This is a genomic window from Pseudoalteromonas sp. PSi26, from assembly GCF_054960575.1.
The window spans coordinates 173,015-230,685 of sequence record NZ_JBHNYT010000006.1; the positions used below are offsets into that span (position 1 = coordinate 173,015).

At 38.6% G+C, this 57,671-nt stretch carries 57 protein-coding genes and 1 pseudogene (2 of these 58 running past the window's edge); 27 read left to right on the forward strand and 31 right to left on the reverse strand.

Annotated elements, in window-relative coordinates; translation table 11 throughout:
- On the forward strand, window positions 1-442 hold the end of the coding sequence (locus ACFI34_RS08550; RefSeq protein ID WP_462673177.1) for a GlxA family transcriptional regulator. Its footprint begins 509 nt before the window's first position; 442 of the gene's 951 nt are visible here — the last part of the coding sequence; the start codon falls outside the window, past its left edge; its stop codon occupies window positions 440-442.
- Window positions 443-463: 21 nt separating this feature from the next.
- On the opposite strand, the gene ACFI34_RS08555 is transcribed toward ACFI34_RS08550, so the two are convergent.
- Window positions 464-712 carry a hypothetical protein gene (locus tag ACFI34_RS08555; protein WP_462673178.1) on the reverse strand — a complete coding sequence of 83 codons (249 nt, stop codon included), beginning with the start codon at window positions 710-712 and terminating at the stop codon, window positions 464-466.
- Between the two features lie 402 nt (window positions 713-1,114).
- Between ACFI34_RS08555 and hisG the strand changes: the two genes are divergently transcribed.
- From hisG to ACFI34_RS08610, 11 genes are all read left to right on the forward strand, one after another.
- Window positions 1,115-2,014: an ATP phosphoribosyltransferase gene (gene hisG, locus ACFI34_RS08560; protein ID WP_004586378.1), complete on the forward strand. Its 900-nt coding sequence runs from the start codon at window positions 1,115-1,117 to the stop codon at window positions 2,012-2,014.
- 5 nt (window positions 2,015-2,019) lie between these two features.
- Window positions 2,020-3,321, forward strand: a complete 1,302-nt coding sequence (gene hisD / locus ACFI34_RS08565) for a histidinol dehydrogenase (RefSeq protein ID WP_462673179.1) — start codon at window positions 2,020-2,022, stop codon at window positions 3,319-3,321.
- The gene (gene hisC, locus ACFI34_RS08570; RefSeq protein ID WP_462673180.1) at window positions 3,311-4,420 is read left to right on the forward strand and encodes a histidinol-phosphate transaminase; all 1,110 of its coding nucleotides are present in this window, start codon (window positions 3,311-3,313) and stop codon (window positions 4,418-4,420) included. The genes hisD and hisC overlap by 11 nt, the downstream gene beginning before the upstream one ends.
- Window positions 4,417-5,478, forward strand: a complete 1,062-nt coding sequence (hisB, locus tag ACFI34_RS08575; protein WP_024031732.1) for a bifunctional histidinol-phosphatase/imidazoleglycerol-phosphate dehydratase HisB — start codon at window positions 4,417-4,419, stop codon at window positions 5,476-5,478. The genes hisC and hisB overlap by 4 nt, the downstream gene beginning before the upstream one ends.
- Window positions 5,475-6,065 carry an imidazole glycerol phosphate synthase subunit HisH gene (hisH, locus tag ACFI34_RS08580; RefSeq protein WP_462673181.1) on the forward strand — a complete coding sequence of 197 codons (591 nt, stop codon included), beginning with the start codon at window positions 5,475-5,477 and terminating at the stop codon, window positions 6,063-6,065. The genes hisB and hisH overlap by 4 nt, the downstream gene beginning before the upstream one ends.
- Before the next feature lie 33 nt (window positions 6,066-6,098).
- Complete coding sequence (locus tag ACFI34_RS08585) at window positions 6,099-6,833, forward strand: 1-(5-phosphoribosyl)-5-[(5-phosphoribosylamino)methylideneamino] imidazole-4-carboxamide isomerase (RefSeq protein ID WP_004586383.1); 735 nt, start codon at window positions 6,099-6,101, stop codon at window positions 6,831-6,833.
- Window positions 6,815-7,594: an imidazole glycerol phosphate synthase subunit HisF gene (gene hisF / locus ACFI34_RS08590; protein ID WP_010556206.1), complete on the forward strand. Its 780-nt coding sequence runs from the start codon at window positions 6,815-6,817 to the stop codon at window positions 7,592-7,594. The genes ACFI34_RS08585 and hisF overlap by 19 nt, the downstream gene beginning before the upstream one ends.
- Window positions 7,585-8,199, forward strand: coding sequence for a bifunctional phosphoribosyl-AMP cyclohydrolase/phosphoribosyl-ATP diphosphatase HisIE (gene hisIE / locus ACFI34_RS08595; protein WP_010556207.1), 615 nt, complete (start codon window positions 7,585-7,587; stop codon window positions 8,197-8,199). Before hisF ends, hisIE begins: the two co-directional genes overlap by 10 nt.
- Before the next feature lie 119 nt (window positions 8,200-8,318).
- Window positions 8,319-8,849, forward strand: a complete 531-nt coding sequence (locus ACFI34_RS08600; protein ID WP_462673182.1) for a hypothetical protein — start codon at window positions 8,319-8,321, stop codon at window positions 8,847-8,849.
- 2 nt (window positions 8,850-8,851) lie between these two features.
- On the forward strand, window positions 8,852-9,037 hold the full coding sequence (locus ACFI34_RS08605) for a DUF1289 domain-containing protein (protein ID WP_462673183.1): 186 nt from the start codon (window positions 8,852-8,854) through the stop codon (window positions 9,035-9,037).
- A gap of 63 nt (window positions 9,038-9,100) precedes the next feature.
- On the forward strand, window positions 9,101-9,898 hold the full coding sequence (locus ACFI34_RS08610; RefSeq protein WP_462673184.1) for a glycosyltransferase family 25 protein: 798 nt from the start codon (window positions 9,101-9,103) through the stop codon (window positions 9,896-9,898).
- On the opposite strand, the gene ACFI34_RS08615 is transcribed toward ACFI34_RS08610, so the two are convergent.
- The 5 genes from ACFI34_RS08615 to ACFI34_RS08635 form a co-directional block, all read right to left on the reverse strand.
- A complete protein-coding gene (locus tag ACFI34_RS08615) occupies window positions 9,893-11,509 on the reverse strand; it encodes a M56 family metallopeptidase (RefSeq protein WP_462673238.1) in 1,617 nt (538 codons plus the stop codon). The two genes, ACFI34_RS08610 and ACFI34_RS08615, sit on opposite strands and share 6 nt — an antisense overlap.
- 11 nt (window positions 11,510-11,520) lie before the next feature.
- Complete coding sequence (locus ACFI34_RS08620) at window positions 11,521-11,901, reverse strand: BlaI/MecI/CopY family transcriptional regulator (protein WP_462673185.1); 381 nt, start codon at window positions 11,899-11,901, stop codon at window positions 11,521-11,523.
- Between the two features lie 258 nt (window positions 11,902-12,159).
- Window positions 12,160-13,431 (reverse strand): O-acetylhomoserine aminocarboxypropyltransferase/cysteine synthase family protein, encoded by a 1,272-nt coding sequence (locus ACFI34_RS08625; RefSeq protein WP_462673186.1) that lies wholly within the window; start codon window positions 13,429-13,431, stop codon window positions 12,160-12,162.
- Window positions 13,432-13,859: 428 nt separating this feature from the next.
- A complete protein-coding gene (locus tag ACFI34_RS08630; protein WP_462673187.1) occupies window positions 13,860-15,947 on the reverse strand; it encodes a sensor domain-containing protein in 2,088 nt (695 codons plus the stop codon).
- Between the two features lie 155 nt (window positions 15,948-16,102).
- Complete coding sequence (locus tag ACFI34_RS08635) at window positions 16,103-17,884, reverse strand: M61 family metallopeptidase (protein WP_462673188.1); 1,782 nt, start codon at window positions 17,882-17,884, stop codon at window positions 16,103-16,105.
- Between the two features lie 204 nt (window positions 17,885-18,088).
- Between ACFI34_RS08635 and ACFI34_RS08640 the strand changes: the two genes are divergently transcribed.
- The 6 genes from ACFI34_RS08640 to ACFI34_RS08665 all read left to right on the forward strand — a co-directional run bounded on the left by ACFI34_RS08640 (window position 18,089) and on the right by ACFI34_RS08665 (window position 25,163).
- A complete protein-coding gene (locus ACFI34_RS08640; RefSeq protein ID WP_462673189.1) occupies window positions 18,089-19,624 on the forward strand; it encodes a GGDEF domain-containing protein in 1,536 nt (511 codons plus the stop codon).
- Between the two features lie 65 nt (window positions 19,625-19,689).
- Window positions 19,690-21,033: a nucleotide 5'-monophosphate nucleosidase PpnN gene (ppnN, locus tag ACFI34_RS08645; RefSeq protein WP_462673190.1), complete on the forward strand. Its 1,344-nt coding sequence runs from the start codon at window positions 19,690-19,692 to the stop codon at window positions 21,031-21,033.
- 10 nt (window positions 21,034-21,043) lie between these two features.
- Complete coding sequence (xni, locus tag ACFI34_RS08650; protein ID WP_462673191.1) at window positions 21,044-21,817, forward strand: flap endonuclease Xni; 774 nt, start codon at window positions 21,044-21,046, stop codon at window positions 21,815-21,817.
- A 69-nt stretch (window positions 21,818-21,886) separates the two neighbouring features.
- The gene (locus tag ACFI34_RS08655) at window positions 21,887-22,273 is read left to right on the forward strand and encodes a DUF3192 domain-containing protein (protein WP_462673192.1); all 387 of its coding nucleotides are present in this window, start codon (window positions 21,887-21,889) and stop codon (window positions 22,271-22,273) included.
- Window positions 22,274-22,280: 7 nt separating this feature from the next.
- Window positions 22,281-23,969: a hypothetical protein gene (locus ACFI34_RS08660; RefSeq protein ID WP_462673239.1), complete on the forward strand. Its 1,689-nt coding sequence runs from the start codon at window positions 22,281-22,283 to the stop codon at window positions 23,967-23,969.
- Between the two features lie 186 nt (window positions 23,970-24,155).
- On the forward strand, window positions 24,156-25,163 hold the full coding sequence (locus ACFI34_RS08665) for an isocitrate dehydrogenase (RefSeq protein ID WP_462673193.1): 1,008 nt from the start codon (window positions 24,156-24,158) through the stop codon (window positions 25,161-25,163).
- Between the two features lie 52 nt (window positions 25,164-25,215).
- On the opposite strand, the gene ACFI34_RS08670 is transcribed toward ACFI34_RS08665, so the two are convergent.
- Window positions 25,216-28,230 (reverse strand): immune inhibitor A domain-containing protein, encoded by a 3,015-nt coding sequence (locus tag ACFI34_RS08670; protein WP_462673194.1) that lies wholly within the window; start codon window positions 28,228-28,230, stop codon window positions 25,216-25,218.
- A 484-nt stretch (window positions 28,231-28,714) separates the two neighbouring features.
- Here ACFI34_RS08670 and ACFI34_RS08675 point away from each other — a divergent pair, with 484 nt between their 5' ends.
- Together ACFI34_RS08675 and ilvN are read left to right on the forward strand one after the other, a co-directional pair.
- Complete coding sequence (locus ACFI34_RS08675) at window positions 28,715-30,442, forward strand: acetolactate synthase 3 large subunit (protein ID WP_462673195.1); 1,728 nt, start codon at window positions 28,715-28,717, stop codon at window positions 30,440-30,442.
- Entirely contained in the window at window positions 30,442-30,939 is a 498-nt protein-coding gene (gene ilvN, locus ACFI34_RS08680) for an acetolactate synthase small subunit (protein WP_006793425.1), read from the forward strand. The genes ACFI34_RS08675 and ilvN overlap by 1 nt, the downstream gene beginning before the upstream one ends.
- Window positions 30,940-31,029: 90 nt before the next feature.
- On the opposite strand, the gene ACFI34_RS08685 is transcribed toward ilvN, so the two are convergent.
- The 16 genes from ACFI34_RS08685 to ACFI34_RS08760 form a co-directional block, all read right to left on the reverse strand.
- Window positions 31,030-31,305, reverse strand: coding sequence for an HU family DNA-binding protein (locus ACFI34_RS08685; protein ID WP_006793424.1), 276 nt, complete (start codon window positions 31,303-31,305; stop codon window positions 31,030-31,032).
- Window positions 31,306-31,512: 207 nt separating this feature from the next.
- Window positions 31,513-32,052, reverse strand: a complete 540-nt coding sequence (locus ACFI34_RS08690; RefSeq protein ID WP_006793423.1) for a DUF3833 domain-containing protein — start codon at window positions 32,050-32,052, stop codon at window positions 31,513-31,515.
- Between the two features lies 1 nt (window position 32,053).
- Window positions 32,054-32,449, reverse strand: coding sequence for a chalcone isomerase family protein (locus ACFI34_RS08695; protein ID WP_008129192.1), 396 nt, complete (start codon window positions 32,447-32,449; stop codon window positions 32,054-32,056).
- Between the two features lie 138 nt (window positions 32,450-32,587).
- Window positions 32,588-33,091: a DUF2878 domain-containing protein gene (locus ACFI34_RS08700; RefSeq protein ID WP_462673196.1), complete on the reverse strand. Its 504-nt coding sequence runs from the start codon at window positions 33,089-33,091 to the stop codon at window positions 32,588-32,590.
- Complete coding sequence (locus ACFI34_RS08705; protein WP_462673197.1) at window positions 33,069-34,331, reverse strand: class I SAM-dependent methyltransferase; 1,263 nt, start codon at window positions 34,329-34,331, stop codon at window positions 33,069-33,071. Before ACFI34_RS08705 ends, ACFI34_RS08700 begins: the two co-directional genes overlap by 23 nt.
- Before the next feature lie 49 nt (window positions 34,332-34,380).
- Window positions 34,381-35,109 carry a DUF1365 domain-containing protein gene (locus ACFI34_RS08710; protein ID WP_462673198.1) on the reverse strand — a complete coding sequence of 243 codons (729 nt, stop codon included), beginning with the start codon at window positions 35,107-35,109 and terminating at the stop codon, window positions 34,381-34,383.
- Window positions 35,102-36,358: an NAD(P)/FAD-dependent oxidoreductase gene (locus ACFI34_RS08715; protein ID WP_006794852.1), complete on the reverse strand. Its 1,257-nt coding sequence runs from the start codon at window positions 36,356-36,358 to the stop codon at window positions 35,102-35,104. Before ACFI34_RS08715 ends, ACFI34_RS08710 begins: the two co-directional genes overlap by 8 nt.
- Complete coding sequence (locus ACFI34_RS08720; protein WP_008129197.1) at window positions 36,355-37,065, reverse strand: SDR family NAD(P)-dependent oxidoreductase; 711 nt, start codon at window positions 37,063-37,065, stop codon at window positions 36,355-36,357. Before ACFI34_RS08720 ends, ACFI34_RS08715 begins: the two co-directional genes overlap by 4 nt.
- 2 nt (window positions 37,066-37,067) lie before the next feature.
- The gene (locus ACFI34_RS08725; RefSeq protein ID WP_138739698.1) at window positions 37,068-37,496 is read right to left on the reverse strand and encodes a nuclear transport factor 2 family protein; all 429 of its coding nucleotides are present in this window, start codon (window positions 37,494-37,496) and stop codon (window positions 37,068-37,070) included.
- A 1-nt stretch (window position 37,497) separates the two neighbouring features.
- Window positions 37,498-38,892 carry a deoxyribodipyrimidine photo-lyase gene (gene phrB / locus ACFI34_RS08730; protein WP_462673199.1) on the reverse strand — a complete coding sequence of 465 codons (1,395 nt, stop codon included), beginning with the start codon at window positions 38,890-38,892 and terminating at the stop codon, window positions 37,498-37,500.
- Complete coding sequence (locus ACFI34_RS08735; protein WP_462673200.1) at window positions 38,892-39,845, reverse strand: YbgA family protein; 954 nt, start codon at window positions 39,843-39,845, stop codon at window positions 38,892-38,894. The genes phrB and ACFI34_RS08735 overlap by 1 nt, the downstream gene beginning before the upstream one ends.
- Window positions 39,846-39,853: 8 nt before the next feature.
- A complete protein-coding gene (locus ACFI34_RS08740) occupies window positions 39,854-40,534 on the reverse strand; it encodes a ChrR family anti-sigma-E factor (protein WP_462673201.1) in 681 nt (226 codons plus the stop codon).
- Window positions 40,527-41,150, reverse strand: a complete 624-nt coding sequence (locus ACFI34_RS08745) for a sigma-70 family RNA polymerase sigma factor (protein ID WP_008129206.1) — start codon at window positions 41,148-41,150, stop codon at window positions 40,527-40,529. Before ACFI34_RS08745 ends, ACFI34_RS08740 begins: the two co-directional genes overlap by 8 nt.
- A gap of 67 nt (window positions 41,151-41,217) precedes the next feature.
- Window positions 41,218-41,796, reverse strand: a complete 579-nt coding sequence (locus tag ACFI34_RS08750) for an LON peptidase substrate-binding domain-containing protein (RefSeq protein WP_462673202.1) — start codon at window positions 41,794-41,796, stop codon at window positions 41,218-41,220.
- A 235-nt stretch (window positions 41,797-42,031) separates the two neighbouring features.
- Entirely contained in the window at window positions 42,032-42,304 is a 273-nt protein-coding gene (locus ACFI34_RS08755) for a hypothetical protein (protein ID WP_462673203.1), read from the reverse strand.
- A 341-nt stretch (window positions 42,305-42,645) separates the two neighbouring features.
- Entirely contained in the window at window positions 42,646-42,978 is a 333-nt protein-coding gene (locus ACFI34_RS08760; RefSeq protein ID WP_008129213.1) for a hypothetical protein, read from the reverse strand.
- A 151-nt stretch (window positions 42,979-43,129) separates the two neighbouring features.
- Between ACFI34_RS08760 and trhA the strand changes: the two genes are divergently transcribed.
- The 4 genes from trhA (at window position 43,130) to ACFI34_RS08780 (ending at window position 46,080) form a co-directional block, all read left to right on the forward strand.
- Window positions 43,130-43,759: a PAQR family membrane homeostasis protein TrhA gene (gene trhA, locus ACFI34_RS08765; RefSeq protein WP_276755234.1), complete on the forward strand. Its 630-nt coding sequence runs from the start codon at window positions 43,130-43,132 to the stop codon at window positions 43,757-43,759.
- 251 nt (window positions 43,760-44,010) lie between these two features.
- The gene (locus ACFI34_RS08770) at window positions 44,011-44,853 is read left to right on the forward strand and encodes an AbiJ-NTD4 domain-containing protein (protein ID WP_462673204.1); all 843 of its coding nucleotides are present in this window, start codon (window positions 44,011-44,013) and stop codon (window positions 44,851-44,853) included.
- A gap of 194 nt (window positions 44,854-45,047) precedes the next feature.
- Entirely contained in the window at window positions 45,048-45,461 is a 414-nt protein-coding gene (locus ACFI34_RS08775) for a helix-turn-helix domain-containing protein (RefSeq protein WP_462673205.1), read from the forward strand.
- Window positions 45,462-45,597: 136 nt separating this feature from the next.
- Window positions 45,598-46,080: a GNAT family N-acetyltransferase gene (locus ACFI34_RS08780; RefSeq protein WP_462673206.1), complete on the forward strand. Its 483-nt coding sequence runs from the start codon at window positions 45,598-45,600 to the stop codon at window positions 46,078-46,080.
- Window positions 46,081-46,160: 80 nt separating this feature from the next.
- Here ACFI34_RS08780 and ACFI34_RS08785 read toward each other — a convergent pair whose 3' ends face one another.
- Window positions 46,161-46,484, reverse strand: a complete 324-nt coding sequence (locus ACFI34_RS08785) for a hypothetical protein (protein WP_462673207.1) — start codon at window positions 46,482-46,484, stop codon at window positions 46,161-46,163.
- Window positions 46,485-46,614: 130 nt separating this feature from the next.
- Between ACFI34_RS08785 and ACFI34_RS08790 the strand changes: the two are divergent.
- Window positions 46,615-46,755: pseudogene (locus ACFI34_RS08790) on the forward strand (transposase); the annotation flags it as partial.
- 93 nt (window positions 46,756-46,848) lie between these two features.
- Here ACFI34_RS08790 and ACFI34_RS08795 read toward each other — a convergent pair.
- Both ACFI34_RS08795 and ACFI34_RS08800 read right to left on the reverse strand, forming a co-directional pair.
- A complete protein-coding gene (locus tag ACFI34_RS08795; protein ID WP_462673208.1) occupies window positions 46,849-47,154 on the reverse strand; it encodes an MGMT family protein in 306 nt (101 codons plus the stop codon).
- Complete coding sequence (locus ACFI34_RS08800) at window positions 47,144-48,046, reverse strand: LysR family transcriptional regulator (RefSeq protein ID WP_462673209.1); 903 nt, start codon at window positions 48,044-48,046, stop codon at window positions 47,144-47,146. The genes ACFI34_RS08795 and ACFI34_RS08800 overlap by 11 nt, the downstream gene beginning before the upstream one ends.
- Before the next feature lie 122 nt (window positions 48,047-48,168).
- Between ACFI34_RS08800 and ACFI34_RS08805 the strand changes: the two genes are divergently transcribed.
- Together ACFI34_RS08805 and ACFI34_RS08810 are read left to right on the forward strand one after the other, a co-directional pair.
- Window positions 48,169-49,251: an efflux RND transporter periplasmic adaptor subunit gene (locus ACFI34_RS08805; RefSeq protein WP_462673210.1), complete on the forward strand. Its 1,083-nt coding sequence runs from the start codon at window positions 48,169-48,171 to the stop codon at window positions 49,249-49,251.
- A 2-nt stretch (window positions 49,252-49,253) separates the two neighbouring features.
- On the forward strand, window positions 49,254-52,331 hold the full coding sequence (locus ACFI34_RS08810) for an efflux RND transporter permease subunit (protein WP_462673211.1): 3,078 nt from the start codon (window positions 49,254-49,256) through the stop codon (window positions 52,329-52,331).
- Window positions 52,332-52,423: 92 nt separating this feature from the next.
- Here the strand turns inward: ACFI34_RS08810 and rluF are convergent, their stop codons facing one another.
- The 5 genes from rluF to glgC form a co-directional block, all read right to left on the reverse strand.
- A complete protein-coding gene (gene rluF / locus ACFI34_RS08815; RefSeq protein ID WP_462673212.1) occupies window positions 52,424-53,389 on the reverse strand; it encodes a 23S rRNA pseudouridine(2604) synthase RluF in 966 nt (321 codons plus the stop codon).
- Window positions 53,390-53,453: 64 nt separating this feature from the next.
- Complete coding sequence (locus ACFI34_RS08820; protein ID WP_462673213.1) at window positions 53,454-54,539, reverse strand: DUF418 domain-containing protein; 1,086 nt, start codon at window positions 54,537-54,539, stop codon at window positions 53,454-53,456.
- 15 nt (window positions 54,540-54,554) lie between these two features.
- Entirely contained in the window at window positions 54,555-55,769 is a 1,215-nt protein-coding gene (locus ACFI34_RS08825; protein WP_410900287.1) for an EAL and HDOD domain-containing protein, read from the reverse strand.
- A gap of 92 nt (window positions 55,770-55,861) precedes the next feature.
- On the reverse strand, window positions 55,862-57,397 hold the full coding sequence (locus ACFI34_RS08830; RefSeq protein WP_462673214.1) for a glycogen synthase: 1,536 nt from the start codon (window positions 57,395-57,397) through the stop codon (window positions 55,862-55,864).
- 70 nt (window positions 57,398-57,467) lie between these two features.
- Window positions 57,468-57,671, reverse strand: the 3' end of a protein-coding gene (gene glgC, locus ACFI34_RS08835; RefSeq protein ID WP_410900285.1) for a glucose-1-phosphate adenylyltransferase. The gene runs 1,098 nt beyond the window's last position; 204 of the gene's 1,302 nt are visible here — the last part of the coding sequence; its start codon lies beyond the right edge, outside the window; the stop codon is at window positions 57,468-57,470.

The window sequence follows — 57,671 nt, forward strand, 5'->3', positions numbered from 1 at the left end:
AAGTGTACTACTAGAAATAGTTGCAAAAGACAAAGGCGATCGCTTTTCCCAGCAATGTGCCACACATTTACTAATTTCTGACTCTGGTAAGTTAAATTTTGCTTTACCAAAATATAGTAGCCACAGAGACGAAAAAATTAGTGAAGTGCAAGACTGGATTTATAATCACTCAAGCAGCGTAATCACTATCGTTGAGTTAGCAAAATACTTTAATTCTAGTGAGCGCAATTTAAAGAGGCGATTTACGCAAGCAACCGGTATATCTATAAATAGGTACGTGCAAGAAGTGAGAATAGACAAAGCTAAAAAACTGTTACTGTCTACAGATAAAACCGTAAACGAGATATCAATTAACGTAGGCTACGAAAACAGCAGTTTCTTCACCCGCCTGTTTAAAAAAAGCACAGGGCTAACACCCGCAAAGTGGCGTAAAAATGCATAATAAGTTTTAATTTTTGGGCACTTATGCCCATGTGTCTAAATGCTCAATACCATCGTCATCCTGATTAACGCTCTTTTTCTGGATTGATGGTTGAGTCTCATCACTTAAACCGTTTAGTTTTTTCTTTTTCTGTAATTCTTTCTTTTTTTTGTTTTCAAGTTCTACTTTTTCACTCGCCGCGCTACTTTGCACACCTGCAATATGGAATGCCCCTTTAGTTTCAATTGATAGTCGCGTTATTCTACCCAAATAAGGGATCATTATATCCATTAATACATCCTTAAAGCCAAATTGTGAGGAAAAATCAACCAGTTGATATAATACAAACTTATGCGGTTACATCTATAGTATCGGCAGTTATAAGGTATGCTTTAATTAAGATTAAAAAACACTTGCCATAGTGGTGCAAAATATGTTTATATAATCGCGAAATTTACCAAAAACATATATTTGTTGAGCGTTACGTTAGTAACGAACAGCACAAAGGAAATAAAATGCGCTTAAACCTGACAACAGTACATCATCACCACCATTCACCGGAATAACCTGTCAGGTCTTTCGCTGAGAGGTTATTCCTAAAAGGAACCTCTGGCGATTCAAAACACATTGATTCATTTTCGCCCTGAGGTTCCCCTCGGGGTTTTTAATTTTTAAATTAAAGGAAAATGAATAATGAGTAACACAAATCGTCTACGTATCGCCATCCAAAAAGGCGGTCGCCTGTCTAAAGATTGTCAAGATTTACTAAAGCAACTAGGTGTTAAATTAAACCTACGTGAACAACGCTTAATTGCACACTCAACCAATATGCCAATTGACGTACTTCGTGTGCGCGATGACGATATTCCAGGCTTAGTAATGGACGGTGTTTGTGATTTAGGTATTGTTGGTGAAAACGTACTAGTAGAAGTACAAGCCGAACGTGAACGCCAGGGTGTACCAAGCGAAGTTAGCAAACTAGCAAAACTAGACTTTGGTTACTGCCGCCTTGCACTTGCATGGCCACAAGAGCTTGGCCCACGTGATAAAAGCTGGTTTGAAGGCAAACGTATTGCAACAACCTACCCAGAAATATTAACGCAGTGGTTAAAGCGCGAAGGCATTAATGCAAGCACTGTAATGCTTACAGGCTCAGTAGAAGTAGCCCCACGTGCCGGTCTTTCAGATGCAATTTGTGATTTAGTTTCTACCGGTGCAACGCTTGAAGCGAACGGCTTGATTCAAGGTGATACAATTTTAGAATCAAACGCGTGTTTAATTCAAAATAAAGATCTGCAAGATGAAGACAAACTAGCGCTAATCAATAAGCTTATGCCGCGCCTTCGTGGTGTTAAACAAGCTAAAGAAAGCAAATACATTATGCTACACGCGCCAAAAACTAAACTTGATGAAATTTGCGAAATTTTACCAGGCTCTGGCCAACCTACTCTACTTGCACTTGCTGGTAACGAAGAGTACGTAGCGCTTCACATGGTAAGCAGCGAAACATTATTTTGGGAAACAATGGAGCAACTTAAAGCCCTAGGCGCTAACTCTATTTTAGTAATGCCAATTGAAAAAATGATGGAGTAAGTACCATGCTTCGTTGGAATGAGGAATCTTCACAAGTACAAGCAGCGGCGCTAATGCGCCCTGCGGTTTCTGCCAGCGCAAAGGTTGAAGCTATATGCCAAACAATTATGAGCGATGTGAAAGAGCAAGGTGATAAAGCCTTACTTGATATGGCTAAACAGTTTGATAATAGAGCTAACCCTCGTTTACGTGTACCGCTTGATGAAATAAACGCATCAGAGCAAGCACTAAGCGCAGAGCTTAAATACGCAATTGACACCGCTTATGCAAATGTTAAACGTTTTCACGAAGCGCAATTGCCTAAAGATATTAAGTTATCAACCCAACCTGGCGTTGAATGTGAACTGAAATATCAGGCCATCGAAGCTGTGGGTATTTATGTACCTGGTGGCAGTGCTCCACTGCCATCATCGGTTATTATGCAAGGTGTACTTGCACAATTAAGTGGTGCTAAAACCGTCGTACTTGCAACCCCTGTGCAAGGAGATGAAAGCATTAACCCTGCAATATTATATGCAGCTAAGTTATGTGGCATTACAACTTTAATTGAAAGTGGTGGCGCAGGTGCTATAGCTGCAATGGCCTACGGCACCGAATCAGTGCCTAAAGTGAACAAAATTTTTGGCCCAGGTAATAGCTTTGTAACGATGGCCAAACAGCTTGTTGCGCAAACAATCCCTGGAATGGCAATCGATATGCCAGCAGGCCCATCTGAAGTATTAGTAATTGCAGATGAGCGTGCAAATCCAGAATTTATAGCCGCAGATTTACTCTCGCAAGCCGAGCACGGCGCAGACTCACAAGTTATTTTATTGTGTAACAGCGAAAGTATCATTGAGCAAACGCAGCAGGCGCTTACACGTCAGCTTGCTAACTTAAGCCGCAAAGATACAGCCGAGCAAGCTCTGGCTAATTCATCACTTATTTTAGTGGACTCTGTTGAGCAAGCATTTGACGTATCAGCGCAATATGGCCCTGAGCACTTAATTTTGCAATTAGCAGATTCAACACCTTACTTAGATAAAGTAAAAAATGCAGGCTCGGTATTTGTTGGCGACTACACGCCAGAATCAGCGGGCGATTACGCATCGGGTACTAACCACGTGTTACCTACCTACGGTTACAGTGCAACCTATTCAAGCTTAAACTTGCTTGATTTTTTCCGCACTTACACAGTACAAACTATAAGTAAAAGTGGATTAACACAGCTTTCAAAAGCTATTTTACCACTAGCAGATGCAGAAGGCCTTGATGCACACGCAAATGCGGTTTCAATTCGTTTAGAGGCAATTAAAAATGAGCAATGAGAGCGCACAAGCGACAAGCTTATTACCACAAAATATTGCAGCTCTTGCTGCCTATAGCTCTGCTAAAAGTGAAAAGCTAACCGGTACGACGTGGTTAAATGCCAATGAAAGCCCGTACGCTAAAAATATTGAACTGAGTATTGAAGATTTAAATCGCTACCCAGATCCACAACCGCAACTGGTTATTGACCGTTATGCTGCGTATACAGAGCTTGAAAGCGAAAACGTATTAATGACGCGCGGCGCCGATGAAGGCATTGAGCTTTTAGTACGCACCTACTGCGAACCTGCAAAAGACAGCATTGCGTTATTTTTGCCAACTTACGGTATGTACAAAGTAACCGCTGATACGCACAACGTTGCAATCAATGGCTTAACCCAAACGCTATTACTTGATGGCAGTGTTGATGAAATAGTTGAGGCAGTGGGCAGCTCAAAACTTGTGTTTATTTGTAATCCAAATAACCCAACAGGTAGCCTAACACCGCTTAATAAAGTAAAAGCAATTGCAACAGCGCTTGCGGGAAAAGCACTAGTCATTGTTGATGAAGCCTATATTGAATTTTGCCCAGAGCAAAGCGCCACAGCACTTATAAACGAATATAGTAATGTAGTGGTACTGCGCACTTTATCTAAAGCGTTTGCGCTTGCAGGGTTAAGAACCGGCTTTACACTTGCACAAGAAAGTGTGCTTGCACCTATTCGTAAAGTGATTGCGCCGTATCCGGTATCGGGTGTAGTAGCAAGTATTGCAGCACAAGCCATAGCGCCTGATGCAATTACATCAATGCGCCGCCAAGTGACTATTTTAAATAGTTTAAAAGCTAAACTTGTACAGTGGTTAAACGCATCCCCCACTGCATTAAAAATTCTCACTGGTGAAGGTAACTTTGTTACCTTAAAATTAGCCGACAAAAACTACTTTAAAGTAGCACTTGAACAAGGCTTAGTGATGCGCGCATTTACCCTGTACGGTGAAGACGATTGGCTTCGTATCTCAATTGGTAATGAGCAAGAACTTGAGCAAGTAAAAATTTGGTTAGATGGCCTTGATAAGCCAGCAACCTCAACTCTTTTATCAGGACAAGAAGTATCATGAGTAACCCCTATTTATTTATTGACCGTGACGGCACCATAATTGAAGAGCCAATCACCGACAAACAGGTAGACAGCCTAGAAAAATTAGCGTTTTTACCTGGTGTTATCCCGGCTTTATTACAGTTACAAGCCGCAGGATACCGCTTAGTAATGGTATCGAATCAAGATGGCTTAGGCACAGACAGCTTCCCTACGGCTGACTTTGATATAGCACAAGATAAAATGATGGACATACTGCAAAGCCAAGGCATTAGCTTTGATGAAGTATTGATTTGTCCACACTTTGACGAACAAAACTGTGATTGCCGTAAACCTAAAACAGGCTTACTTACCGAGCTTATGCGCTCAGGCAAAGTTGATTTAGCACGTTCATACGTGATTGGTGATCGCCAGACCGATATTGGCCTTGCTCAAAACTTATGTTGTGAAGGCATTTTGTATGATGGCAGCTGGCCTGCCATTGTTACAAAGCTTACAACTGCCAACCGCGAAGGCCGTGTTACGCGTAACACCAAAGAAACCCAAATTGATGTAGCCATAAACCTAGATCAAACTAAAAACGGTAGCATTGAAACCGGCCTTGGCTTTTTTGATCATATGCTTGATCAAATTCGCACCCACGCCAACATTGGTTTAAACATTAAAGCGAAAGGCGATTTACACATAGACGAGCACCACCTTGTTGAAGACATAGGTATTGCCCTAGGTGTTGCGCTTAAACAAGCGCTGGGTACTAAATCGCAAATAGCGCGCTATGGTTTTGCGCTACCTATGGATGAGTGTAAAGCTGAAGCACAAATTGATTTATCGGGCCGCGCTTCATTTGTATTAAACGCTAACTTTAGCCGCGAAAAAGCCGGCGATTTAGACGTACAAATGGTTGAGCACTTTTTCAAAAGCTTAAGCGATAATGCCGCTATTAGCCTTATTTTATCGGTGAGCGACGGTAACTGTCACCACCAAGTAGAAGGCTTATTTAAAGCGTTTTCACGCGCCCTTCGTATGGCGGTAGCACAAGACACGACCCAACAAACAGCCAGCTCTAAGGGATGTTTATGATTGCCATAATTAATACCGGATGTGCCAATATAAATTCAGTTCGTTTTGCCTTTGAACGTTTAGGTCAAACGCCAACAGTCATTACCTCGCCAGAGCAATTAGCCGGCTTTGAGCGTGCCATATTACCAGGCGTTGGTCATGCATCAGTTGCCATGAAGCGTTTAGTAGATAATGGCTGGAAACAAGCCATAAACGAATACCAGCGCCCACTTATGGGTATTTGCTTAGGTATGCAGTTACTGTGCGAAAGCACCGAAGAAGGTAACGTACAATGCTTAGGTAAAATACCAGGCCAAGTAAAAGCTCTTGATGTTGGCAATTTAACATCGCCGCATATGGGTTGGAATAACTTAAGCGTAAATAAAGAGCATGCACTTACCAAAGGCTTAACACAAGACGAGCAAGTGTACTTTGTACATAGCTTTGCGCACACCGTAAACGATGCAACACTTGTAAGCGGCGAATACGGCCAAACCTTTTCAGCCATAGTTGCAAAAGACAACTACGCTGGCATGCAGTTTCACCCAGAGCGCAGTGCAAAAGTAGGCACACGTTTATTACAAAATTTTGTTGATTGGCAGTTATAAACAGCCCATTAACCAACAATAAAGAGATTATTTGTGATTATTCCAGCATTAGACGTATTACAAAATCAAATTGTTCGTTTATACCAAGGTAAGTACGACACCGCTCAGTTTTATCCTTTTGAGCTTGGCGCACGGTTAAAAGAATACGCCGACAGCGGCGCAGGTAAATTGCACCTTGTAGATTTAGAAGGTGCACGCGATCCAAGTAAAAAACAGTGGCAACATATTCAAGCTGCAACTAAAGCGCTTAACGTACCGTATCAAGTGGGCGGCGGTATTCGCTCAGAGCAAGATGTAAGCGATTGGCTAAAAGCCGGTGCTAACCAAGTTGTTATTGGTTCTATGGCGGTAGAAAAACGCGAGCAAGTAAAAGCCTGGATTGAACAATTTGGCGCAGAGCACTTTGTTATTGCCCTTGATGTAAATAAAACAGCCACGGGCTGGGCACCTGCTACCCATGGTTGGTTAAGTGAATCTGAGTTTGGTCTACTTGAACTTGTAGATTTTTATGTAAGCTTGGGCGTTATTGATTTTTTATGTACGGACATCAGTAAAGATGGCACCATGACTGGCCCATCGTTTGAGCTTTACGAAGATTTAACTCGCCATAACAGCAGCATTAAAGTGCAAGCTTCGGGCGGCGTAAGCTCACTTGATGACATTAAAAAGCTTAAAGAGCTGGGCGTAGGTGGCGTTATTTTAGGTAAGTCACTACTTGATGGCGCATTTAGTGTTGAGGAGGCGTTGGCATGTTATCAAAACGCATAATTCCGTGTTTAGATGTTAAAGACGGCCAAGTAGTAAAAGGCGTTAAATTTAAAGGCCATGAAGTTGTTGGTGATATTTTAACAATGGCAAAAGCCTACAGCGATGCTGGTGCCGATGAACTGGTTTTTTACGAAATCAGCGCAAGTGTTGAAAAACGCCTACTTGATGTAAATTGGGTAGAGAGCATAGCCCGCCACATCGATATTCCATTTTGCGTGGCTGGCGGTATTAAATCGGTAGCCGATGCAGCACGTGTACTAGAGCGTGGCGCTGACAAAATCAGTATTAACAGCCCTGCTATTGCCCGCCCTGAGCTTATAAAAGAGCTACACGATGAATTTGGTAAGCAATGTGTTGTTGTAGGTATTGATAGCTTTTACGATGAAGTGACCGGCGAGTATTTAGTGTATCAATTAACCGGCGATCCTAATGCATCAAGCCGTACACGTTACAAAACCGAGGAATGGGTTAAACGCGTACAAGACTTAGGCGCAGGCGAAATTGTTTTAAACTGTATGAACCAAGATGGCGTACGTAACGGTTACGACAATGAGCAGTTAAGTAAAATGCGCGCATTATGTAATATTCCTTTAATCGCATCAGGCGGTGCAGGCAGTATGCAAGATTTTGTTGATGTATTTAAACAAAGCGAAGTCGATGGGGCATTAGCAGCAAGCGTTTTTCACAAAAATGTGATTAACATTGGCGAATTAAAACAATTTTTAACTGATAACCAAGTGGCAGCAAGACTATGCAAGTAACACAACAAAACCAAACTCAAGTAGATTTTGCTAAAAGCGAAATGATCCCTGCGATTGTTCAAGATGCTCGCTCTGGTGTTATTTTAATGCAAGGCTTCATGAACAGCGAAGCACTAAAGGTAACGCTTGAAAGTAACAAGGTAACCTTTTACTCGCGTTCAAAGTCACGTTTATGGACCAAAGGTGAGTCATCGGAAAACTACTTAAACGTAGTATCAGTACATACCGATTGTGACTACGACTCAATTTTAGTACTGGCTAATCCAGAAGGCCCAACATGTCACTTAGGCACACAAAGCTGCTTTGGTGATGATGCAAAACCTAGCCTAAGCTTTTTAGCGCAATTAGAAGATGTGATTGTTGAGCGTAAAAACGACGACCCAGCAAAAAGCTACACCGCTTCATTATTTGCTAAAGACTTAAGCCGTAGCTGTCAAAAAGTGGGCGAAGAAGGTGTAGAAGTAGCGCTTGCCGCAATGAAACACGATAACGATGAGCTTACTAACGAATCGGCTGATTTAATTTATCATCTTACTGTATTATTACAACGCCAAGGCTTAGCCCTAGAAGACGTTGTAAAATGCCTGCAAGGTCGCCATAAATAACGCGTGCTAAAGTAAGTTAAAAAGAGGCTCATATTTTATGGGCCTTTTTATTTTCCCTTTTAGTTGAATAAATGATGTGTGTTATAGTGCATGACTCAATTTATCGGTTACTGTGAACTATGAAAAACTATATTACCCTTCTTATTATCGTGTGTATTTTAGCGGGCTGTACAAGCAAAACTAATCAGACTACAACCAAAGCTACTACAACGAATCAGTCTGTAAAAACCACAGTCACATCAGATGAATGTAGCAGCATAAATAAACTAATAAATGGTTATGAGTTTGGTTTTAATTCAATCAAAACAGATAAAGTGAATAACCCGTTTTCAAACCAATGGCGCACTAATACTCATATCATTGGATCTGCCTGTACAATTACTTTAAATAAGTCTGATCAAGTAAGTTACCAATGCCAAACACCTGTTAAAGCGCAAACGCATGCAGTAAATTCGCATCAAACACTTGCTGAACAGTTACGCCAATGCCTATCAAAAACAGGTTGGTTTGAAAGCCAAAAAGAAACAGCCAGTTCAATTTACAGCACCTTTGTACTTGATACTAAAAATCCGGTTATTACACTGTCTACAAATCAAGAAGGTAATGGGTTTTCTACTCGCTTTGAAATTGCTCCACCGTTAGGATTTTAAAAATGCGAAAAACGAATAAAAAAACATCTAAATTAAAAAGCGACTGTTTAGGCATATGTGAACGTCGCAGCGGTTATTGCACTGGGTGCGGTCGAACTAATGAAGAAATATTTGATTGGATCATTCTCTCTCAAGAAGAAAAAAACGCCATTTTAGCACAGCCGCGAGCTGACTTAAAAAATCCATAAATTTGCCACTTGCGTGTAATAGCCCCCCTTTAGTATTACTAAAAACGGTAGGGGGTGAACATCATGGCAGCATTATTTGTAATAAACTTAGCGCGCTCCACGCAGCGACTCGCAAATACTCAAACGCAACTGGCACGTGTTAACTTGTCATTTGAACGGATTGATGCCGTAGATGGCGCACAATTAAGTACACACCAAAAGTTCCTACATTACAGCCCGCAATTGAATAAACAGCAGTATCACTATCCGCTAAGCAATGGCCAAATTGGCTGCTATTTAAGCCACCGTAAAGCATGGCAAAAAATAGTTGATGAAAAACTAGATTACGCGATTGTGCTCGAGGATGACTTTTATATTGATGAGAGCATTCATAATGCGATAAAAAATATTGAGCAGTTAAACCAGCCCTGGCAGCTTATTAAACTCGCCGCATATGAAAACCGCACTCGCCCTATTGCCTATCAGCAAAACCTAAATAACCACCAGCGATTAGTCATACATAAAAAGCTAATGACCGGCTGCTGTGCTACAGCAATAAGCTATGAAGGGGCTAAGCAATTACTTAAAGCCACAGCTCAATTTGGCCGCCCTGTAGATTGCGACTTACAACATATTTGGGAAACCCACGTAAATGGTTTTTCGCTTATGCCATACCCTGTTTCGCAAAATACCGACATACAGAGCGATATTGCAAGCTGCGCTACTAAAACCAAGGTCAAAAAAGCTTTTTTGAGGCGTAAAGCACAGCAAATTAAGAGCTGTATTTTTAATAAGGTTTATACAAGCGCCTTTGTAAAAAAAATTAAACATAATGAAAAAGGAGCCTCAAAGGCTCCAAGTTTAATTACTCAACGCTTATAACATCCTTAAAAGTTGAGAACCTGGTATGCCAGTTTGCGGTAATAACGCAGGGGTAACTGCAAATACTTCTGGGATTTTACTACTGATTTCGTTCATCTTTTTGCGGTTATTTTGTTTATCATAAACATAGTATTTAAGGATATTTCCGTATACATCATCTTTTGCATCAACCTGCTCTAGAGTTTTTAAAGCCTTATCGTAATCAGCAAGGTAAATATATGCCAGTGCTAAGTTATCAGCAGATCCAACATGTAGTTTCCCTCCAAGCTGTTTTGATAAATCTTCAAGCTCTACAACTGCAAGCTCATAACGCCCTAGTTGTATATACGCGGTTGCTAGTGAATTTTTTAAAAAGTAAGGCGGGTTACTACCAGGCTCATACCATTTTTCGTAAGCACTCAGTATATCTTCATATTGCTCGAGTTTAGAGTAAACGTGATTTAGCAGCCTAAAGCTTTGTAGTTTGATTTCACCTTCTTCAAAACCAGCAAGTTTATCTCTATTTAAGTGCCATTGTTGAATGCCTTGCGCAGCTTGGGTTAACAGTTCAGAGTTATCACTTTTTGCCCCTGCTGCACTTTTAAGAAGTTGTGCAAGTTGTTGATTATAAGCTTCACTTTTTACAGGTACCTGAGAAGTTTTACTACTTTGCTGTTTACTACTCGTATTACCATCTACAATTTGCGCTGCAGCTAAAGCACTAAAAGACATTGCCGCCGCAACCATAACCAAATATTTACTTTTCATTGTTTTTTCCTTGTTTAACATTTTGATCCTCTGAATATTAAAACTCTTAGAATGAGCAATATTCAAAAGTGGGGGGGTAAAAAAGTTAGGCGAGCTTTTAGCACTTTGCTCTTGTAGCAATAAACTAGCTAAATCCAATTGGTATTTACCTTTTAGTTTTTGCATACACAACTCATCACAGCTAAGTTCGAGTTGCTCTCTTGCTAAACCTGTTAACTTTAAGCAAATAGGGTTCCACCAAAAAACGCTTTCTATAAAACTAATAAGCCACGTCCAATAAATATCACCTTGTTGTAAATGGGTTACCTCGTGCTGAATGACTGAATCTAATTCTTCACGATTTACCATCGTCGACTCTAACCAAATAACAGGCTTTATTAATCCTGTAGCAAAAGCTGGCTCTGTATGGGTTGTTAGTCTAATTGAATACTGATTATTGATGTGTTTAAGTTCAGGACTAGGCTTTGAGTTAATGTATAAATTTTTTATAAGCTTTACATATAATCCCATGCGTAATAAAAACAATCCAAAACCAGCTAAAACTAAAACCGTAAAAACAATACTTAGTGATGGCAATAAGTCCCATATACTCATATCGCTTTGTAATTCATCCTTAATTGCTACTTGTTCAGCGTTTGGTATTAATGCTTTAACATCGGGAATCAATTGCGTCACGTTGAATGTGTAACGATTTGCCCCTTCAAATAACGGTAGCTGGGAAAAGTACTGCCAAGGGATAAACCAACATGCCAAGGCAATCATTAAAATGTAAAAATTTAATCGTGCAGGGGCATTTTTTAATCCTTTTACTGTAAGTAAAATGCATAAGCTAATTAGCGTGCAAGTTAGTAAATAATCCGTGATTACCCTCTCCTTTAATCTAACTTCTTATTTTTTAAAAGCGTTTGTAAGTATTCTATATCTTCATCATTTAGCTTTTCTTCTTTGATAAAGTAGGCAATTAAACTACGAGAATTACCTTTAAAAAATCGTTGCATAAAACTAGGTATAGCTTGCTCCGATAACGCGTCTTGAGTCACGATTGTTCTAAAAACAATGGCTCGCCCTTCATGTCCACAGCGCTCAATCGCTCCTTTTTGCTCTAGCCTATCAACAATGGTTTTAACCGTTGTATAAGCTACTTGTTTATCTTTTTGCTTATCAGCTAAAAGCACTTTATGTAGTTGACTCGCAGTACAGGGTTCTTCCTGCCAAAGCAGCTGCATAATATCCATTTCAAAATCACTAAGTTTCATTGTCGCTCCTATTACTACACTTGTAGTGGCACTGTTACAAATGTAGTAGTAAGAAATCTTAGTGTCAATACAAAATTGACATATGAATAAAAAATAAACGGTAGAAATATATAAGACTTAGGGAGGATTCAGAATAGACCCATACAAAACAAGGGGTAGAAATTATTAATTGATTTTATAAAAACATAAAAAGCGAGAGTGTATTTTCAACTAACGCTTTTTATGCTTTAAAGTTTTTTATGAAAGGTAGTGAGGTAATTATGCTTTATCGAGCGCTTGGCTTACATCCGCAATTATGTCAGCAATGTTTTCAATACCGACCGATAGGCGAATTAAATCGCGGCTCACACCTGCGCTTGCAAGTTCTTCATCATTTAATTGACGGTGCGTGGTTGATGCTGGATGACAAGCCAGCGATTTAGCATCGCCAATATTAACTAAACGCAGGATCATATTAAGCGCATCAATAAAGCGTGTGCCTGCTTCAAGGCCGCCCGCGATACCAAAGCTTAAAATGCCTGAGGCTTTACCACTGGTGATTTTTTGGCTCATTGTATTATATGGGCTTGATGTTAAACCAGCGTAGTTAACCCAAAGAACTTTAGGATGATTTTCTAAATATTCAGCCAGTTGCTGCGCGTTTTCGCAGTGGCGGTCCATTCGTAAGCCTAAGGTTTCTAAGCCAATTAAAATGTCAGATGCATTTTTGGGCGCAAGTGCTGCACCGGTATTTCTCAGTGGCACTACTCTACAACGGCCTATAAAGGCTGCTTCTGCAAAGGCATCGGTATAGACCACATTGTGATACGACGGATCGGGCTCATTCATCATTGCAAAGCGTGTGGCATTGGCTTTCCAATCAAATTTACCTGAATCAACAATCATACCGCCAATAGCTGTACCGTGTCCGTTTATATACTTTGTCAGTGAATGAACCACTATATCAGCGCCTAGCTCAAATGGGCGGCATAAATACGGGGTCGCCACAGTATTATCAACAATAAGCGGCACACCTTTACTATGAGCAATCTTAGCTAAACGCTCAATATCAACAATATTACCTGCAGGGTTACCAATTGACTCACAAAAAACAGCACGGGTCTTGTCGTCAATCGCGTCTTCAAAGGCGCTAAAATCATCAGCTTTAACCATGCGTGCTTCAATACCTTGGCGGGGTAATGTATGGGCAAATAAATTATACGTACCGCCATATACTTGGCTGGTGCTGACAATATTAGTGCCTACTTCACACAAGCATTGAATCGCATAGGTAATAGCTGCCATGCCCGAGGCTACCGCTAGCGCGCCAATGCCCCCTTCCATTGCAGCAATACGCTGTTCAAGCACGGCATTGGTTGGGTTCATTATGCGGGTGTAAATATTTCCGGGTACTTTTAAATCGAATAAATCAGCACCGTGTTGCGTGTTATCAAACGTGTAAGATGAAGTATTATAAATAGGCACTGCTGCTGATTTCGTGGTTTCTTCAGACTCGTAACCATGGTGCAATGCTAATGACTCTAATTTCATAATTAATTCCTTTGGTAAATTATTAAAACATACCACTTAAGGGTAATTAAATGCACGAGAAAATATAAATTAACAATAAAGGAATAATATAATCTTTTAATCTGAAAATTAAGATTAAACTAGTTGATTTGATTTTATAGCTCCTACTAACTCATACTAGTGTATGCACCAAACTTGTTAATTCTTATTGTCTATTAAATTGTCACCTCAAAACATAGCAGACGCTGAATGTGTAGTGCAGATTTAACTCGACCGATTAAAGAGCGATGGCACAGTCAAAACCCAACAAATACGCGTTCATGCTGCTATATGGAAGTAATAAATTAAACGAAGCCTTAAATCGATTTATCCTTGAATTAGAAAATCATTTAAAAAATGTTATTTAAACACGGTAGTTACTCCGCACCCGTTACAAGGTTTACTGAATGTTAACTATAAAAACGTATCGAAAAATCAATGAGGTCCTGCCCAGGTATTGGTTTACTAAAATAATATCCTTGAGCTAGATCGCAACCAAGTTCTTTTAATATTGTGAGTTGTTCTTGAGTTTCAACTCCTTCTGCAACCACTCTTAACCCTAAACCATGAGACATGGCGATTGTTGCTTCTACTAAACTGTAATCCTCATTGTTTTCAGTAATCCCCCCAATAAAACCACGATCTATTTTTAATACATTAAACGGGTATTGCCTTAAGTAGCTCAGTGATGAATAACCCGTCCCAAAATCATCCATGGATAGAATAACCCCTAAATTTGTGATGTTGGTTAAAGTTTCAGTAATGGTAGATTCTCCAGTCATTAACACTCCTTCTGTAATTTCAAGCTCAAGGTTTTTAGGCTCAATATTCGCATTTAATAACGATGTTTTAATAAAGTTAAATAGACTTAAATCTTTAAATTGACTTGGAGATAAATTTACAGCGATAGTAAAGTCTTTATTTAACTTTTCTACGTTTTTCCATCGTTTGAGTAAGTGAAGTGATTCTTTAATAACAAACTCACCAATAGAAATAATTACGCCTGTTTTTTCTGCAATAGGGATAAACTCATCTGGTGCCACACTGCCAAGTACAGGGTTTAGCCACCTGAGTAATGCTTCTGCACCTATAATTTCGTTCTTTTTAACATCAAATTGCGGTTGATAATAAAGAATGAATTCATTGCGCTGCAATGCACCTCGCATTTGCTCTTCTATTGTTAAGCGTCGTTGGATTACAGTATTCATTTGTTTAGTAAAAAACGAGTATGTATTTCGGCCTAGAGCTTTGGCTTGATACATTGCCGTGTCGGCGTTTCTTAATAAGTCAGACACAGATTTGCCGTTATCTGGAAAAATTGCTATCCCAATGCTAATTGTTAACATTAACTCTCGCCCCTCAATTGTGAAAGGTTCTCGAAAATTTTGCAGGAGTTTTTCGGCAATACCCACAGCATTTTGTTGAGTGGAAATTCCTTTTGATAAAATAATGAACTCGTCGCCACCTAAGCGACCAATTGTGTCAGCTTTTCTTAATGCCCTTTGTAAACGATTGGCTGTTTCGATTAAAACTTTATCGCCAGCTTCATGACCTAGTGAATCGTTAATTTTTTTAAAATCATCTAAATCTAAGAAAAATACCGCTGCTTTTTCATCATTACGAGTCGCCTCAACTGTTAGCTGTGATAAACGGTCAAGAGCGAGTAAACGGTTTGGTAATTGTGTAAGGCTATCAAAATAAGCTTGTTTTCGTATTAATTGTTCTGATTGGTGTTGTTCGGTTATATCTCGAATAATTATCATTATTTGGTCGTATTTTAAAACTTTGTTAATTCTTGCTTCAAAATACACCTGCCCTTGAGGAACGGGCAGCTCATATTTAAACGTTACAATTTCATCTTGTTCAATTGCTTTTTCTATGTGAACTTCAAACTTTTTAGCAACACTCTTCGGTAAAATATCAAGCATATTATTACCAACAAATTGGTCAGGAGAAACATAGAGAGCTTCTCGATTATTAGCATGGTAATCAATAATTTTTCCGTTGTAATCCATTAAAAAAAGCAAGTCTGGGATTGCCTCAAAAATGGTTTTTAGCATTTGTTCTTTAAATGTGGCAATAGCTTGTGCTCTTTTTACATCCGACAAATCAATATCTATGCAATACATTTGCTTGTTTTTAAATTCATTTTCAAACATTGCATGGCTTGAATAAACGTATATGTCAGTTCCATTTTTATGTTTAAGCAAAATTTCTGCAGCAGGAATTGCAACACCTTCATTGATCCACTTTGTATGAGCGTCAACTACCATGTCTCTCATAGGGACTGGAACTATCAGTTCTTCTAGTTTTTTTCCAAGTGCCTCTTCTCGTTTATAGCCATATAGGAGTTCACTTCCTTTGTTCCAATACACAACTCGTCTTTGCTCATCATAACCTTGCACTGAGATTGAATTAACACTTTCAAATAATTGGTGCAATGAATCGTTAGTTACAAACTGTCTAGGTAATTGATTCACAATTGTGTTGGCGGTCATGCTGAGTCTATCTCCTATAAAATTTCCTTATTCTATAATAGAAGTTAATTGTTGAATTTCCATACACATATATTTAAAAAATAAGCTTAGGTTTATTTTTATTTGTTGGAACAATAAAAAAGGAGCCTCAGCTCCTTTTTTACTATTTTTAAATCCTATTTAGTATCATTGGGGTGCTCAACACCCATCCAAGCTTTGAAAAGGGCTTTTTGCTCCTCACTTGCTTGTAAATTAGCCGTTACCTTTTTAGGTTTATCAAACTTTTCAGTTAATACTAATGTGAGGCTTTGTAGTGCATCACGACGAATAAAGTCAATAACCACTTTATCTCCAGGTTTAAACGTCTCAAGGCTAGACTTTAAATCTTTACCAACATGGAGCTTATTAATAGCTACGATTTTATCGTTAGTTGTTAAGCCTGTTTTCCACGCGCTACCACCGCGTTGAACATGCGTTAATGTTAAAAGCTGGCCGGTATTTTTAGCCACTGCGTCTATGCTGGCAATAGCCTTAGCAGCTTTTGGTCGCTCAAAAGTCAAACCAACTTTATTAAGCAACTCGTCAAAATTAATATTTGCAGGTGAGTCAACATGCTCTTCCCACCAATTTGAGTAATCGAGACCTGTCAGGTTTTGTAAAATGCTTAGTACATCTTTTTCATCGAAGCCCGCTGGTAGCTTATGGTTGTTATATAGTGCTTTATGCACATCACGGTAACTTACTTTACCCGCTGTTTTTTCTAGTAGGTCAATATCAAGTACCATTGATAACAATGAGCCTTCTGAATATATATTGGTACTGTAATTACGTCCGTGATCCCCACCTTGGTTAATCCATTTATCAAAACTCGTTTCACTGGCACTTTGAACTTCTCTGCCTGGTGTTTGTAAGTGTCGATTAATGGTTTTTGTTAGCCCTTTAAAAAACTCATCTGTCGTCTCAATGCCTGAACGCACTAATAAATGATCCTCAAAGTAGCTTGTTGAGCCTTCTGCAATCCAAAGTAATTTTGAGTAATTCATATTGGTATAATCATAAGGGACCAATCCACTTGGACGATATGCTTTTACATTCCAAGTGTGAATAAACTCATGAGCTGCTGTGCTTATGAAACCTAAATAATCTTCACGAGAACCAAATCGATCACGAGGCCTTTGAATTATGGTCGAATTTAAATGCTCGGTTGCACCACCAGCGCCAGAAGTTGCATGCACCATAAACACGTAACGCTCATATGGGTAACTATCCCAAATTACATTACCGGTTGTTACTAGCTTTTTAAGATCACGCAGCATTAATTCAACGTCGTAGTTACCCTCTCCCCAAATAACTAATTCGTACTCACGTCCATCAACGTTAAATGAGTGAAGCTGGTTAATACCTGTTTCGATAGGCGAGTCCACAAGCACATCATAATTAGCTGCCTTGAACGAATGAGTAGAATCTAAATTATCCATTCCAGATACTGAACGCCACTGTTTCGGAACATCTAAATTAACCGTTACAGGCTCTTGTCGAAATGATTCGCTAAACATAAAAAAGCCAGAAGCGTCTATAAAAGCGTGGCTATCATCAATATGGCGAGCACGTTTACCAAGCTCGTTTGCATAAACCTGATACCCTACACTTACTTCTGTTGGTGTATCAATGTGAACACGCCATGTGCTGTGATCAATTTTTTCCCACTTTAAAGGATTACCCTCTTTATCTGTTGGGTTAAAGTAACGTACGCCATTGGCAAGATTTAGTATTTCATAACGACCGGTGCGCCAAGAAGGTAATTTAACATCAAGATGGGCTTGTGCTGATTTAGGGAATTGAACGCGCACATCACCAAGATGGTGTTGGGGCTGTTCAATACTCAATGAATAGTTAACATCTGCAAATGCAGATGCAGATAACGCAGCACAAATTGATAAAACTAATAACTTTTTCATAGAAACCTAACTAAGACCTTAATTGTGTTCAAGGTTAACAAGCGAACATTTAAATGTGAATTAAAAGCGATAAACACTCATGTATACGAGTTTGTACGCACTAGGTTAATAAAATTATAGAGTTTTTACCGAGATAACTACACTTAATATAAATTTGTTGTAGACTTAGAATAATAAAATTACAAATCATGGTGGCTTGCCTAGGTGTCAGAAAAATCTACTGCTACAGAGAAAAAACTTAAACAAGCAATTGGTGCGCGCATGGCACTTGAAGACGCGCGAAAACATCAAGTAGACACCCTTTCTATTTTCTCATCTAAATTATCTTTAGCCTGTAAGGGTCTAGATACGGAACTTGATAACAGACTTGCCAACTTTAGAAGCGCATTAAACAAAGGCGTTGGTTTTGACGATTTATCCCCTTTAATCGACGAAACGATAGAGCTGTTAAAAAAACAAGAAGCCATACAACTATCACAGCAACGTGACCTGCAAGAAAGTGTTTTATCTGCTGGCAGACAACTACAAAAAACCAAAGGCTTGCCAGAGGGTACACGCCGCTCGTTAAGAAACTTACTAGATCACGAAATGAGTAACGTCCACTCCACTCATGACTTTATTCCGCTATTAGAAAAATTAATAAGCTTTTATCATCAGGCGTTAAACACAAAGCTACGTGCTGATAGCAATATTAGTTGTGAGGCCACGCCTGCATTAGCACAAAAACTACTTGAACTGGCTAACGACTTAGTTCTTGAAGATGAAGCAAGTGTAGAAATTAAACGTATTAAGAGCATTATATCTGAAAGCGATAATTTAGAATCTTTGCTCGATACGGCCATAAATATAATTACTGTTGTTGTTAAAAATATAAATAAAGAACGAGAGTCAGCGCAAAGCTTTTTATCGTCGCTTAACCAAACAATTGAAGAACTACACAAATCAATAGTCGCTACAAGTAAGCACTCAACCTCAATGGGGGCTGAGTTTGAAAACCTGAATAAAAGTATTAAAAGTAAAATAGAAAGCTTAAACGAAAAAACACAATCTGCGACTTCTATTTCATCATTAAAAGAGCTTGTTGATAATGAATTAAAGTCGTTAACTCAAGACTTTATGGCAAAAGAAAAACTAGAACGCGAAGACAGAGAAATACTTGTATCGAGTTTTAATGAGATTAATGGCCGTATTGGAACGCTTGAAACAAAACTTACAAAATATAAAAAGCGCCTAAACGATCAACGTTTTAAAAGCCTACTAGACGGCTTAACTAAATTACCTAATAGAGCCGCTTTTGACGAACGCTACAATCACGAAATGCATTTATTTAATGTTCAGCAATCAAATGTTACGCTGGTCGTCATCGATGTTGACCACTTTAAGTCAATAAACGATAGATTTGGCCATACAGCTGGCGATATAACGTTGCAAGTTATTGCAAAAGCATTACAAAAGTCGATAAGAAAATCTGATTTTATAGCGCGATATGGCGGTGAAGAATTTGTGCTATTAATGAGCGAAACCACTGTTGATAATGCAGTTGCACCGCTTGAAAAACTCAGAAAAGTTATTAAGAATATCCCGTTTAAATTTAAAGATAAGCAAATTGAAATAACTATCTCCGTAGGCGCTACGCAATTAAAAAAAGGGGATACGCCAATTAAAGCTTTTGATAGAGCTGACGATGCTTTGTATGAAGCCAAAAATACTGGTAGAGACCGCCTTTGTATAAGTAAATAATGCCATACGGTTATAAATAATGTATGACTCAGTAGTAATTTACATAAATAGCAAGGAGTACGCCCATGTTAATACAGTTAAACCCAACTGGTGTATTAGATTTACTATCTCAGTTAGAGGTTGATTTATTAGAACAATCTTCTACCAGCGAACGTTATAAATTATTTAGAAATTGTGTGTTAGCGGTACTCAATGTAGGCAGCCACACAGACGAAAGTTCGCAAATATACGACAAGTATAAAGATTTTGATATTCGCTTGCTTAGCCGAGAGCGCGGTATAAAAATTGAACTTGAAAACCCTCCAAAAACAGCCTTTGTAGATGGTGAAATAATCACCGGTATACATGAACATATATTTTCAGTTATCCGCGATATTTTATTTATTTGTCAAAAGTACGAAAAAGACCTGCAAGAACAAAAAGCCATTACTCATATGGTGTTTGACATGCTCAGAAATGCGCATGCACTTCGTGTAAACAGCGAGCCTAATATGGTGGTTTGTTGGGGTGGACATTCAATAAACGAAACTGAGTACAAGTACACCAAACAAGTGGGTTATGAACTTGGCTTGCGTGGATTGAATATTTGTACTGGTTGTGGACCTGGGGCAATGAAAGGTCCAATGAAAGGTGCCACCATTGGCCACGCTAAACAACGTATTAAAAACAATCGTTATTTAGGGTTAACAGAACCCAGCATTATTGCAGCTGAACCCCCTAACCCAATAGTAAACGAACTCGTTATTTTGCCAGATATAGAAAAACGATTAGAAGCATTTATACGCACAGCTCATGCAATTATTATTTTTCCAGGTGGTGCAGGCACTGCCGAAGAACTATTGTATTTACTAGGGATTTTATTGCATCCAGATAACGAAAAGCAGTGTTTGCCCGTTATTTTAACAGGGCCAAAACAAAGTAAAGATTACTTTGAAAAACTCTGTGAATTTATTGAAATGACACTCGGCAAAGAAGCGTTAGACAAATTTGAAGTGATTATTGATGATCCGAGTTTAGTAGGTCAAAAGCTAAAATCTAAAATGGCCAATGTACGCGAGTATAGAAAAAGTGAAGGCGATGCGTATTACTTTAATTGGACACTTAAAATTGATCACGCTTTTCAGCAGCCTTTTGCACCCACACATGAAAATATGGCAAGCTTAGACTTACATTTGGATCAACCAAAACAACAGCTTGCAGCAAATTTACGACGTGCATTTTCAGGTATTGTTGCGGGTAATGTTAAAGATGAGGGTGTACGCGCTATTAAACAACATGGACCTTACACTCTCAGCGGCGAGCCTGCCTTAATGCAAGATATGGATGTACTTTTACAGGCTTTTGTTGATCAAGGTCGTATGAAACTTCCAGGTAGTAAGTATATTCCGTGTTATAGAATAAAAGCATGAGTCGTATAGTTTGAAACCCCATTTATTATTAATTGATGCGCTTAATTTAATTAGGCGTATTTACGCAGTTGATGCAAATCAAAAACATAACAACGAAGAGCAATTAGTGCTTACGTGCAGCGAGCGTGTAGCTCAAGCATGCAAAAAAATGCTTCGCATAACGGATGCAACACATGCTATTGCAGTATTTGATGGGGATAAAAGTTGGCGTTATCACTTTTATGAACATTACAAACACTCAAGAGCCCCAATGCCTGAAACGCTAAAAAGTGCGTTGCATCATTTTAAATCAGCAATAGAGGAAACCGGTATTGTTGTTTTTGAACCAATAAATGATGAAGCTGATGATATTATTGCTACCCTTGCTTGCAAAGCTGCTGATAATAAAATCACGAGTACTATCGTATCCACTGACAAGGGGTTTTTACCGTATTTAAACAGTGAAATACATATTTACGATTACTTTAAAAGGCAGCACTTAGATGAACCTGTAATACATGAACGCTTTGGGGTAGATAAGAATAAACTCGTCGACTTTTGGGCGCTTGCTGGCGATAAAACGAATGATATACCTGGTGTTAAAGGCGTTGGTATAAAATCAGCTCAACAGCTTGTTAATAATTACACCTCTATAAATGAAGCATTAAGTGATAAATTACTTAATTCAGGACTACGCAAAAAACTTGAAACCAATATGGATATGTACGTTATCTCCAAACAATTGGTTGGTTTAAGAACAGATATTAATTTAGGGTTTAGTTTAAAGCAGCTCAGACTTAATTAGTCGCAAGTAAATAGCGTGTATTTATATCAAAACGTATACTAATACCCGTGGTAGTATTTAAGGTAAATAGTGTTGAAAAAGTTTATACGGTATTTAATTTTAGGATTGGGGCTATATGCGCTCATTGCAACTTTGGTGATTGCTTTTTACAAAGACGATCCTCAAGCTATGATTTGGCAAGATCGAGAGTCATTTAACAAGCGCTACATTGAAAAACTTTCGCTAGATTCTCAAACGACACTCAATACCGTACTTGATTATCTTGGTAGCCCAGACCTAACATTTGCTAAGCGCGATAACAAACAAGTATTACAGATTATTTTTTATCGTACTCAACATATTACGTCAGACGGGATAACGACAATGGATGAATGCACAGGTTTATTATTTAAAAATGGCCAGCTCATTTTATGGGGACCTAGTGCGTACAGTAAATATCAGGAAGAAGTTAGGTGAAGGCATAATGGATGAGCCTCTTGCGAATCGTTTAAAGCAACTGCACGAAAATACGCAGCGTCTTTTAACCGGATATAATAACAAAGAGCATTGGCAAGCCTTATATCCTATGGCTTGTAAATTAGCTGAACAGTATAGAATCTTATACGAACACTGCCCTAATGCACTGTTGTCTAAATTAACGTTATTTAATTCCCACTTCAGCTACTCAACTAATTTAGTTATAAGCCAATGTGTAATTACCGCCGGATTATGCGCTAGCCAAAATTACGATAAAAAACTGACCGAACTTTATATTAGCACTGCGCTTGTGGAGCATATATGTGTTTGTTCGCAGTTAAATAAGCTAGCTGAACAGTCTAAATTTAGTGCCAATGATAAAAAAATTTGGCAGCTTCGCCACCAATTTGCAGCAAAAATAATGTTGAGCTGCGGCAATAGCGCAGCCCCTATTACACATATACTCGCAAAACTAAATAAATATAAGCAAGCCCTTGTAAACACGCCTAAAACAATGCTTTACGATGGTGGAATTACCCTTGTTGCATTAGCTAATATAATAGCAATGAATATAACTCATACCCCTGCTAAAAAGCACATAAGTTTTTATCAAGCTTTGGCCGATGTATATTTGCGCACGCCAAATATGTTTGCACAACATTTGGTTAAGTCTTACGTGGCCGACGTGGGACCCTTTTTAGCTGGTAGCCGAGTTATATATCAAGATCAAAGTATGGTTTATTTGGCGACCGACAAAAAAAACAGACACATTTTAGTTAACTCTGGAAATACACAGAAATTAGCTTGGTATAGAATAAAAGCGTCACTAAAAGACAATCCCAAACAATGGAAGTGTGCAGATAAAAAGCTTCAATACAGTGTATGGAGCAGTGAACATATTGCTATTAACGAGCAAAGCAGTTTAGATAAACCAAGCCAACTAATTAAGTTAATTAGTCAAATTAAAGTTAACCAAGAATATAGTTTTAAAGGTTTGAATAAAATAATGGGTCATCACCCTGAGATTGTTGCCCGAGTATGTGAAGCCGTAAAACCTTATAATAAAGAACATCAAGCAGCTAAAGATCTTCGCCATAGCTTGTCGATGGTTGGATACAATAATGCACCTGCGATTATTCAGCGCGTTGTATTTGAACAATTGGTGAATTCAACACCTCACCCTTTACAAAGGTTTATAGTAAATCGATTAGACAGCTTAGTAAAAATAATGGCTTTGTTGGTAACTCACAATAAGCAGTATCAATTTGAGCACATAACTTTACCTCTGTATGCATATACTCATTTTATATTAACCCAATGCAGTACTCACTTAACACGAAAAATAGCTATCGATGAAGTGCCTAACAAAACGCTAAGTTCACCATTTAGTGCATTTTTCGGTGTAGCAAGTATTAAAAATGAACACATCGAAGCATTGTTTTCACAATTACTGAGCGATAATGCTTGGGCAAACACGTTGTTACAGGCAGAGCAAACAGCAAAAAAACAGCTAACAAATGAGCATAAGCTATGGGTTGCTTTAAAAGTGATTGCACAACGGGTTTTCAAACCAGAACTAAAATTAACCCCATGGCAACAGCAAACTCTGAGTGAGCAACTAAAACTAAATGGCTGGAATGAAGAGCACACTTTTTACGAACAATTAGGAAATCTACAAATATATGACAATATTTAGTTTGGTTATTACCACTATAAATATAAGTTATACCCGTTATTTATTCTATAAACTGGCAAAATAAGTGGTTAATTGGTATAAATGCGCCCTTAAAATTTTCAACCATTCACATAAATGTCCTAACAAGCAGCTACTCTCTAAGAGTAATTATTTATGTGCACATCAAACTCTTTAAAGGAAAAGATAATGGCCAAACAAACCATCACAGTGATCAAAGGCGACGGCATCGGTCCTAGCATCATCGACTCAGCACTTGAAATACTAAAAGCCGCAGGATGCGATTTTGATTATGAATTTGTTGATGCTGGCCTAGCCGCTCTTGAGAAAACAGGTGAGTTACTTCCAAAAGAGACAATTGATACAATTGCTAAAAACAAAATTACACTTAAGGGTCCGTTAACTACGCCTGTAGGTGAAGGTTTTACGTCTATTAATGTAACACTACGCAAGCAATTTGGCTTATACGCAAACGTTCGCCCTGTAAAATCATTTGTGGGCACTAAAGCCCGTTACGATGATATTGATATCATCACTATTCGCGAAAACACACAAGGTATGTACTCAGGTGCTGGCCAAGTAGTGAGCGAAGACGGTAATGAAGCAGAAGCAAAGTCTGTAATAACGCGTGAAGGCGCTGAAAAAATTGTAACATTTGCTTATGAACTTGCGGTAAGAGAAGGCCGTAAAAAGGTAACAGCGGTTCACAAAGCAAATATTTTAAAATCTACGTCGGGCTTATTTTTAAAAGTTGCTCGTGAAGTAGCTGAACGTTACCCACAAATTGAATCAACAGAGATGATTGTTGATGCAACATGTATGAAGCTTGTAATGACACCAGAAGAGTTTGACGTTGTTGTAACGACTAACTTATTTGGTGACATTTTATCAGACCTATGTGCTGGCTTAGTAGGCGGTTTAGGTATGGCACCAGGTGCAAACATTGGTGAAGATGCTGCAATTTTTGAAGCTGTGCACGGTAGCGCGCCAGATATCGCAGGTAAAAACCTAGCTAATCCTACTTCGGTAATTTTAGCGTCTATTCAAATGCTAGAGCACTTAAATATGGGTGACACAGCAGAGCGTATACGCAGCGCCGTTGCTGATGTAATCAAATCAGGTGACCGCACTACACGTGATTTAGGTGGCAGCCACGGAACAACTGATTTCACACAATCAGTGATTGACCGTCTGTAATTTAATAGGACGTTCAAAAAAGCCAGCATTTTTGCTGGCTTTTTTATGCCATTTAAGGGCGTTTAAATCTAATTGAAATTAACAACATAAAAATTAATAACCCGCCAAGCGACCCTCCACTTGAGCTTGAACCGCTATTAGTTTGAGATTGTGCTACCGTTACGGATAAGTCATCACTAATAACCTCTCCCGTAATTGTGTCGGTAATAGTTAAAGTAACAGAGTAACTGCCAGCATTTTGATACGTATGACTTGGGTTTTGAACTTGAGAAAGCTCACTGCCGTCACCAAAATCCCAGCTATATGTATAATTTTTAAACCCACCTATCACATCAGCGTTAAATTGGACCGTTAAATTATTCGTTGAAAAACTGGTATTAACTGCGAGCGGAACATTGACGTTTACATTTACGTTTTGAGATACCGACATGCCTTGGTCGTCAGTCACTGTTAGCGACAATAAATAATCACCCGAATGTAAATAGTCATATGAAATGCTCTGTGATGCTAGCGAACTGCCATCGCCTAAATTCCACAAATAACTGTATGGTGCTAACCCTCCTGCAACTTCAGCTTTTGCCGTTAGTAGCCCTTGCGTTATTTCGTAATCAATTTCAGTAATACTCAGGGGTGCGACAATAATGACTGTTGTTGTTTCTATCTGCTCTTCTGCACCATTGCTTGCCGTAAATTTAACATCATAGCGTCCGTAACTCTCAAAAACGTGCGAAGGGGATAACTCAGAACTTGTTCTGCCGTCACCAAAATCCCAAGTAAACGTATCAGATGGCGAAAGCGTCAATCCGTTAACTGTAAAATTTGCTGTGAAATCTGAGAGTGAGTAACTAATGCCATCTGATGGCTCGTAATTTAATAATATTTCGATGCTTTGATTATCGCTTTCTTGGTTTGTGAGCGTAAAACCAAAGCCAACTTGTGGTAATTTAACACCCGATTCAGCTTGTTCTGCAAAGCCATAGTCCATCTCGTCACTAAAAGAGCTGATAGCAGATAAATCGTCATCTCCTAGCCCTGCTCGTTGAGCATAAAGGCTAAATGCGGCATCTCTTATTTGAATAGCGGTATTTGCTGGTGATTGCGTGCCTCCTTTATTGATAGTACGCTGATCTGCGTCAACGACCAATGCAAAACCACTACCGGGATGCTCAGTTGTATTGTTATCAGTGTGCGACTCATCGCTGTACCACAGTAATAACCCTGGCGAGTAACCTTCTTTTTGTAATCCACTATCTATACCCGAATAGTCACGCAACTGCAGGTAATAGTAAGATGGCATAGCAAATACATAACTCCCTACTTTTGCAAACCCGGATAAGGTCGTATTAGTTGGAGTTTCTGCGTTATTTTGCCAAATTAATGAACCATTTTGCTCAATGCGCATATCGTCAATAACAAAACCATAATAGTGCGTATTAGCGTCTGTTAAGTATTGTACTTGTAACTCTATTGTTTGCCCTGCATAAGCAGATAAATCAAACTGATGCGTTAAGTATCCGTTAGGAAGTTGTGCATCAGGATTTAAAAATGAATCACCTGTAATATAAGGACCAATATTGCCATAGTAAGGGTTAGTATGTTGCGTATAGTTACCCGCAATTGGCACACCATTAACCTTTATTTGAACTAAGTCATAATCTTGCTCAATGCTATAAAAAGCAACAAAGCTCAGCATAAGCGGCTCAGTAGTGCTTGGTAAATTAATGGTGTTCACTAAACGAGTATTAAGATTATCGCCGGTATTTGAGTAATATTGAAAAACGCCTTCTACCGGCGTTTTAAATTTTTCAAGCCTTGGTGGTAATGTGACCTTTACTTGGCTTTGTGATTTAGACGTACTTGATGCGTTATTAATCACTTGCACTGGGTTCGTAACAACCTCATTCATATTAAGGCTAAGCTGGTTTACCCAATTACCTTGGTAGCGTTTTTGAAGATACTCTAGCGCATATGGGCTAAACATTACTGGCTCAGACCCTCGTGATGAACCCGCCCACGTACCTGACGACATAACCGACCATGAAGCGACAGGCTCACCTACCGTATTAGACTGTAAATCGTATTCATCCTTTAAACCTAAATCGTGCCCAAACTCATGAACAACAACACCAATGGCGGCATCAATAGGGTTTATTGTGTAACCAAATAGCTTTATATCACTCCCAACAACTTCAGTTGGTTGACTATTTTCGTCTAAAACATAATAACGATGTGACCAAATTGCATCTGTTGATAAATACCCCCCGCCCGACTCCTCACCAATACTAGAATGAAAAATCATAACATGATCGATTATCCCATTTGGCTCGTCGGTAATACCATCACCGTCTATGTCATCAAGGTCGGTTAAATCATAATCAGCCAAATTAATATTAAATTGTGCAACCGCTTTTTCAACAGCTTCTTTTACAAGGCTCGGCGCATTTTTATCTCGGGTGGAGCCTAAACGTTCACCGTAAAATTTAGCGTTATTATTTGCAGTTACCCACCCGTAAACTTGCCCTTCAAAATTAAGGCTGTTGCCAGAAGCCGCCTTATAATAATCGGCCGCCGATAAAAGAACCTGTCCGTCAGGGCCTTCATAGCCGTTAGTGTTAAACAGCATCTGCTGGTAATGATCCGGGGAGTAGTCGCTATAAAACATATCAGTGTCTTGGGGAGTTAACTGGTTTTCGTCGTGCTTTAAATCAGGAAAATCAACTAAAATAGTTAATACTTTAACTGTATTAACTCTATCATCTGGGGTTAACTCCGCTGAAAAAATAGATTGTTGACTAGATAAGAGCCCCTTTTGTATTGAGTTATATGTCGATAAACGAGGTAGCTTACTAAACCCATTTTTTAACGCTACTTGCACAGGTGACTGGTTATTGATGTATTCATTGTAAGACGCTTCTAACTCATCGAAAGTTAAGTCTTCTTTTTTATTAAGCCAATACAAAATACGTTCTTTGTTGGTCACACCTACATCGTGCGGAGTAGATGTTTTAGCTACAGTTATAGTGCTAAACAACGCAGTAATAAGAGTAAGTAACGCTATTTTGTTCACTGTATATTCCTCAAACAATTTGTTAAGCACATCATACCTAATAACAACTATTTAAACATGTTATAAACCAGCTTAAAGTATACGTAAGCAATCTAAAATTGCTTAATACTAAAACAACAGCAAACAAAGCAAAAACAAGCGCACTGCATATTATCTCCCTAAAAACTTCAAATTAAACGCACAAAAAGCAACAAACCACTAAAAAACAATAAAAAACGAATTTAAAATGCAAAAAACAACATTCAAGGTTGACATAAACACTTAAAACACTTAAAAATAAACCCATATAAACTTTCACACCAAAGCAGTGTTTTGCTGAATAGAGTAAATAACTATGAAAACACAATTTAACCTTCTTGTCGTTCTCGTACTGGTCTTAGTAATAAGCCCAGCGGGGATTTATTAAAAGGTAATACTGCTTTTTAAAAACCCCCGCACCACGCGGGGGTTTTTTTATGCACAAAAAAAGCGCAGAGGAATGAGGATGAGCAAACAAGAGTATAATGGCTCTGAACTAGTCGTTCAGGCATTAAAAGAATTAAAGGTAAAATATATATTTGGCTACCCAGGTGGCTCAGTATTAGATTTATACGATGCACTTTTTCAACAAAATGATATTGAGCACATCTTAGTTAGGCATGAACAAGCAGCAACACACATGGCTGACGGTTATGCACGTGCTACTGGTGAGGTCGGTGTTGTTCTTGCTACCTCGGGCCCTGGTGCTACAAATTGTATAACCGGTATTGCAACTGCGTACATGGACTCAATTCCGATGGTTGTATTATCTGGGCAAGTACCTACTAGTTTAATTGGTGACGACGCCTTCCAAGAAACAGACATAGTTGGTTGCTCTCGACCAATTGTAAAACACAGCTTTAACTGCAGAAGTGCACAAGAAATACCTGCAATATTGGCAAAAGCATTTTATATTGCAAGCACTGGTCGCCCTGGGCCTGTTGTTGTTGAGCTACCAAAAGATATGCTTAACCCTGCTGTAAAATTTGAATATGACTTCCCTGCAACAACTGAACTCCGCACTTATAGCCCAAATACTAAAGGCCATTCAAAACAAATTAGAAAAGCAGTGGCCGCTATATTGGAAGCTAAAAAGCTAGTTATATATTCTGGGGGTGGCATTATCATCTCAAACACCTCAGAGCAATTAACACGCTTAGTAGAATCATTGAATGCACCTATTACCAACACTTTAATGGGTCTAGGTGGTATTTCAGGGGTTCACCCTAATTTTATCGGTATGCTCGGGATGCATGGCACGCTAGAGGCCAATAAAGCTATGGCAAATGCCGACGTTATATTGGCATTAGGCGCTCGCTTTGATGATCGGGTTACAAATAACGTTAAAAAGTTTTGCCCTAATGCGACTATTGTTCACGTAGATGTAGACCCTACCTCTATTTCTAAAACCATTAAAGCGCATATACCTGTTGTAGGTTGTTTAGACACTGTACTTAAACAGCTACAAGACGGCATAGACAAAAGCACAATTAAAATAGATCGCAGTGCACAAGAAGATTGGTGGCGACAAATTATTAGCTGGCGTGAACAAAAATGTTTGGGTTACAAACAAAGCCCTTCAGAAAAAATCAAGCCTCAAGCTGTCATTGAAGCGCTTTATAAAGCAACAGACGGCGAAGCATACATCAGCTCTGATGTAGGGCAGCATCAAATGTTTGCAGCACAGTATTACCCATTTAAATACCCTCGCCAATGGATCAATTCAGGCGGATTAGGCACTATGGGCTTTGGTTTACCGGCTGCCATGGGCGTTAAGCTCGCATTTCCTGATAAAGAGTCGGTGTGCGTAACTGGCGATGGTTCTATTCAAATGAACATTCAAGAGCTTTCTACGTGCTTGCAGTACAACTTAGCCGTTAAAGTCGTCTCTCTTAACAACCGCTCATTAGGAATGGTGCGCCAATGGCAAGATATGGTGTATGGCGGTCGTCATTCATCATCTTACATGGACTCACTACCTGACTTTATAAAATTAGTTGAAAGCTATGGCCACGTAGGCATTCAGGTAAACACACTTGAAGAGCTTCAACCCGCGATTGATAAAGCAATGAGCATAACAGATCGTCTAGTATTTTTAGACATACTTGTCGACGAAAAAGAACATGTGTACCCAATGCAAATTAAACTAGGTGGCATTGACGAAATGTGGTTACGTAAAGGAGTTAAAGCATAATGCGTCGTATTTTATCAATATTATTAGAAAACGAACCCGGTGCACTATCTCGTATTGTTGGACTATTTTCACAACGAGCATACAACATTGACAGCCTAACGGTAGGTACTACTGACGATCAGTCTTTATCGCGTATTACCATAACAACAATGGGTGATGACCGAATTGTTGAACAAATTACCAAGCAAGTGAACAAGCTCGTCGATGTATTAAAAATTATTGATTTAACAGAAATGAGCCACATTGAACGAGAACTACTCCTTGTAAAAGTATTTGCACAAGACGAAACAACGCGTGCTGCAGTTACTCGTGTAGTAGATGTGTTTAAAGGTGATATTTTAGATATGGGCCGTCAGAGTTACAGCTTACAACTTGTGAGCAGCACAGACAAAATAGAATCATTTTTAGATACGCTACGCCATGAAACAGATATTATAGAAGTTGTACGTTCAGGTGCAGTTGGAATTGGTAGAGGCGATAAAGCCTTAAAAGCATAACTTTACAAATACTGAGCCGTTACATTACGGCTTATTCAATACAAAAAAAAAGGGCTTATTAGCCCTTTTTCAATTAATTTGTAAAACCGATTATAGGTTTACTTGGTCTTTAAGACCTTTACCTGCTTTAAAGCTTGGGATAGTTGCCGCTGCGATTTGGATCTCAGCACCCGTTTGAGGGTTACGGCCTGTGCGTGCAGCACGTTCTTTAACTGAGAAAGTACCAAAACCAACTAATGCTACTGAATCACCTTCTTTAAGTGCAGAAGTTACAGCGCCAGTAAATGCGTCAAGAGCACGTGTAGCAGCGGCTTTAGAAATTTCCGCGTCAGTAGCAATTTTTTCAACTAATTGAGCTTTATTCATTGTTAGATTCCTATTCGTTATTATTTTGCCTTCGCAAAACCTATCTTTATGTATTTTTTAAAAGTTAGCAACAGCAAATTGCAATTTTTAGTTAAAATCTTATAAAACAGATAAATTTATATTAATTTCCGCCAAAATACAGCATCTTGTGTTAACAAAGACTTAATTTTTGTACAATTTTGGTGCATGTTAATCAGCATATAAAAACTATATTTTTTCGATAACTAAGGTCACTTCCCCGACCTCGACACCAAACTTAACAATAGATGTGCGGTTAATCAAGCGCGATTGTGTTACCAAGTACATCCAATCATCAAAATTAACTTCTAAAGTGCTTCCGTCATAAGGGAGTTCTACGTTGTAGTTCCAATGAAATACACTGCCATCACTTTTACCTTGTGCAACGCCAAGAACGTCTGCAGCAGTCCCTGTAAGGGTGTTATCGTCATTAAGGGTTATTTTCCAGATGCGTTTTTGTGTTTCACCATCATCATACACAAAGTCTTCTTCTATGACGCCCTGGTTGCCCTCCCACGTAGCGTTCATATCAACGACTAACTTACGGGTTAACTCACCTTTAAAGTCTTGCACTACGCCATATGCTTTTAATTTGCCGCTAAAGAAGGTTTTAAAGTCAAAATTGGGAGTTGTTTTACTGTAGTGTTCTACATTAGGCGCTGAGCAACTAACCAAAAAAAGTGCAAATACACACACAAAAATCGTTTTTAACGCGTTATTAATAATCATTTTAATTTCCTAATAGTTTTTTTCTTAAAGCTGGCTCTGACGTATTTTTACCTAACCAAATAGCTAAAAAATCACTTGAAAACGCAACATCATCAATTACGCCAACCTCGCTATCGTTATGCAAAAAAGTACTTTTGCCTTCTTTATCAGTTATCAGCGTTAACGAATCACCTTTACCTATGTTTGGCCAAATAGACAAAAGCACCTCATCGTACTTGCCGACTAGATTTTTTTTACCTATGTGCTCCCACTGCTCATTGGTTGCTTTAACTATATCTTTGGCGTCAAAATCACGTAAATAGGTCAGCTTAAATTTGACAGGGTGTTCACCCAAAGCATAATCGCCGGAAGGGGTATATAAGGTGGCGTCGTAAACATCCCAAAACAAGTATTCCATTCTACCCTCGCCCACTTTGCTAAATTCAACATTAGCAAAGGCAGAAGTAGACAATAAAAGACATAAAACAGCTGTCGTTATGATTGATTTCACAATTAAAGTCCTTCTTTAAATAAAAAATAGTAGGGTAAACTAATTTTAACTTGCTAAAATAATCGACTTAATTTTTTGGTTTATAAATACAATAAACGTAAAGGCTGCCGACCAAATAACACCGTAGGCTACCCAAAACTGCCATAGCGGTAAGCCTAAATTTATTACGTTAAAGCGCGCACCCGCCCAGTAGCTAGCTGGCGCAAAAATAAGACAGACAACAAATACCTGCCAGAGTCTTAATCGACTTAAAAAATGCATCGATGTGTTTAATGAAAGGAGCAAGGCGGCCCATAGAAGTACAAGCCAAATTGGAAAAGGATCAACTTTAAATGAAAGTAGACCAAGCTCCACCGCTATGTATTCAAGTAGCAAAGCAATAGGAAGGGCTTTTAGTAGCAATAATCCATCTTGTTTTTTTTGCTTTGACAAATAAAACATTAACCCAATGATGCCAGCGCTAAATAAAAGTGATTGTCCTTCAAGCAGTAATGATAAAAACCACACTGCTTGAAACAAGACAAAATTAATAAGCGAGTGCAATTTCATCTACATTGCTGCTAAAGCGAGGTTTGCGCGCCATTAAATGTACAGTACTGGTTGCACGCGTTCTAAATGCACCTTCACAGTACGCAAAATAAAATAACCACAACCTGTAAAAACGGTCATCAAATTTTGTGCGGTCTAGGTCAGGCCAACTTTGAATAAAGCGCTGACGCCAGTCAGCTAACGTTCGTGCGTAATGCGTTCCAATATCACTAACAGTATGGATAACCATATCGGTGTTATTTTTGATTTGCTCACTCATTTCGTTTAATGAGGGTAAACACCCACCAGGGAAAATATACTGTTGAATAAAATCTGAATTTTTAAGGTAATGTTTGTATCGCTGATCGCTTATGGTGATTGCTTGTATCAACATTGCGCCATCGTCTTTGAGTAACGAACCACACTGGGTAAAAAAGCTAGGTAAATATTCGTGGCCAACCGCTTCAATCATTTCAATCGAAACGAGTTTGTCGTATTTGCCCGTGAGTAGCCTGTAATCAAGCTTAAGAAGCGTAATTTTATTCTCTAAGCCTAACTCTTTAATTTTTTCTGCAACAAAGTCATGTTGCTCGTCAGATATTGTGGTAGTGGTCACGTGGCAGTCATAATGGGTTGCTGCGTAAATGGCAAATGCACCCCACCCAGTGCCAATTTCTATAACAGAATCGCCAGGTTGCAATTCTACTTGTTCACATATGCGCTTTAATTTGTACTGCTGCGCGTCTTCCAGACTGGCATCTTTTGATGGATAAACAGCGCACGAGTAAAGCATTTCTTTACTCAAAAACGATTCATATAAATCGTTACCTAAATCATAGTGAGCAACTATATTTTTTTTAGAGCCTGACTCAGAATTTTTATTTTTTATATGAGTTAGTCTGTGGGCAATGTTGCTGAAAAACGCAAATTTTTTCTCAAACTCGTCTAGCTGTTTTTCATTTATGGCAAATAACTCAATTAGTCGGGTTAAGTTGTCACAACTCCATTGACCTAAAATGTAAGACTCGCCTGCACCAACACTTCCAGATAATGCAAACGCCTTGTACATCGCTTTGTCGTGAATTGTTACCGTAACTTTTAAGTCGGATGATGCATCTCCAAAAACAAGCTGCAGATCTTCATCAATAACGGTGATTTGCCCTGTTTCTATTGAAGAAAAAGCTTTAAATACTAATTTTTTATAAAGCCCTGTAAACCAGCCTGTGTTTTGTTCGCAATTTAAGCTAGACACTTTTTCCATTAGAACACCTATATTATTTTTATTACTGCTTGTATGTAATTTGTGACTTTTAAGAATGACCTAAAAAAGGCACTCTTTTTATAAACAGCTTCAACGCTTGGTAATAAATACCTTTAAATATTGTCCACGTCATTGCTGGGAATCGTTTTAACAACTGACTCATTTCTTTTTCAGTCAGTTCTTTGCGGGTTAATCGAAGAGTAGCATCAAATAGCAATTCTCCATCCCGTTTATTTTCAATATGAATCAATGTTTTATCTTGCGTTAACCTAATTGTCCAATGATAGTTCATATCGAGGTTCATAAAAGGTGATACGGAAAAGACTTTTTTAAAGTTCACTTTTTTTTCTAGTGGTATCAAGTAGTAGTGTCGCTCATTCCATGGCGTATTACTAACTTCAGCCACCATGTACTTAAATTCGCTGTCGCTATGACCATAAAAGAAGAAGTTTACTGGGCTAAAGTAAATACCAAAGCAACGGAGCTGTCCAAGCATGTATACATGGTTAAAATTCTCAGTTACACCAAGCGATAATAACTGATGATTTGCACGTTCAATGATTGACGCATCATTATTGTGGGGCTTATTAACAAAGTAGTCTGATTCGTTAAACTTTAATGCTTTTGAACCAGACGTACCTAACCATTTATGCTTATTGTTCAATTCCTCTGGGTTGTTGAGATCAACCCACATCATATAAAGTGGATTACTAAAATGATGAGTCTTAACAGCAAAACGGCGATGCTTAACATCGCCTAAATAAACAGCACTAGTCAAATTCAACCCCTAACTGCCTTGCCACGTCTACACCACTGCGTACACCATCCTCATGAAAGCCGTTGTACCAATAGGCACCACAAAAATAACTATTATTTTGACCATCGATCGTTTGTTTAAGCCCTTGCGCAGCAATAGACTCTTTGTTGAAAACAGGGTGATGATAAGTGAATTCACGCAATATTTTGCTTTTATCTATCCCTTCAAGGTGGTTTAACGTAACGCAAAACTGCGTGTCTGATTGAATACCTTGCAATATATTCATCTGGTAGGTAACAACAGCTGCTTTGTCGGTATTGTTATTTAATAAATAATTCCAACTAGCCCAAGCGGCTTTTCTGTCAGGTAGTAAATTTGTATCTGTATGAAGTACTACTGAATTTTCAGTATAAGGAATTGCGCCAAGTACTGACTTTTCTTGGCTTGTTGCATCACCAAGTAGTTTGAGTGCTTGGTCTGAATGGCACGCAAAAATAACTTTGTCAAAAACGTGCTGCTCACCACTGGCAAGCTCAATGGTTACATCGTCATTTGCACGTGTTACCGATTTAATATCAGTGTTAAGCTTTATTCTGTCAGCAAACCCTTTAATTAATGGGTTTATGTATTCACGTGAACCACCAGGTACAACATACCATTGCGGCCTATTTGTGATATCTAAAAGGCCATGATTAAAGAAAAACTTTACAAAAAATTCTACGCCTACGTTTTCCATTTCTTTAATACTAGTAGACCAAATAGCTGCGCCCATAGGTAAAATATAATGATATTTAAAAAAGTCGTTAAACTGATTTTCATTAAGTAGCTGACCGAGTGTTTGCGATTGCTGATATTCGCCTTTTTCGTGTATGGCTTTACATAGTTTGTTAAATTTAACTATGTCAGATAACAAGCGCCAAAATTTAGGCCTAAAAATATTTCTTCTTTGTGCAAACAAACTGGTGAAGGTATGGCCATTGTACTCAAAGCCTGTTGCCTCATTATGAACACTGAAGCTCATTTGGGTTTCTTGCTTTTTTATACCAATACGCGCAAGTAACTTTTCAAAATAGGGGTAGGTTCGGTTATTAAAAACAATAAACCCGGTATCCACGGCGTAATTAACGCCCTTAACATCTACGTCAACAGTCGCAGTGTGCCCGCCAATGTAATCGTTTTTTTCAAATAAAGTGACATCGTAGTGTTTGTGAAGCAAATGCCCACATGTTAAACCTGATACACCAGTTCCTATTATTGCTATTTTTTTCAACGGGTTAATCCTTTTGCTATTTTAAGCCAAAGCGGTAAAGGCAATATCCGCAATGCTTTTAATATAAGCGTAAAGCGATACGGAAAGTGTACCTCTTTACGTCGTTTGTTTATTCCTTTGATCATATAATCTGCCGCTTCTTCAGCGGTCACTGCCATAGGCATGGGAAAATCATTTTTTTCGGTCAGAGGCGTTTTTACAAACCCTGGGTGAACTAACGTGACATCCACATCCATCAAATCAACGGCTAGGCTTTTAGCTAAATAACTTACGCCCGCTTTAGACGCCCCATAAGCCTCGGAGCGTGGTAACGGTAAGTATGTAACGCTTGAGCTAACAATAACTAATTGACCGCCGCTTTTAACTTTAGGGAGTAATGCTTCTAAGCAGTAGCCAACCGAAAGTAAATTTGCATTAATTACGCGCTCAAACAAAGCACTGTCAAAGTTTTTTGCGTCGTCTATGTATTCACAATTGCCCGCATTAAGAATTACTCGGTCAAAGTGTGGGTATCCAATGGTTGCTTCTTTAATATCTTTTAGGCTTGTTGCATCAAACTTACAACTTTCTATGTTGTTATGTTTTGAAAGCTCAGCTAGTTTTTCTGTATTACGTCCACATGCAATAACGGTGTCGCCCATTTGTGCATATTTAATAGCTAGTTGTTCGCCAATGCCTGACGTTGCGCCTGTAATTAAGGTAACCATAATTAGCCCGCCCTCTTATCAATGTAACTAACTACACTACCTAGAATTGGAATATGCTTGTAAAGTAGTTCGCCAACGTTGAAATAATCACGATGCTTAACAATTTTATCATTATCAAAAGTTAGTTTACTGTGCCCCTGCACAGATATGGTTTTACCAGAAGCCAGTTTGGGATGTGAATAATGCATTGTCCAATAAACAAATGCATTGTTGTTGATACCAAACGAATCCGTTATATCAAATTGACAATGCTTAACATTGCTATATAAATTTGCAAAATAGTCACGCAAACTTTCAATGCCGTTAATTTCGTGCATCGGATCAATAAATTGAATATTGTCGGCATAAATGTCACTTAATAAGTCCAAATTAGAGCTATTAAGTTGCTGGTAAATATCAACAAATTTATCTACTGGTAACTGGTTATCCATATCATACCTTAAATGCAGCGAGCGCACGTTCACGTGCAGCTTTGTGATCAACAATTGCTGGCCAGTAACATTCACTTCCCTTGCCCGTTGCAGCTAAGTAGGTATGCGGAAAATGAATGTGTTTATCTGGCACATTTTCAAGCTCAGGCAAATACTTACGTATAAACTTACCTGTTGGATCAAAGCGCTCACTTTGGGTAATAGGGTTGAAAATCCTAAAATAAGGTTGTGCATCACACCCTGTGCTTGCAGCCCACTGCCAGCCACCATTGTTAGAAGCTAAATCGCCATCAATGAGGTGCTGCATAAAAAAGCGCTCACCTTCACGCCAGTCAATTAATAGGTGTTTAGTTAAAAAGCTGGCCACTACCATTCTTAAACGGTTATGCATCCACCCGGTTTGCTTTAGCTGTAACATAGCTGCGTCTACGAGTGGGTAACCAGTTCGACCTTCGCACCACGCATTAAATTCTTTTTCACTTTTTCGCCATTTAACAGGATTGTATTTCTCGTTAAAGTTTTCACCACGAGAGAGCTTCGGGTACTCTGCAATAAGATGCCTGTAAAACTCTCGCCAAATAAGCTCGTTAACCCACGTGAATGTTTTACTTTTTGATGTAGTCAGAATGTCGGGGTAACGTTGCTGTATATTAATTAGCAACTGCTTTGGGCTAATAATGCCCAGCGCTAAATACGGGCTCAAACCCGATGTACCTTTAATACTGGGGATGTCACGCTGATCGTCGTAGCTTGTTAACTTATCGCAAATAAAATTATCAACAACGGTTAAAAGCGTTTCATCATCAACGGGCCATTTATCCGAACTACCATCGCTTTCAAGGTGCTGGCTTTTTTCAATTTTTATAGGGTTTTGTTCTAGTGGCCATTGCGCCAAGCTAAAGTGAGTATCTTGATACTGTTTTAACCATGCGCGTTTAAATGGTGTGAATACTTTATACATTTCATTACTTTGGTTTTTAATGCTACCAACAGGCGCAATTAAATCTCCTTCGTATAATGTAAAAGTAATGGAACGTTTGTCACACTGTGCTAAAACAGCTTTGTCTCGATTTACTTCGTTAAGCTCATATTCTGTATTAGCAATAATATGCTGAATATTATAAGTTTCACAAAACGAAAGTAGCTCAGATTCACAATCACTAAAGTTAGGAGCGTTTATTACATTAAGCGCTATGCCGAAGTTGGCAAGTTGCTCCTGCAAATAAGTTACACGTCGCTTTAGTAAATCAATTTGTATTGGCGCTGCTTGGTGCTGTTGCCACTGCTTTTCGCAAACAAAAAAAATGGCGTGTTTAGCGCCATTATTTAGCGCTTCTATTAACGCTTCATTCGAAAAAAGGCGCAAATCGCGCCTAAACCAAAATAATGTATTCATTAAATACCAAATCGTAGTTTTAAATCATGAGGATAGGGATTAAAAAACACCTGTTTTTCTAGGTACTCTTTAGGGTGAACCTTTAGATGGTGTTTAAGTAAAGTAAGAGGCACATAAAGCGGCACTAAACCAGAGCGATACTCGTCTATTGCTTCACGCAGTTCTTGCTTTTCAACCTTAGCGAGGTCTTTTTTAAAGTAACCTTGTAAATGCATTAAGGTATTACAGTTATTACGACGAGATGCAGGTTTTTTAAGACCTGTCATTAAACCTAAAATGTATTCATCGGCCAACGTGTTTATATCATCACCCGTGTAGGTTCCAAGTAACTTACCAAGCTCTCGATAAGCTTGGTAGTTGTGTGCCATTAATAAATACTTATGCTTAGCATGAAACTGCGTTAGGTGATGAACACTAAATGGTTCTTTTACAAGCTGCTGCCAGCTGTTTAAAACGTACACGCGCATTACAAAATTTTCACGAAGGTGTATGTCGTTTAACCTACCATTTTCCTCGCAAGGCAAAAGTGGATTGTGCTTCATAATTTGTTCTGCAAAAAAACCAACGCCCTCTGAGGTGTTACCCGTCCCAGCCTCGTTGTATATTTTTATACGCTCCATGCCACAACTTGGGCTTTTGGCACAAAATACAAAACCACTCAACTCTTTAGCTTGCTCAGTAGCAACCTTTTTACCGTACTCGGTTAACTTCGGTCCAACGTCACCAGAGCCATCAGGGCGGCAAACTTTAATTGTGTCACCAACTCGAACTTGGCGAATTGTAGGTCGAGGAATTGGTAAGCCAACCGCAACCTCAGGACAAAAGCGAGTGTATTCAACATGCTTTGCAAGTTCGTCCATACAAAAGTTTGACCTTTTGTGACCTGTATCAAATCTAACTTTCTCGCCTGCTAAGCAGGCGCTTATACCTATTTTTATTGTAGTTTTTTGCATGTAATCTCTTAGTAGATTAAATTACCAATTGGATTCAGTAATTTACTTAGCCCTTTATTAAAATGTAGCGCACTGCTCACAACTGTAAAGCATAAACACCCATCTTTTGTTATTGGCGTGTGTTGATGACGACCATCTTGCCAAATAAAGTCACCTGGCACGTAGTGTCCGTCTTCATCACAAAACTCACCGTCAAGTAATAGGGTTATTTCAAAACCTGTGTGAGTATGTTCAGGAATTTCACCGCCCGCATCTATGTGCAGTAAACTTGAACGTAATGCACCATCGTCTAGTGCTACACGTGAACGGGCTAATTTGCCAACTTGAGTAAACTTGCTGTGCGAAATACGAGTCAGAGCACGAGGAAGTTGGTAATTGTGATCATTTACACTTACTTTAACTGGCTCTACTTCATACACTTCGTCTATAGAATCGTCCGCAGTAATTAAGTCGAGCACATTCATATCAAACTCTTCAAGCAACTGAGATTGATTATTAACTGGTTCCTCAAAAGCTTCGGTGTCTTCACTGAACAAAGCATCTGCATTGCTTGCTTCTATTTTTGCTACTTTTTCTTGGCAAACAGGACACATATCTACATGTATCGAAACTGCAAGGCTCAAAGAGGCACTTAACGACGCTGAACAATACTCTGTAAGTAGTGTTTCACTCGGGTGATGTTTAATCATGCTGATCTCCCATTTCATTACGTAATTTCTGCAAGGCTAAACGTAATCGTGATTTTACCGTGCCTACTGGAATGTTAAGTTGTTGAGCTAATTGCTCTTGCGACATATCTTGAAAGTAAACACCACGAACAACTTCACGTTGAGCGATAGGCAATTTATCAAGGTAGCGTTTAATTTGTTTGTCTTCTAAATGGTCAGTGTATTCGTGATTTGTGTCTTCAGAATCATTAATTAAAGGCCAAATGTCTTCGCTGATGTTTTCTTCTTTATTGCTCTTCATTTTACGAAGCATATCAAATGACGCATTACGCATTACTGTATAAACCCAGGTAGTCGCAGCACCCTTATCGCTGTTATATAAGTGTGCTTTACGCCATACAGACGTTAATGTTTCTTGTACAAGCTCCATGGCTTGTGCTTCCACACCAAATTGCTTTATTCCAAAGCGTTTAATTTTTGGTGAAAAGTATTCAAATAAATAGGCAAATGCTTTTTTATCTCGGTCTTGTGCAACCGACAGTAATGCTTGCATAAGTTCAGAACTAGGCGTTTCTGGCATGGCAGTATACTTACCTGTATTAGGTTCACAACGAGTTGACTGTTGTTGACTTACCATAGTAATTAATCCCATTATTGTTTTGATAAAGGTAATACGTGCAATAAATGGTACGAGATCACATTATTTAGGCAAATTCGTTATTAATTACAGTATGGAGGAAATTAAGTAAGTTATCAAAGTTAGTTTCGAACGCAAGTTGTTGTTTTTTCTCGATCGAAATAGGTAACAACTCAAGCCAACGGGCGGCTATCCAAGCTAAATTATTAAAGTTAGTTGTTTTGTAAAGTAGGTTAAGTTCAGGGTTACCATAAAAAACATTACGCAATGCGTCATGCAATAAAAAATGCTCACCCACTTGTTTGCTTTTATCGCTATACCAGTAAGGCGTTTTGCAATCAGATATTAAACCATGGCGAAGTTCTTCTTCGTCTTGGTAAACATCATTTATTTGAACACTTTTAGACGCAAAAACATCAATAAGCAGCACGTCATTATCGTCTTGGTCAAAGTCGATTATATCAACCAAGCATCCTTGGGCGCTAATGTTAAAAGGTGTGTCATGCTCAAACGTACATAGCACAAACCCCGTGTTATTTTTTAATGCGGTTTTAACCATGTTTAAATAACGAGGTTCAAAAATACGCAAACGCGTATAACCTTCAGGTAAAATAAAAATGGGTAATGGGAAAATCGCACGTTTCATAAAGTCTACTTCTATCAATAACACTGCCTTTATTTACGTGCGTTTTTACTAAGTCGATCAGCTTTAAGTAAACCGAATTAATTGCATCATACTTAACTGGTTAAATATTAAGCCACCCACCCATACTCTTTAATGCTTGTACAGATACATACGCAGTTATAATACTCACTACGGGTGCCAACATAAGTGCAAATAATCCAAGTTCGGTACTCATCGCCTTATTCCTTTAAGTTGCTTATTTTACGTTATTAACTGCAGGGGCTTTACTTTCTGCCGCTTCATTACTCACTAAATCAGCAGGCTCAATTAACGTTTCCAGTGTTAATTTTGTATCAAAATAAAGTGTTTCTTTTATAGATTTTTCAAGCTCAATGGTGGTTTGCTTAATGTAGGTAGTAACACTGTTTGTTAAAATATCAGTTACATCTAGGTCCACTTCTGTCGCGTTTACTTGCGAAGAACCTAATACTAATAAACTAGCCATAGCGATTTTAATTGAATGTTTCATAATGGTATTCCTTGTTTGTGTATTGTTTAGACGTAGTTATATACTCAAGGGTTGTGCCAAGATGAAAATAAAGTTTAAATCGCTGATATTAATAAAGTTTTAATGAACTGGTTAATTTGTTGAAATTCAGGAAAGGTTAATTTAACCACGTAATTTTATTTTTTAGCCACTTTTTAGTTAAAAAATAAATAGGGGTATGCTTAATTTTTTTATGCTAGCTAAAAAATTTAAATACAAAATGGCACGGTGAATTACAAAGTCATTACAAAAAAACACACAACTTTAAATAATGGTTTTGAAATAACAAAAAAGTGAATACAAAAAAATGGGGAGGCCTGGGTTTACTTTTTACCTAAACGATAGGCATCAACCATACTCAGCACCCAAATAATTATCATAAGTGGTAAGTATTTGTATTCTGCAAGTTTTGCACATGCCAGTGACGGCTCTTTTGCAGCACCTAATATAGAGGTGATGGTCATCGGTATTTTTCCTGCCACAATTTCATTGGCTGTACATTGTGCAACGGCAAATATATCTTTCATCGTTAAAATTAATAATACCGAAAACACACCAGCAAATATTGCACCTATTAAATGTTTTTTTAACGAAAAGTGCCCTGCCCCTGGGTAAATAATGGCTGTTAGTAATGCGGCTTTTAAATTTGCTTTCATGGTTATTAACTTGAGTTTTGTTGTAAATAGGCCAACCCATAGTGAATTATTTTTGTTTAAAATCAAGAAAAAGCTTTAACTTATACAGTGATTGAAAGTTTCAGCGTACACTTGTACACTAAACGCAAATTAAATAGTGGTAGGAGCAGTAATGTCACTCGACGCACCTTATTCTCGTAAAGAAGAACAGCTCAATGTTATAAGCCACGCACTCGGTATTTTTTTTGCTGTTTTTGTTATGTGGGATTTATTTAACCAAGCAACCAGCACTAAAGCCAATATAAGTACCGCAATATACGGTAGTAGCTTATTTATACTATTTTTATCTTCAACACTATACCACGCGAGCGTGCAACCTAAGTTGCGTGCCTTGTATAAAAAGTGTGACCACTGCGCTATTTATTTACTTATTGCAGGCACATACACTCCTTTTTTATTACTCTCACTATCGGGGGCCTGGTCATGGGGTACACTCACCTTTATATGGACCGTTGCGATTGCAGGTGTTGCATACAAAATACTTGTTAAAAATGGTAACAAAAAAATATCCCTAGCCACCTACCTACTCATGGGGTGGTTTGCATTAGCAATTATCTATCCGTTGTATTCAAGCATTGATGTAAAGGCTTTGTATTGGCTACTCGCTGGCGGAATTTTTTATAGCGCAGGCACATTATTTTACAGCGCTAAAACAACTCAATTCAGTCACGCAATTTGGCACTTATTCGTAATAGCTGGTTGTATTTGTCATTATATTTCGATCAGCACCTATGTTTATTGATGGCAGCTTAGAGCTTTAGTTAACAGTTACTTTTTAATTTCGTAAAAGTATAGTGCTTGCATAGTCAGTAAAACGACCCAATCGCTCGTTTTTGTCTTGAATTAAAAACCAGAACGACTGTATTTTGTTAGTACTAGCAAATGCTTAAGAAGTTTGTTACAAATGAGTAATTAAGACAAACAAGCGATGCTATGGTAGAAATACGCGCGATTAGCTCGCTATAAGCATGTTAGCCACTCAAGGAGGTATTGGTGCGATTTTCAGAAAGGTTTGGTTATAAACAAGCTAGGGATAGTATTCAATTAGAGTCTGTCGATGAAGCCCTATTAAATTCTCTATGGAGTTTGTTGAAAGTATCTATTTGGGATGACGTATCTTATTCGTATGGTGGATACAGCATTAGTAGAGATAGCAACCCTCAGATCTACAGTCTCTGTGAAAAACTCTGGCTTGATTATTTCAAATACCCATTAGATACTTTAAGTTATAACTGGAGCGATGTTCAGCGCCAGCTGAGAGATTACTTCTTCGGTTGTAGTTGGTTTGAAGTATATGACTTCATTGAGTTTTGCTCACAAAATTATGGGAAATATCAGTTTAGTGACCGCTTTCCAGAAATCTGCAATAAGATTTTAGAACGAGAAATGTCGGCATATCGCTTTGTTGGTGGTCAGATTGCTCAAATAACGGAGAAAGAGCAATTAGAGGAAATAGATCAAGCTATATCAAATAACCAAGAAGCAGTAAAATTACATTTAAAAAGGTCGCTACAACTCTTATCAGATAGAAACAACCCTGATTATCGCAATTCTATTAAAGAATCGATTAGTGCCATAGAGAGCTTGGTGTCTATTATCACAGGGAAAAAGGGTACCCTTGGTCAATTAATAAAAATACTCGACAAGCAGATAGATCTGCATCCCGCTTTAAAAACTGCCTTTTCAAGCTTGTATGGGTTTACATCAGATGAAAATGGAATTCGCCATGCGCTTCTAGAACAAAGCAAAATTACATTCAACGATGCAAAATTTTTCTTAGTTGTGTGTTCAGCTTTTTCAAATTATGTTATCAGCAAAGTTGAAGTGAGTGGCTAACAAGACGCTCACGAGGGAAAATTTACAGTTGGCTGTTTTCACTCCGTTCAACATTTTAGCCAACAATATTTTTCCGCTTAAGTGGGTGTTATATCGCTGTAAACATCGCCTGTCGCCTCACTGTCGTGTGAATTTCGTAACCGACAATCGATTAAAACATGGATAGTTTCCTCTCACATTGGTAAGGAGCCCAAATGATAGTCAAACGTCTTAGAGAAAAACGAAACTGGTCACAAGAACAGCTTGCCACGTTAAGCGGCTTGAGTACTAGAACTATTCAACGAATAGAAAGTGGAAACAACGCCAGCATAGAATCTCTTAAAGCCCTTGCCTCTGTGTTTGAAATTGACATTTCTAAACTTCAAGAGGAAATTATCGTGATAGACAAAACATCTAAAGAATGGAACAAAGAGCCGTTATGGGTCAGGTTTTCGTTTTGGGGAGTAAAAGCAAGAAAGCAAATTATTATGTTAGAAATGATGACGGTGCTCTTGGGCCTATTAACTTGGTTCATAAAACCCGACGTTATTGCGACGCCGGCATTTTTTCTTTTAGCTTACATCTTTTCCAACATGAAGCATTATATTGATACGAAGAAATATTGGTGAGTAGCGATATAACAACTCAATAAACTCACTCACTTCATTCGCTGGGACGCATACACGCGGGGCGGCTTCGCCATTATGCCTCACATTTATGCGCCCTTTATTGGAAAGTTAGCTGTATAAATATAGGTTCGTGTAAATGGAAATTTTAGAAGCAAATATTGAAGATGCACCTATTATTCTTCAGATTCAAAAGGAAGCGTACATTTCAGAAGCTAAACTACATAATGATTTTAATATACCTCCGTTAACTCAGAGCTTAGCTGAACTTGAGTCTGAATTTAATGATAAGTGTGTTCTAAAGGTTATTTTGAACGAACAAGTTATTGGAAGTGGGCAAGTAAAATTAAATGGTACAACTTCTCATATAGGTCGTATGGCTGTGAAAACTAATTTTAAAGGTATGGGGATTGGCTCAAAGCTACTTAGTGCATTAGAGCAATTTTATCCTGAAGCTCATAAAGTTGAATTGTTTACTGGTATAAATAGTAAAGCCAATTTAAGCATGTATGAGCGCCGTGGATACAGGCGTATTAAAGAAGAGAGTTTGGGCAAAACAACAGTTGTATTCTTAGGTAAGTCGTTAAATGCAGCTAACAAGCAAATTAATCAAGACAAATAACAATTGGGTTTACTCCTGCTTCGCTTATTTTAATCAATTGTTATTTGCCTATTATTTGGCATTAGCTATGCAAGGAAAGTTTAGTGTTTGATCGGATAAAAAACAATGTCTAAAGGCATTTGGTACTCATTAGCAGTAACAATAGTAATGCTCATTGCTGGACCAGAAATTATAGTGAGCATGGAACTCATGGCAATGGTAGAGCTGCTTGGAGCTTCAACATTCGTTTTAATGTACGTTTCAGGCTTAAAATTGTTTTTTACAAAAGTTTTGCTTAAATATAAACATTTCGAGCGCCACTCATTTTTATTTATACCTTCGCTATCAAACCTAAAGCAAATGCCTTGTTTAGCTATACACGCAATACCAGAGAGAACATTTAGTATCTGCTTTGTCGGTTTCATGATTGTCTGCATGTTACACAATTACATACACATGCTTATCTGTGCACATTATAGCTAACACACTCTTTATAACGGAACTGCTCCTCACCCGTTTTAGTGGACACCTCATCATCACTTTGAGGAGGCTAACATGCCTAAATATACCTAATCTAGAAAGACATATTTTTACCCCGCTAATTTCAAAATCAAAGCAGTCAAACTTAGCTTATGAGACGATACCGCATCAAAGGACGTTGCCGAGGCGTTAGGTGTTCATCCGTTAATACTGAGTACTTAGCAAAAAAAATATCTAAAAGGTATTTTACTGTGTCGAATGGCATTAATTTATCGGACCTACACTGGCAATTAGCCTAAAGTGTTAACTTTACTGCCACCTACACTCACGCATATTTACTTTGTCGTTTTTAAAAAGTACACCTTCTGATAATAACTTTTGACGCTGTTCTTGGTACTTGTTACTGCCTACAGGGAACGATATTTTACCTTGGCTGTTTACAACACGATGCCATGGAATAACCGAATCACTTGGCATTATTTTTAATAAACGCCCAACTAAACGTGAGTTTTGCGGAAATCCAGCCAACGCAGCGACTTGACCATAGCTTGCTACTTTTCCTGCTGGGATTGCGGCTATTACGGTATAAATAAGGGTTTCTTTTTCAATATCCATTTTTATCAGCGTAGGCCTTACTTAGTTGTTTAAATTGCTCCCATACAGTGCGTGCCACAGGGCCATGATGAATAGCATGCTGCCTAAACGCTCTTATTTGTGCGCTAAATTTATGTTCGCGGTCTGTAATATGGATTTCTTGTAGTAAGCCTGCTTTTATTTCAGGTTTGCAATGCTCTAGGCTCATCATTGCCCATCCGGCCCCTGAAAGTAAAAACGACTTTAAAGTTGCTACGTCGTCTATTTTCATCATTGCAGAACCTTTAGAGTAAGATAGCCTATCGCTGTCTATGCTTAAATCGCTTTCAAACATAGCTAAACACGGATAGGCTTGTAATTGTGTGTATGTTAACTGTTGGGGTAATAACCCTTTAGCACTTACTATACCAATGTCGAGCTTACCTATGGGCACGCTTTCTAAGTCACCTGTAGCGTGAAATAAATCAAACCAGGGGCCAATACCTAGCTCTGCTTGCCCACTATTAACTTGTTCTAACGATACAAACCGTTTGCCACTGGTAATACAAAACTCTGTACTCGTAAACTGCCTAAAAGTATTACTTATGATCTTGTTATAACTTTGTTTATGGCAGAGCTGTTCGTAACAAATCCGATATTGGGGTTCATTTCCTAACGAAAGCTCTTCTGCGAGTTTGGCAAGCTCGTCATTTGCATGCAGTAACTGTTGTGCTTCACGATGAAAAATACGCCCTTTTTCAGTAAGCTGTAATCGGTACTTTGTTCTATCTAGCAGCTCAAAGCCTATTTGCGCTTCTAAGTTTTTTATAGCCAACGTTAGCGCAGGCTGTGTTTTATGAAGCTTTTGTGCAGCGCCGCTCAAACTTGCGCTTTGCACTATGGCATCTAATATTACTAATTGATTCAGCTTCATATACCGCCTCAAAATATTATAAGTAAAACTTATTGAGTCTCTAAAATTTAATGAATTTTATTTTATATGTTTGCAGCGTATCCTGCACTTACTTATTTTGCCAATATTGCAACGGAGAAGACATGAAACTCTTTCGTCTATGTTTACTAACAACGACCCTACTTAGCTTAATTGCCTGTTCTGAGCCAGAACAACAAGTTAGAGAAGAGCCCATTCGCCCTGTAAAGCTGTTCAATATTGGTCATGACTCTCAAATTAATATTCGTAGTTTCCCTGCTGAGGTGGTTGCCAACCAAGGATCTTACCTTGCATTTAGGGTAAACGGAGAACTTATAGAGTTTCCGGTTCTTGCTGGTGAACACGTTGAAAAAGGCGATTTACTAGCCAAATTAGACCCTGAAGATTTTCAGCTCCAGTTTGACGAACGTAAAGCACGTTACGAACTGGCAAAATCGCAACTGAGCCGAATTGAACAATTATTCGAGAAAAAAATTACCAGCCAATCTGAACTCGACCAAGCAACCGCCAATATGCAAATTGCTGAGTCGGCATTTAAAATTGCTGAAACCAACCTAGAGTACAGTGAATTGCGAGCCCCTTTTGCGGGCACTGTTGCCAAAGTGTTTGTAAAGAATTTTGAAAATATTCAAGCTAAACAAAATATTTTGCGCCTAGAAACGCGTGATTTAATGGACGTAGAAATTCAGGTTCCTGAAAAAATAGTGGCACGATTCAAAAAAGGCACTGATTACCACCCTACTGTTAAATTTGATGGCTTTGAAGATAAAGAATACACGCTCGATATTAAAGAATGGGACACCCAAGCCGACCCAGCAACACTCACTTATAAAGTGGTGTTTTCGTTACCCGTGCCTGATGACTTTAACTTACTAGCAGGTATGACTGGCCGCGTTTTAATTGATTTAAGTAAAGTAACACGTTCGCAGGTTGCTTACACAATACTCCCTATTGAATCGGTTTTTTCTGATCCTCAAGAAGCAATTAAAAATAATGCCTATGTTTGGCTTTATGATGAAAATACCGGCCAAGTCCATAAGCAAGCTGTTGAAGTTGGCCAATTACACCATGATGGCATAGAGGTACTTAGCGGTATTAAAGAGGGCCAAATTGTGGTGTCTGCGGGTGTTCATTCGATTGAAGAAGGCATGAAAGTTCGTCCATGGAATAAAGAGCGAGGCTTATAATTATGAGCTTTGCACAATTTTCTATAAAGAAAAAAGTAATTAGTTGGATGTTTGCCCTGCTGCTTTTAATTGGTGGTAGCGTATCGTATTTTGATTTAGGTCAGTTAGAAGACCCTGAATTTACACTTAAACAGGCCATGGTTATTACCATGTACCCTGGCGCATCACCGCAGCAAGTCGAGGAAGAAGTTACTTTTCCACTCGAAAATGCAATTCAACAGTTACCCTATGTTGACCACGTAACTTCTATTTCATCCAACGGGAAGTCGCAAATAGCCGTGGAAATGAAGAGCACTTATCGAAAAGAGCAACTTCGCCAAATTTGGGATGAAATGCGTCGTAAAATAAACGATCTTTCTCCGTCTTTACCCAGTGGTGTTTACCCAAGCACAATTTTAGATGACTTTGGCGATGTATATGGTGTTTTGTATTCTGTTGTAGGTGACGGCTATTCTTACGATGAACTAAAAGACTACACCGACTATTTAAAGCGTGAACTGGTATTAGTTAAAGGGGTAAGCAAGGTAACGATTGCAGGTGAGCAACAGCCGCAAGTAATGGTAGAAATATCTACCCGTAAATTAGCCCAACTTGGTATTGCACCTAGCCATATATTTGCTTTGTTACAATCTCAAAACACGGTGTCTAACGCGGGTAAAATTAGAGTGGGCGATGAGTCGATTCGTTTTCATCCTACCGGCGAATTTAAAGATGTTAAAGAACTTGAAACTCTGCTGATTTCTAAACCTGGTGCGAGCGAGCTTATTTATTTAGGTGATGTTGCCGAAGTATTTAGAGAGTACGCTGAAGTACCCACTAATGTAATTAGATATAACTCTGAGCAAGCGCTATTAATTGGCGTATCGTTTATGAATGGCGTTAATGTGGTTGATGTAGGTAAACGTATTGATGCTCACTTAGCAGAACTTGAGTACCAGCGCCCGCATGGTATTGACGTGAATGCTGTATACAACCAACCAAAAGAAGTAGAAACCTCGGTAGACGGTTTTATTGTTAGCCTGCTAGAAGCCATTGCGATAGTAATTGTGGTACTCCTTATTTTTATGGGCCTTAAAAGCGGAATTTTAATTGGTGGTATTTTATTACTAACTGTTTTGGGCACGTTTATTTTTATGAAGCTGTTTGCCATAGATTTGCAACGTATATCATTAGGTGCACTGATCATTGCGCTTGGTATGTTAGTTGATAATGCTATTGTGGTGACCGAAGGCATTTTAATTAACTTAAAACGGGGTCAAACCAAACTTAAAGCTGCAATTAACATTGTGGAGCAAACTAAGTGGCCATTATTAGGTGCAACTATTATTGGTATTACTGCGTTTGCACCTATTGGTTTAAGTTCTGACGCAACCGGTGAGTTTGCGGGAAGCTTATTTTGGGTGTTATTTATATCGTTGTTACTTAGCTGGATAACCGCCATTACTTTAACTCCATTTTTTGCAAACCTTATGTTTTCAGAAAATGAATTTAAAAAAGATAAAAACACCGAAGACGATTCAGATAACGACCCATACCAAGGTTTTATTTTTACAGGCTATAAAGCGCTATTAGATTTAGCAATGCACTATCGTAAGTCAACAATGATCCTTATGGTTGTATTACTGTGCAGTGCGGTAGTGGGTTTTGGTTCGGTTAAGCAGTCATTTTTCCCTGCCTCAAACACACCTATGTTTTACGTAGATTACTGGCAACAACAAGGTTCGGATATTCGTGCCACACTAGATGGCATAAAGAAGCTTGAACACTATTTGCAAAAAGAAGAACTTGTAGAAGAAGTAACAAGTACAACCGGGCAAGGTGCGCCGCGCTTTATGCTTACTTATGCGCCTCAAAAGTCTTACTCGTCGTATGGACAACTTATTATAAGAGTAAAAGATCGCGAAGCAGTTGCGGTTGTTATGCAAAAAGTCCGTGATTATTCTCAAAATACACCGTTATCAGCTCAACTAAAAATAAAGCCTATGGAAATTGGGCCTTCTACTGATGCAAAAATAGAAGCCCGTTTTACAGGCCCTGACCCTGTCATTCTTAGAAAACTCGCAGCTGAAGCTGAAAAGCTTATGGCTCAAGATGATGGCGCATTTAATATTCGTAATGATTGGCGTGCGCGAACCAAAATGATTCGTCCACAGTTTAACGAACAAAAAGCTCGACGCTTAGGCATAAGTAAATCAGATTTGGATGATGTGCTGCTTACAAGCCTGTCGGGTAAACAGGTGGGTGTATACCGTGATGGTACTCAATTACTGCCAATTATTGCGCGCTCCCCTGCTAATGAGCGCCTTAATGTAGATAGCGTTCATGATTTACAAATATACAGCCCTGTTTTGGGTGTATTTGTACCAGTAACTCAAGTAGTAGATGAGTTTATAGTTGAATGGGAAGATAGCCTAATAATGCGTCGCGATAGAAAGCGAACAATAACGGTAATGGCCGACCAAAATGTGCTAGGAGATGAAACAGCCGCTAAATTGTTTGCCCGAGTACGAGGCCCTGTTGAATCAATAGAGCTACCTCATGGGTACTCATTAGAATGGGGCGGCGAATATGAATCTTCAAGCAAAGCTCAAAAGGCTATATTTGGGTCTTTGCCGCTTGGCTACTTAGCTATGTTTGCTATTACGGTTTTACTGTTTAACTCATTAAAGCAGCCTCTTGTAATCTGGGCCACAGTTCCACTGGCAATTATTGGTGTAAGTGCCGGTTTGTTAGCAATGAACGCGCCGTTTAGTTTTATGGGCCTACTTGGGTTATTAAGCTTAAGTGGTATGCTCATTAAAAATGGCATTGTATTAGTCGACCAAATAAACCTTGAGCTAAAAGCGGGCAGCTCACCTTACCAAGCGGTTTTTGATTCTGGGGTGAGCCGTGTGCGGCCTGTAGCAATGGCTGCAATCACTACAATACTCGGTATGATCCCTTTGCTGTTTGATGTGTTCTTTCAATCTATGGCAGTCACAATTATGTTTGGTTTGGGCTTTGCTACCATACTTACATTAATAGTAGTGCCTGTTTTATATACTATGATTTTTAGAATTGAATACCAACCACATAAGTAACGACATATTAAGTGCTTAACTAAATAAAAATGCCACAGCGTAAACTGTGGCATTTTTTATAACTTAAATAAATACAGTGGTAATTGCTTAGCTTATTTTTTTAAACTTAGCTTAGTGCGTGCGCCTGCTTTATTGCTAGATGCACTATTTGCTTTTACCGTTTTTGGTTTACCAACATAGGTTGTAGAGCGCTTTTGATAAGGTGCATTAGTGCGATTATTTTTTTGCTCATCGCCTCGCTCTTTTTGCTTATTACGACGCGGGTTTTCACCCTGAAAGTCGCGCTTAGGTGATATAGCAGCATTTTTATCAACTTGCTTGTTAGTATCTAACGAGTGCTCTTGGGTTTTGCCTGAGTCAGCAATTGAGTCGTTTATTTGCGCCATTTCAACATCGGATAAATGACGCCATTGACCCACTTTTAACCCTTTTAATGTTACATTCATAATACGAGTACGCTTTAAAGTCACCACCTCGTAACCTAAATACTCACACATTCTACGAATTTGGCGATTTAACCCCTGAGTTAAAATGATCTTAAATTCTTTAGGGGCTGTTTGTGTAACCTTACACTTTTTGGTAACAGTATCTAAAATTGGAATGCCGTTGGCCATTTTAGATACAAATTGGCGATTAAGGGGCTTGTCTACGGTGACGACGTATTCTTTTTCGTGGTTATTACCCGCACGCAAAATTTTATTAACAATGTCGCCCTCGTTAGTTAAAAATATTAACCCTTCAGAAGGTCTATCTAAGCGCCCAATTGGAAATATACGATCGGGGTAATTAACCGCCTTAACAATATTGCTTTGGATTTTACGTTCTGTTGTACACGTTATACCCACCGGTTTATTGTAAGCAATATAAACGCGTTTAGGTGGCGTTTTTAATGGTTTACCATCGACCAATACTACATCGGTTGCTGCAACCTTCACGCCCATTTCTGGCGCATTACCATTAACTGACACACGACCTTGCTCAATATATTTATCGGCTTCACGGCGTGAACAAAAACCTGTTTCACTAATAAATTTATTTAAACGTTTTAATTCGGTCATATCACTTAATGGTATTAATTTTTTAGGGTCGCTAGTGTATACCCAAACCACCTAAAAATGCGAGTTAAGCCACCGATTTAATGTCGGTTAATTTGCGCCACAGCACTTCAAGCGGGCCTTGTTTAAAATAACGACTATAAAATAACGTAAATAATAACTGCACAGCAACTAAGCTGCCAGCAACTAACCAGTAATCTATTCTATTAAAGCTAAGTATCCACTCTGGAAATAACACTCTATAAATAAGCAATTGCATAACTGTTTGGCTTATATACAGTGTGAATGCCATGCGACCCGCCTGCTGTATTAGTTTGCCAAACTGTGGGCTATTATTACAAAACTTAACAATTACATGAATATAAAGCCCAGCCATACACAGAGCAGCGAACATGTTAGAAATTTCTTGTAAACTCATACCCAAACCACCAGTAAGCGTTGATGTGCTTAGTCGTATACTACAAAATATAAGTACACCTAAGGCACACACCCACAACTGCTGATTTGATAGACCTTTGTTAAATATTCCCTCTTTAAACGCGTAAATGCCAATTAGCATGATTCCAACGCACATCCACATCGTCATTAACGGCACTGTTATTAGCATAAGAATATTTATATAAAGATTTTCACTAAAATAGTCACTGTAATGGGGGCTAAATAACTCGATAAACTCGGCAGAATCACGAAAGCTCTGATCGTCAGGAATAGTGAACAACACTAAAAACGTAACCACCGCCGAGAGCCCAGTAAACTCGAGCCCTCTTTGCAATAGCTTTGGGTTGTCGGTGTCTAGATATTTAATAATAAACCAGCCAGACACTCCATAAACAAATAAAATATCACCAGCCCAAAGTAAAAAGCCATGTATTAGACCAAAAATTATGAGCCAATATAATCTACTTTTTATTTGCACAGATGATTTAAAACGCTGCCATTGAATATACAAACCTGCGCCAAAAAGTAAGCTAAACAGCGTTCTAAATCGGCCTTCTATAAACAGTATATTCAAGTATTCAATGAGGGTGTCGCTTACAGGGGGGATAGTTAAAGGCACATAACCAAATTCCATAAAACCAAAGGCATAGCCATTCATAAACACTAAACCAAGCACGGCAATGCCGCGAATAAAGTCCATATTATAATTACGCATTAAAGCTATTTTCCGTTAAATATTATTTTTATAGCTGTCGGCCCAGTCAACCGACTTCTGGTAAAGCTCTGGTAGTATATCACTTTGTATATTTAAAAATATAACAGCTTGTTCGAGTGCCCACCAGCTGCCGGTTTCGTATGCTTTAACAACTTTTAAAATGTAATACAGTGTGTTTTTTTCTTCGAGCAAAGCTGCTTTTATATCATCCTGAAAAGGTAATTTTTCAACAAGCAAGCTCATTGGCTGATCTAAAACAGCATCAAGGAGCGAAAATAAGCCGGTTAAAAACGCCTCTCCTGACTGATGCTTGGCCACTTTTTTAGCAATCAATTCACAAAAGCGCGCACGTACGACGCACACTTGCATTAGCTCTGCAGGCTTTTTACCAGCGGTGTGAGCAGTAACAATTAAACTAACAAACTTTTTTAACCGCTCCTGGCCCAAATAAACCAGCGCTTGCTTTAAGGAGGCTATTTTACTTTGTATGGGAAATACGCCGCTGTTAATTAAACGTAGTAATTTATAAGCCAATGCGGCATCCAATTCAAACAACGCTGCTATTTTGGTTAAATCTGGATTCGGGCCCATTATTTCAGCATATATTGCAACGACTAACCCGTAGTTATAATCAATGTCGTTGTGCTTCATCATGGTGGGTTTTGCAAAAAAGTAACCTTGAAAGTAATCAAAGCCCATGCCAGCGGCAACTTCGTATTCTTCCTGAGTTTCTATTTTTTCGGCCAACAACTTAATTTGTTTGTGATCTTTGAGCTTTTTTATAATAGGGTGAATATCGTTTAATGGGGTTATGGTTATATCAAATTTTATGAGTTTAACCAGCTTTAAAAAGCGATCCCATTGCGGTTTGTAAACAAAGTCATCAAGGGCTAAATTAAAATTACTATGAAAGAGATCTCGGCATAACTCGTAATTTGTATCAGTGGGCTCTATGCTTTCAAGAAGCTCTATTACAACGTCTTGGCACGGTAAAAAGGCACATAGGTCAAGCTCTAAAGATTCAGGCCCAATGTTGATGAGTGCTTTTTTACCAGAGGTGATATGGCGTGTGCCCAAGTTAAGTTGATTTTCCATAATAAGCCGCGCAGTTGCCTGCCCTTCGGCTATATCAGGAAAAAAGTTTTTAGGACTGTCCCTAAAAAGTAGCTCGTAAGCAACTACTTTTTGACGCCGATTGAAAATTGCTTGCCTTGCAACAAATACAGACACTTCACCTACTTTATTTCATTCCATTAATACCAAGTTATTAATAGCGTAAATAATCTAAAATGTCACTGCGCTTAAGTTAAATTAAACAAACTTTATCGGTACAGAGTTGAAATGTAATCACTTGCAACCTGAGACCACGAAAAGCGTACTGCTTTAGCATTAGATTTTATTTGCTGCCATTTTTTGGGATGTTGTTTATAAAATGCTAGCGTTTCGGTTAAACATGAAAGCAAAGTATGTGTTTGCTCACGTAATGTTGCACCATTAAAACTGAACCCATTTTTATTGTGTTTTACCGTATCTTTTAATCCGCCAACACTATGTACCAAACAAGGTTGGCCTGCGCGCATAGCCAGCATTTGGCTTATTCCGCAAGGCTCAAACGAACTAGGCATTAAAAATAAATCACCTAATTGATACATTAAATCACCTACTCTTTGCGCATAACCTTTTAAAAAAAGTAAATTTTCGTTACGTGCCATGGCTTTTGTAAACAATGCTTCTAGCGCTTTATCGCCAGAGCCTAATATGATTAAACGCCCCCCCTGTTTATTAATACTATTACATACTGCGTCTATCGCAAGTTCACCATTTAGTGGCTGACATAATAACAATACTTTTTGTTCTGTGAGTCTACCTACGCTTGTAACAATTGGCCCATTATTTGGTGTCGCTTTAAATTGCTTTAATCGTTGGTGCGCAATGTAGTGAACGCTTTCAAGTTGTTCGCTGTTGCTCATCCAAGCAAATAAGCTTTTTTCTGCCTCGTTGTACAAGTCGTCCATAACTGCATTTGCAACTTCCAATGCAGGGTATTCACAGCCATTCAAAATGCCGACCACTTTACCTTGATCGGCTGCATTTTGTAGGTCTTGTTCAAGCCCCTCACCACCAAAAAAGCCATCATTGTAATTACTGGGTTTAAGCACTTCTTGGCTGTAGGTAGGTGACACTAAATGAATTTTGTCTGCTAAATTAATGGCGCTACGCATTGGGTTAAAACAATTTGCATACCTTGGGTCGCACAATTGTTGCCCGTTGTAACTTAATGATGGAAACCAAGCTTCTAAGCTCGATTCATCGTGCTTAAAAGGCCTTATTCCTTGTAGTGCTAAATTGTGCACTGTGTACGCTAAATGTATATCGTGTAAAGCACTGTAACGCGGCTCAAACTTAAGTAAAACAGAAACGCATGCGCTATGCCAGTCATGTAAATGCAGTGTACTAGGGCGTTTAAGTAGTCCTTGCAGTAATGCTTCGCAAACAGCCGCATTAAAAAGCGCAAACTTTGTTGCATCGGTTGCAAATGGCCTACCCGGTGCATCATTACAATAAACGCTACCCGATTCACTAAACATTGGATGGCTTATTACAAATTGAGTTATGTTATTTTTTGTTTGATCCACTTTAAACAAGGTCATTACATGAGATTGAGCATTAAACGCAACGGTTACTTCACCTATGTAATGCCTATTTAATGGCTCAAATCCATAGTCTGGGATCACCACATCAACCGATACGCTATGCTTTGCAAGAGCCTTCGGGGCATCACGGACTACATCTGCTACACCGCCTACTTTAGCGCCAGGTAACGCATCGTTCTCTGCTGCAACCATTAATACATGCATTAATTTACTACTTCCTTTGTTTTAATAAGCTCACCCGCTTTAGGGCAAGCTTGTTTTGCCTAACTCTGTATTAAGCTAGTTTCTTATTTTCTTGTGTTTGACGCTCTAACTTTTTAGCAAGTTCACTAAGCATGTCGCGGGTAACAAGTACAATGCCTTTTTTTGATACCCTAAAACCATTTTCTTCATCTGCTTTACGGTCAAACCCTATTTCAAGCCCTGCAGGTATTTCACAACTTCTGTCTATTATTGCACGTTTAATTTTACATCCGCG

Bases quoted from the DNA above. Each gene is read 5' to 3' on its own strand.
- ACFI34_RS08795 (WP_462673208.1), bottom strand. From the start codon at position 47,154: ATGGATATTGAAAAAGAAACCCTTATTTATACCGTAATAGCCGCAATC.
- ACFI34_RS08705 (WP_462673197.1), bottom strand. From the start codon at position 34,331: ATGGAAAAAGTGTCTAGCTTAAATTGCGAACAAAACACAGGCTGGTTT.
- ACFI34_RS08660 (WP_462673239.1), top strand. From the start codon at position 22,281: ATGGATGAGCCTCTTGCGAATCGTTTAAAGCAACTGCACGAAAATACG.
- ACFI34_RS08665 (WP_462673193.1), top strand. From the start codon at position 24,156: ATGGCCAAACAAACCATCACAGTGATCAAAGGCGACGGCATCGGTCCT.
- hisF (WP_010556206.1), top strand. From the start codon at position 6,815: ATGTTATCAAAACGCATAATTCCGTGTTTAGATGTTAAAGACGGCCAA.
- ACFI34_RS08755 (WP_462673203.1), bottom strand. From the start codon at position 42,304: ATGAAACATTCAATTAAAATCGCTATGGCTAGTTTATTAGTATTAGGT.
- phrB (WP_462673199.1), bottom strand. From the start codon at position 38,892: ATGAATACATTATTTTGGTTTAGGCGCGATTTGCGCCTTTTTTCGAAT.
- hisG (WP_004586378.1), top strand. From the start codon at position 1,115: ATGAGTAACACAAATCGTCTACGTATCGCCATCCAAAAAGGCGGTCGC.
- trhA (WP_276755234.1), top strand. From the start codon at position 43,130: ATGTCACTCGACGCACCTTATTCTCGTAAAGAAGAACAGCTCAATGTT.
- ppnN (WP_462673190.1), top strand. From the start codon at position 19,690: ATGTTAATACAGTTAAACCCAACTGGTGTATTAGATTTACTATCTCAG.
- ACFI34_RS08695 (WP_008129192.1), bottom strand. From the start codon at position 32,449: ATGGAATACTTGTTTTGGGATGTTTACGACGCCACCTTATATACCCCT.
- ACFI34_RS08820 (WP_462673213.1), bottom strand. From the start codon at position 54,539: ATGCGTAATTATAATATGGACTTTATTCGCGGCATTGCCGTGCTTGGT.
- ACFI34_RS08805 (WP_462673210.1), top strand. From the start codon at position 48,169: ATGAAACTCTTTCGTCTATGTTTACTAACAACGACCCTACTTAGCTTA.
- ACFI34_RS08750 (WP_462673202.1), bottom strand. From the start codon at position 41,796: ATGAAACGTGCGATTTTCCCATTACCCATTTTTATTTTACCTGAAGGT.
- ACFI34_RS08610 (WP_462673184.1), top strand. From the start codon at position 9,101: ATGGCAGCATTATTTGTAATAAACTTAGCGCGCTCCACGCAGCGACTC.
- ACFI34_RS08685 (WP_006793424.1), bottom strand. From the start codon at position 31,305: ATGAATAAAGCTCAATTAGTTGAAAAAATTGCTACTGACGCGGAAATT.
- ACFI34_RS08775 (WP_462673205.1), top strand. From the start codon at position 45,048: ATGATAGTCAAACGTCTTAGAGAAAAACGAAACTGGTCACAAGAACAG.
- hisB (WP_024031732.1), top strand. From the start codon at position 4,417: ATGAGTAACCCCTATTTATTTATTGACCGTGACGGCACCATAATTGAA.
- ACFI34_RS08810 (WP_462673211.1), top strand. From the start codon at position 49,254: ATGAGCTTTGCACAATTTTCTATAAAGAAAAAAGTAATTAGTTGGATG.
- ACFI34_RS08800 (WP_462673209.1), bottom strand. From the start codon at position 48,046: ATGAAGCTGAATCAATTAGTAATATTAGATGCCATAGTGCAAAGCGCA.
- ACFI34_RS08780 (WP_462673206.1), top strand. From the start codon at position 45,598: ATGGAAATTTTAGAAGCAAATATTGAAGATGCACCTATTATTCTTCAG.
- hisH (WP_462673181.1), top strand. From the start codon at position 5,475: ATGATTGCCATAATTAATACCGGATGTGCCAATATAAATTCAGTTCGT.
- ACFI34_RS08700 (WP_462673196.1), bottom strand. From the start codon at position 33,091: ATGAAATTGCACTCGCTTATTAATTTTGTCTTGTTTCAAGCAGTGTGG.
- ACFI34_RS08635 (WP_462673188.1), bottom strand. From the start codon at position 17,884: ATGAAAAAGTTATTAGTTTTATCAATTTGTGCTGCGTTATCTGCATCT.
- ACFI34_RS08720 (WP_008129197.1), bottom strand. From the start codon at position 37,065: ATGGTTACCTTAATTACAGGCGCAACGTCAGGCATTGGCGAACAACTA.
- ACFI34_RS08740 (WP_462673201.1), bottom strand. From the start codon at position 40,534: ATGATTAAACATCACCCGAGTGAAACACTACTTACAGAGTATTGTTCA.
- ACFI34_RS08675 (WP_462673195.1), top strand. From the start codon at position 28,715: ATGAGCAAACAAGAGTATAATGGCTCTGAACTAGTCGTTCAGGCATTA.
- ACFI34_RS08605 (WP_462673183.1), top strand. From the start codon at position 8,852: ATGCGAAAAACGAATAAAAAAACATCTAAATTAAAAAGCGACTGTTTA.
- ilvN (WP_006793425.1), top strand. From the start codon at position 30,442: ATGCGTCGTATTTTATCAATATTATTAGAAAACGAACCCGGTGCACTA.
- ACFI34_RS08785 (WP_462673207.1), bottom strand. From the start codon at position 46,484: ATGAAACCGACAAAGCAGATACTAAATGTTCTCTCTGGTATTGCGTGT.
- ACFI34_RS08630 (WP_462673187.1), bottom strand. From the start codon at position 15,947: ATGACCGCCAACACAATTGTGAATCAATTACCTAGACAGTTTGTAACT.
- ACFI34_RS08625 (WP_462673186.1), bottom strand. From the start codon at position 13,431: ATGAAATTAGAGTCATTAGCATTGCACCATGGTTACGAGTCTGAAGAA.
- hisD (WP_462673179.1), top strand. From the start codon at position 2,020: ATGCTTCGTTGGAATGAGGAATCTTCACAAGTACAAGCAGCGGCGCTA.
- ACFI34_RS08760 (WP_008129213.1), bottom strand. From the start codon at position 42,978: ATGAAAGCAAATTTAAAAGCCGCATTACTAACAGCCATTATTTACCCA.
- ACFI34_RS08745 (WP_008129206.1), bottom strand. From the start codon at position 41,150: ATGGTAAGTCAACAACAGTCAACTCGTTGTGAACCTAATACAGGTAAG.
- ACFI34_RS08725 (WP_138739698.1), bottom strand. From the start codon at position 37,496: ATGGATAACCAGTTACCAGTAGATAAATTTGTTGATATTTACCAGCAA.
- ACFI34_RS08735 (WP_462673200.1), bottom strand. From the start codon at position 39,845: ATGCAAAAAACTACAATAAAAATAGGTATAAGCGCCTGCTTAGCAGGC.
- ACFI34_RS08830 (WP_462673214.1), bottom strand. From the start codon at position 57,397: ATGCATGTATTAATGGTTGCAGCAGAGAACGATGCGTTACCTGGCGCT.
- ACFI34_RS08555 (WP_462673178.1), bottom strand. From the start codon at position 712: ATGGATATAATGATCCCTTATTTGGGTAGAATAACGCGACTATCAATT.
- ACFI34_RS08600 (WP_462673182.1), top strand. From the start codon at position 8,319: ATGAAAAACTATATTACCCTTCTTATTATCGTGTGTATTTTAGCGGGC.
- ACFI34_RS08620 (WP_462673185.1), bottom strand. From the start codon at position 11,901: ATGAAACTTAGTGATTTTGAAATGGATATTATGCAGCTGCTTTGGCAG.
- ACFI34_RS08690 (WP_006793423.1), bottom strand. From the start codon at position 32,052: ATGATTATTAATAACGCGTTAAAAACGATTTTTGTGTGTGTATTTGCA.
- hisIE (WP_010556207.1), top strand. From the start codon at position 7,585: ATGCAAGTAACACAACAAAACCAAACTCAAGTAGATTTTGCTAAAAGC.
- rluF (WP_462673212.1), bottom strand. From the start codon at position 53,389: ATGACCGAATTAAAACGTTTAAATAAATTTATTAGTGAAACAGGTTTT.
- hisC (WP_462673180.1), top strand. From the start codon at position 3,311: ATGAGCAATGAGAGCGCACAAGCGACAAGCTTATTACCACAAAATATT.